This window comes from Ornithinibacillus caprae (assembly GCF_009728145.1).
GTDB lineage: Bacteria > Bacillota > Bacilli > Bacillales > Amphibacillaceae > Ornithinibacillus > Ornithinibacillus caprae.
The window spans coordinates 1-57671 of sequence record NZ_WOCA01000016.1; the positions used below are offsets into that span (position 1 = coordinate 1).

Annotated in this window: 61 protein-coding genes, 1 pseudogene and 3 riboswitches (1 of these 65 running past the window's edge); of the genes and pseudogenes, 47 read left to right on the top strand and 15 right to left on the bottom strand. The window is 35.3% G+C overall.

Annotation, left to right across the window (positions count from 1 at the left end):
- The 6 genes from GMD78_RS16520 to GMD78_RS16545 form a co-directional block, all read left to right on the top strand.
- Positions 1–332 (top strand): transposase (locus GMD78_RS16520; protein ID WP_196493696.1); only part of this gene is annotated, 332 nt, incomplete at its 5' end.
- Between the two features lie 255 nt (positions 333–587).
- On the top strand, positions 588–941 hold the full coding sequence (locus GMD78_RS16525) for a lmo0954 family membrane protein (protein WP_155670302.1): 354 nt from the start codon (positions 588–590) through the stop codon (positions 939–941).
- A gap of 23 nt (positions 942–964) precedes the next feature.
- Complete coding sequence (locus GMD78_RS16530; RefSeq protein ID WP_155670304.1) at positions 965–1600, top strand: PspA/IM30 family protein; 636 nt, start codon at positions 965–967, stop codon at positions 1598–1600.
- A 79-nt stretch (positions 1601–1679) separates the two neighbouring features.
- Complete coding sequence (gene liaF / locus GMD78_RS16535; RefSeq protein ID WP_155670306.1) at positions 1680–2414, top strand: cell wall-active antibiotics response protein LiaF; 735 nt, start codon at positions 1680–1682, stop codon at positions 2412–2414.
- Positions 2411–3457 (top strand): sensor histidine kinase, encoded by a 1047-nt coding sequence (locus GMD78_RS16540; protein WP_155670308.1) that lies wholly within the window; start codon positions 2411–2413, stop codon positions 3455–3457. Before liaF ends, GMD78_RS16540 begins: the two co-directional genes overlap by 4 nt.
- Entirely contained in the window at positions 3450–4079 is a 630-nt protein-coding gene (locus tag GMD78_RS16545; RefSeq protein WP_155670310.1) for a response regulator, read from the top strand. Before GMD78_RS16540 ends, GMD78_RS16545 begins: the two co-directional genes overlap by 8 nt.
- Before the next feature lie 17 nt (positions 4080–4096).
- Here GMD78_RS16545 and GMD78_RS16550 read toward each other — a convergent pair whose 3' ends face one another.
- Positions 4097–5125, bottom strand: a complete 1029-nt coding sequence (locus tag GMD78_RS16550) for an FUSC family protein (RefSeq protein ID WP_155670312.1) — start codon at positions 5123–5125, stop codon at positions 4097–4099.
- A gap of 617 nt (positions 5126–5742) precedes the next feature.
- Between GMD78_RS16550 and GMD78_RS16555 the strand changes: the two genes are divergently transcribed.
- The 3 genes from GMD78_RS16555 (at position 5743) to GMD78_RS16565 (ending at position 9567) form a co-directional block, all read left to right on the top strand.
- On the top strand, positions 5743–6954 hold the full coding sequence (locus GMD78_RS16555) for a C40 family peptidase (RefSeq protein WP_246187682.1): 1212 nt from the start codon (positions 5743–5745) through the stop codon (positions 6952–6954).
- Positions 6955–7148: 194 nt separating this feature from the next.
- Complete coding sequence (locus tag GMD78_RS16560; RefSeq protein WP_155670314.1) at positions 7149–7736, top strand: nitroreductase family protein; 588 nt, start codon at positions 7149–7151, stop codon at positions 7734–7736.
- Positions 7737–8067: 331 nt separating this feature from the next.
- A complete protein-coding gene (locus tag GMD78_RS16565; protein ID WP_155670316.1) occupies positions 8068–9567 on the top strand; it encodes a BCCT family transporter in 1500 nt (499 codons plus the stop codon).
- Positions 9568–9733: 166 nt separating this feature from the next.
- On the opposite strand, the gene GMD78_RS16570 is transcribed toward GMD78_RS16565, so the two are convergent.
- Positions 9734–10324: a YitT family protein gene (locus GMD78_RS16570; RefSeq protein WP_343042401.1), complete on the bottom strand. Its 591-nt coding sequence runs from the start codon at positions 10322–10324 to the stop codon at positions 9734–9736.
- Positions 10325–10485: 161 nt separating this feature from the next.
- Here GMD78_RS16570 and GMD78_RS16575 point away from each other — a divergent pair, with 161 nt between their 5' ends.
- From GMD78_RS16575 to GMD78_RS16605, 7 genes are all read left to right on the top strand, one after another.
- Entirely contained in the window at positions 10486–11706 is a 1221-nt protein-coding gene (locus GMD78_RS16575; protein ID WP_155670318.1) for an MFS transporter, read from the top strand.
- A 75-nt stretch (positions 11707–11781) separates the two neighbouring features.
- Complete coding sequence (locus GMD78_RS16580; protein WP_343042403.1) at positions 11782–12726, top strand: AAA family ATPase; 945 nt, start codon at positions 11782–11784, stop codon at positions 12724–12726.
- Entirely contained in the window at positions 12723–13940 is a 1218-nt protein-coding gene (locus GMD78_RS16585) for a DUF58 domain-containing protein (RefSeq protein WP_155670322.1), read from the top strand. The genes GMD78_RS16580 and GMD78_RS16585 overlap by 4 nt, the downstream gene beginning before the upstream one ends.
- Positions 13930–15117: a hypothetical protein gene (locus GMD78_RS16590; RefSeq protein WP_155670324.1), complete on the top strand. Its 1188-nt coding sequence runs from the start codon at positions 13930–13932 to the stop codon at positions 15115–15117. Before GMD78_RS16585 ends, GMD78_RS16590 begins: the two co-directional genes overlap by 11 nt.
- Positions 15118–15466: 349 nt before the next feature.
- Complete coding sequence (locus tag GMD78_RS16595; protein WP_155670326.1) at positions 15467–16642, top strand: hypothetical protein; 1176 nt, start codon at positions 15467–15469, stop codon at positions 16640–16642.
- A 151-nt stretch (positions 16643–16793) separates the two neighbouring features.
- Positions 16794–16883: riboswitch (guanidine-I (ykkC/yxkD leader) on the top strand.
- A gap of 99 nt (positions 16884–16982) precedes the next feature.
- On the top strand, positions 16983–17315 hold the full coding sequence (locus tag GMD78_RS16600) for a DMT family transporter (protein ID WP_155670328.1): 333 nt from the start codon (positions 16983–16985) through the stop codon (positions 17313–17315).
- Positions 17316–17630, top strand: coding sequence for a DMT family transporter (locus GMD78_RS16605; RefSeq protein ID WP_155670330.1), 315 nt, complete (start codon positions 17316–17318; stop codon positions 17628–17630). It begins immediately after the preceding gene.
- Here the strand turns inward: GMD78_RS16605 and crcB are convergent.
- The 6 genes from crcB to GMD78_RS16635 are packed head-to-tail and all read right to left on the bottom strand — an operon-like array spanning position 17625 to position 21368.
- Positions 17625–17969 (bottom strand): fluoride efflux transporter CrcB, encoded by a 345-nt coding sequence (gene crcB, locus GMD78_RS16610; RefSeq protein ID WP_155670332.1) that lies wholly within the window; start codon positions 17967–17969, stop codon positions 17625–17627. The genes GMD78_RS16605 and crcB overlap by 6 nt on opposite strands.
- Positions 17966–18364: a fluoride efflux transporter FluC gene (locus GMD78_RS16615; RefSeq protein ID WP_155670474.1), complete on the bottom strand. Its 399-nt coding sequence runs from the start codon at positions 18362–18364 to the stop codon at positions 17966–17968. The genes crcB and GMD78_RS16615 overlap by 4 nt, the downstream gene beginning before the upstream one ends.
- The gene (locus GMD78_RS16620; RefSeq protein WP_155670334.1) at positions 18349–18762 is read right to left on the bottom strand and encodes a Fur family transcriptional regulator; all 414 of its coding nucleotides are present in this window, start codon (positions 18760–18762) and stop codon (positions 18349–18351) included. Before GMD78_RS16620 ends, GMD78_RS16615 begins: the two co-directional genes overlap by 16 nt.
- Positions 18763–18772: 10 nt before the next feature.
- Entirely contained in the window at positions 18773–19612 is an 840-nt protein-coding gene (locus tag GMD78_RS16625) for a metal ABC transporter permease (RefSeq protein ID WP_155670336.1), read from the bottom strand.
- Between the two features lie 23 nt (positions 19613–19635).
- Positions 19636–20391 (bottom strand): metal ABC transporter ATP-binding protein, encoded by a 756-nt coding sequence (locus GMD78_RS16630; RefSeq protein WP_155670338.1) that lies wholly within the window; start codon positions 20389–20391, stop codon positions 19636–19638.
- A 17-nt stretch (positions 20392–20408) separates the two neighbouring features.
- Positions 20409–21368 carry a metal ABC transporter solute-binding protein, Zn/Mn family gene (locus GMD78_RS16635; RefSeq protein WP_155670340.1) on the bottom strand — a complete coding sequence of 320 codons (960 nt, stop codon included), beginning with the start codon at positions 21366–21368 and terminating at the stop codon, positions 20409–20411.
- Positions 21369–21756: 388 nt separating this feature from the next.
- Here GMD78_RS16635 and GMD78_RS16640 point away from each other — a divergent pair, with 388 nt between their 5' ends.
- The 3 genes from GMD78_RS16640 to GMD78_RS16650 all read left to right on the top strand — a co-directional run bounded on the left by GMD78_RS16640 (position 21757) and on the right by GMD78_RS16650 (position 27379).
- Complete coding sequence (locus GMD78_RS16640; protein ID WP_155670342.1) at positions 21757–24156, top strand: 3-hydroxyacyl-CoA dehydrogenase/enoyl-CoA hydratase family protein; 2400 nt, start codon at positions 21757–21759, stop codon at positions 24154–24156.
- A gap of 19 nt (positions 24157–24175) precedes the next feature.
- Complete coding sequence (locus GMD78_RS16645; protein WP_343042405.1) at positions 24176–25351, top strand: acetyl-CoA C-acetyltransferase; 1176 nt, start codon at positions 24176–24178, stop codon at positions 25349–25351.
- A 243-nt stretch (positions 25352–25594) separates the two neighbouring features.
- Positions 25595–27379, top strand: coding sequence for an acyl-CoA dehydrogenase family protein (locus tag GMD78_RS16650; RefSeq protein ID WP_155670344.1), 1785 nt, complete (start codon positions 25595–25597; stop codon positions 27377–27379).
- 104 nt (positions 27380–27483) lie between these two features.
- On the opposite strand, the gene GMD78_RS16655 is transcribed toward GMD78_RS16650, so the two are convergent.
- Positions 27484–27834, bottom strand: coding sequence for a hypothetical protein (locus tag GMD78_RS16655; protein WP_155670346.1), 351 nt, complete (start codon positions 27832–27834; stop codon positions 27484–27486).
- 693 nt (positions 27835–28527) lie between these two features.
- Between GMD78_RS16655 and GMD78_RS16660 the strand changes: the two genes are divergently transcribed.
- The 21 genes and pseudogenes from GMD78_RS16660 (at position 28528) to GMD78_RS16760 (ending at position 47828) form a co-directional block, all read left to right on the top strand.
- The gene (locus GMD78_RS16660) at positions 28528–28884 is read left to right on the top strand and encodes an arsenate reductase family protein (protein ID WP_155670348.1); all 357 of its coding nucleotides are present in this window, start codon (positions 28528–28530) and stop codon (positions 28882–28884) included.
- Positions 28885–28959: 75 nt separating this feature from the next.
- A complete protein-coding gene (gene gcvH, locus GMD78_RS16665; protein WP_343042407.1) occupies positions 28960–29343 on the top strand; it encodes a glycine cleavage system protein GcvH in 384 nt (127 codons plus the stop codon).
- Between the two features lie 95 nt (positions 29344–29438).
- On the top strand, positions 29439–29792 hold the full coding sequence (locus GMD78_RS16670; RefSeq protein WP_425495062.1) for a toprim domain-containing protein: 354 nt from the start codon (positions 29439–29441) through the stop codon (positions 29790–29792).
- 18 nt (positions 29793–29810) lie between these two features.
- Positions 29811–30122: a thioredoxin family protein gene (locus tag GMD78_RS16675; protein ID WP_155670352.1), complete on the top strand. Its 312-nt coding sequence runs from the start codon at positions 29811–29813 to the stop codon at positions 30120–30122.
- A 73-nt stretch (positions 30123–30195) separates the two neighbouring features.
- Positions 30196–30310, top strand: a riboswitch (SAM riboswitch).
- 189 nt (positions 30311–30499) lie between these two features.
- Positions 30500–31528 carry a methionine ABC transporter ATP-binding protein gene (locus GMD78_RS16680; RefSeq protein ID WP_155670354.1) on the top strand — a complete coding sequence of 343 codons (1029 nt, stop codon included), beginning with the start codon at positions 30500–30502 and terminating at the stop codon, positions 31526–31528.
- Positions 31518–32180, top strand: a complete 663-nt coding sequence (locus GMD78_RS16685) for a methionine ABC transporter permease (protein ID WP_155670356.1) — start codon at positions 31518–31520, stop codon at positions 32178–32180. Before GMD78_RS16680 ends, GMD78_RS16685 begins: the two co-directional genes overlap by 11 nt.
- A gap of 58 nt (positions 32181–32238) precedes the next feature.
- A complete protein-coding gene (locus GMD78_RS16690) occupies positions 32239–33054 on the top strand; it encodes a MetQ/NlpA family ABC transporter substrate-binding protein (protein WP_155670358.1) in 816 nt (271 codons plus the stop codon).
- A gap of 259 nt (positions 33055–33313) precedes the next feature.
- Entirely contained in the window at positions 33314–33454 is a 141-nt protein-coding gene (locus GMD78_RS21430) for a YuzK family famiily protein (RefSeq protein WP_196493850.1), read from the top strand.
- Positions 33455–33752: 298 nt separating this feature from the next.
- The gene (sufC, locus tag GMD78_RS16695) at positions 33753–34538 is read left to right on the top strand and encodes a Fe-S cluster assembly ATPase SufC (RefSeq protein ID WP_155670360.1); all 786 of its coding nucleotides are present in this window, start codon (positions 33753–33755) and stop codon (positions 34536–34538) included.
- 17 nt (positions 34539–34555) lie between these two features.
- A complete protein-coding gene (gene sufD, locus GMD78_RS16700; RefSeq protein ID WP_155670362.1) occupies positions 34556–35863 on the top strand; it encodes a Fe-S cluster assembly protein SufD in 1308 nt (435 codons plus the stop codon).
- The gene (locus tag GMD78_RS16705; protein WP_155670364.1) at positions 35863–37083 is read left to right on the top strand and encodes a cysteine desulfurase; all 1221 of its coding nucleotides are present in this window, start codon (positions 35863–35865) and stop codon (positions 37081–37083) included. Before sufD ends, GMD78_RS16705 begins: the two co-directional genes overlap by 1 nt.
- Complete coding sequence (gene sufU / locus GMD78_RS16710; protein WP_155670366.1) at positions 37073–37504, top strand: Fe-S cluster assembly sulfur transfer protein SufU; 432 nt, start codon at positions 37073–37075, stop codon at positions 37502–37504. The genes GMD78_RS16705 and sufU overlap by 11 nt, the downstream gene beginning before the upstream one ends.
- 37 nt (positions 37505–37541) lie before the next feature.
- Positions 37542–38939 carry a Fe-S cluster assembly protein SufB gene (gene sufB / locus GMD78_RS16715; RefSeq protein WP_155670368.1) on the top strand — a complete coding sequence of 466 codons (1398 nt, stop codon included), beginning with the start codon at positions 37542–37544 and terminating at the stop codon, positions 38937–38939.
- 189 nt (positions 38940–39128) lie between these two features.
- The gene (locus GMD78_RS16720) at positions 39129–39947 is read left to right on the top strand and encodes a sulfite exporter TauE/SafE family protein (protein WP_155670370.1); all 819 of its coding nucleotides are present in this window, start codon (positions 39129–39131) and stop codon (positions 39945–39947) included.
- Positions 39948–39962: 15 nt separating this feature from the next.
- The gene (locus GMD78_RS16725; protein WP_155670372.1) at positions 39963–41360 is read left to right on the top strand and encodes a bifunctional metallophosphatase/5'-nucleotidase; all 1398 of its coding nucleotides are present in this window, start codon (positions 39963–39965) and stop codon (positions 41358–41360) included.
- A 77-nt stretch (positions 41361–41437) separates the two neighbouring features.
- Positions 41438–41746: a YunC family protein gene (locus tag GMD78_RS16730; protein ID WP_155670374.1), complete on the top strand. Its 309-nt coding sequence runs from the start codon at positions 41438–41440 to the stop codon at positions 41744–41746.
- A gap of 150 nt (positions 41747–41896) precedes the next feature.
- The gene (locus GMD78_RS16735) at positions 41897–42982 is read left to right on the top strand and encodes an HD-GYP domain-containing protein (protein WP_155670376.1); all 1086 of its coding nucleotides are present in this window, start codon (positions 41897–41899) and stop codon (positions 42980–42982) included.
- 76 nt (positions 42983–43058) lie between these two features.
- Positions 43059–43850 (top strand): sporulation protein YunB, encoded by a 792-nt coding sequence (gene yunB, locus GMD78_RS16740; protein WP_155670378.1) that lies wholly within the window; start codon positions 43059–43061, stop codon positions 43848–43850.
- A gap of 48 nt (positions 43851–43898) precedes the next feature.
- Positions 43899–44076, top strand: a riboswitch (Lysine riboswitch).
- A 556-nt stretch (positions 44077–44632) separates the two neighbouring features.
- Positions 44633–45843: pseudogene (locus GMD78_RS16750) on the top strand (Na+/H+ antiporter NhaC family protein).
- A 343-nt stretch (positions 45844–46186) separates the two neighbouring features.
- Positions 46187–47722: a sodium-dependent transporter gene (locus GMD78_RS16755; RefSeq protein WP_155670382.1), complete on the top strand. Its 1536-nt coding sequence runs from the start codon at positions 46187–46189 to the stop codon at positions 47720–47722.
- Position 47723: 1 nt separating this feature from the next.
- Complete coding sequence (locus GMD78_RS16760; RefSeq protein ID WP_155670384.1) at positions 47724–47828, top strand: MetS family NSS transporter small subunit; 105 nt, start codon at positions 47724–47726, stop codon at positions 47826–47828.
- A gap of 325 nt (positions 47829–48153) precedes the next feature.
- Here GMD78_RS16760 and GMD78_RS16765 read toward each other — a convergent pair whose 3' ends face one another.
- Together GMD78_RS16765 and GMD78_RS16770 are read right to left on the bottom strand one after the other, a co-directional pair.
- Positions 48154–49131, bottom strand: a complete 978-nt coding sequence (locus GMD78_RS16765) for a M23 family metallopeptidase (protein WP_155670386.1) — start codon at positions 49129–49131, stop codon at positions 48154–48156.
- A 187-nt stretch (positions 49132–49318) separates the two neighbouring features.
- A complete protein-coding gene (locus tag GMD78_RS16770) occupies positions 49319–49888 on the bottom strand; it encodes a YhcN/YlaJ family sporulation lipoprotein (RefSeq protein WP_246187683.1) in 570 nt (189 codons plus the stop codon).
- 170 nt (positions 49889–50058) lie between these two features.
- Between GMD78_RS16770 and GMD78_RS16775 the strand changes: the two genes are divergently transcribed.
- A complete protein-coding gene (locus GMD78_RS16775) occupies positions 50059–50331 on the top strand; it encodes a YutD family protein (protein WP_155670388.1) in 273 nt (90 codons plus the stop codon).
- A 24-nt stretch (positions 50332–50355) separates the two neighbouring features.
- Here GMD78_RS16775 and GMD78_RS16780 read toward each other — a convergent pair whose 3' ends face one another.
- Both GMD78_RS16780 and GMD78_RS16785 read right to left on the bottom strand, forming a co-directional pair.
- The gene (locus GMD78_RS16780; RefSeq protein ID WP_155670390.1) at positions 50356–50640 is read right to left on the bottom strand and encodes a hypothetical protein; all 285 of its coding nucleotides are present in this window, start codon (positions 50638–50640) and stop codon (positions 50356–50358) included.
- 80 nt (positions 50641–50720) lie between these two features.
- Positions 50721–52142: an amidase gene (locus tag GMD78_RS16785; RefSeq protein ID WP_155670480.1), complete on the bottom strand. Its 1422-nt coding sequence runs from the start codon at positions 52140–52142 to the stop codon at positions 50721–50723.
- 206 nt (positions 52143–52348) lie between these two features.
- Here GMD78_RS16785 and hepT point away from each other — a divergent pair, with 206 nt between their 5' ends.
- The 3 genes from hepT to GMD78_RS16800 all read left to right on the top strand — a co-directional run bounded on the left by hepT (position 52349) and on the right by GMD78_RS16800 (position 54318).
- On the top strand, positions 52349–52789 hold the full coding sequence (gene hepT / locus GMD78_RS16790; RefSeq protein WP_155670392.1) for a type VII toxin-antitoxin system HepT family RNase toxin: 441 nt from the start codon (positions 52349–52351) through the stop codon (positions 52787–52789).
- 12 nt (positions 52790–52801) lie between these two features.
- Positions 52802–53434, top strand: coding sequence for a helix-turn-helix transcriptional regulator (locus tag GMD78_RS16795; RefSeq protein WP_155670394.1), 633 nt, complete (start codon positions 52802–52804; stop codon positions 53432–53434).
- Between the two features lie 116 nt (positions 53435–53550).
- Positions 53551–54318, top strand: coding sequence for a TIGR01457 family HAD-type hydrolase (locus GMD78_RS16800; RefSeq protein WP_343042410.1), 768 nt, complete (start codon positions 53551–53553; stop codon positions 54316–54318).
- A 101-nt stretch (positions 54319–54419) separates the two neighbouring features.
- Here the strand turns inward: GMD78_RS16800 and GMD78_RS16805 are convergent, their stop codons facing one another.
- Positions 54420–54932: a phosphatidylglycerophosphatase A family protein gene (locus GMD78_RS16805; protein ID WP_155670396.1), complete on the bottom strand. Its 513-nt coding sequence runs from the start codon at positions 54930–54932 to the stop codon at positions 54420–54422.
- Positions 54933–55017: 85 nt separating this feature from the next.
- Here GMD78_RS16805 and GMD78_RS16810 point away from each other — a divergent pair, with 85 nt between their 5' ends.
- Complete coding sequence (locus GMD78_RS16810; RefSeq protein ID WP_155670398.1) at positions 55018–56004, top strand: protein kinase family protein; 987 nt, start codon at positions 55018–55020, stop codon at positions 56002–56004.
- Positions 56005–56019: 15 nt separating this feature from the next.
- Positions 56020–56985 carry a 2-hydroxyacid dehydrogenase gene (locus tag GMD78_RS16815; protein WP_155670400.1) on the top strand — a complete coding sequence of 322 codons (966 nt, stop codon included), beginning with the start codon at positions 56020–56022 and terminating at the stop codon, positions 56983–56985.
- A gap of 49 nt (positions 56986–57034) precedes the next feature.
- Here GMD78_RS16815 and GMD78_RS16820 read toward each other — a convergent pair whose 3' ends face one another.
- A complete protein-coding gene (locus GMD78_RS16820) occupies positions 57035–57259 on the bottom strand; it encodes a NifU family protein (RefSeq protein WP_072891216.1) in 225 nt (74 codons plus the stop codon).
- A gap of 217 nt (positions 57260–57476) precedes the next feature.
- Between GMD78_RS16820 and GMD78_RS16825 the strand changes: the two genes are divergently transcribed.
- Positions 57477–57671: the 5' portion of a YuzD family protein gene (locus GMD78_RS16825; RefSeq protein ID WP_155670402.1), read on the top strand. It continues 138 nt past the right edge of the window; the window shows 195 of its 333 coding nt (coding positions 1–195); the start codon lies at positions 57477–57479; the stop codon falls past the right edge of the window.

Sequence of the window (57671 nt, forward strand, 5' to 3'; positions counted from 1 at the left end):
ACAGGGAATATAAATCAGACCCCAAATTGTGTGCAAGTTGCCCATTATTAGACCAATGTACAAGATCGAAGAACCATCAAAAAGTAATAACTCGGCATCTTTGGGAAGAATTCAAGGAAAAAGTTAGATTGAATAGGTTATCACAATCTGGAAAAATGCTTTATAAATATAGAAAAGAAAAAGTTGAGCGGAGCTTCGCAGATTCGAAAGAACTGCATGGGCTTCGCTACTGCAGGTTAAGGGGATTGCACAATGCGAGTGAGCAAGTACTACTCACAGCAGCGTGCCAGAACATGAAGAAGATTGCCACACACCTAGCAAAGCTAGGCTAGGTGTGTGGGAGTTTATTTTCATTAAAAATTTCTTACTTAATGAAATAGTTATGACAGAATTAAAAAAGCTTGTAGAGAAAAAACACCTACTTTCTCTACAAGCTGGGCAGGGGAATTCCCCTGCTTTTTTTTATAAAAAGTTTTCCAACGAATAAATAAGCCTTAGGTCTTATATCAAAATATTGCTTAGGCTCATTATGAAAGAAGAGGCAATTCGGTATGATGAAGTCAAGATAAAGAAAGGAGGCAGTTTGGATGAGAAAATTCATGTTATTTATAGGAGGGCTAATTGCCTTACTTATATTACTTGCGAATCTTGGCCCAATGGTATTGTTGGGAGTTAGTGTTTGGCTACTGTATATTATCTTTAAGAAATTTCTTAAAAGCGATTCAACCGCAGGGAAAATTGGTTGGGTAATTCTTGGGCTAGTTGTACTAAGCATAACTTTTTCAAATATGTTTGCCGTAGTAGGATTAGCTGCAGCTTACGCACTGTATTTAATTGTTACGAATTGGAAAAAGGATGAAAATGACCCAGTAGTAGCTACTGTGGATGAGGACGATCCTTTTACCAATTTTGAAAGACAATGGGCAGAAATTAATAATTAAAAATGAAAGAGGAGCGATGGAAAATGACAAACATTTTTACACGAATGAAGGATTCTATTTCAGCAGATTTACATCAACTAATGGATCAAAAGGAACAAAAAAATCCAATTGCAGCATTAAATCAATATTTACGTCAAAGTGAACAGGAAAAAGAAAAGGTACGTAGACTAGTAGACCGTCAATATAAATTAAAGGACGAATTCACAAGTGAGTATCATAAAGCTCAGGACCTTGCAGATAAACGATTAAAACAAGCTAGTATTGCAGAAAAAGCAGGAGAGCAACAAATGCATGAGTTTGCAATGAGAGAATATGAGGAATATCAAGCTCGTGCAGATCGGATGAAAGCATCTAGAGAAGAAGCTGTTGAGCAATTAGAGATGCTCGAGCAAAAATATGAGGAAATGAAGCATAAATTAAAGGATATGTATTTACGCCGAATGGAGCTAATGGGGCGTGAAAATATTGCACATGCAAATCACCAGATGAACAAAGTAATGGAAGAAGTATCAGACAAGCCGTTTTCTCGTTTTGCTGAAATGGAGCGTTATATAGAAGGGCTTGAATATAAAGTGAATAGTGCATATTATAAAAGCACGTTTGATCATAAAATAGCTAAGCTTGAAAAAGAAATGCAAGAAAAAGAAAAAGCAAATTAATTATTTCTATTAAAAGTGATATACTTGATAGACGCAGGTTACTGCGTCTATTTCACTATTAATTAGGGGGTCACTATTCTTGTTTGAACGACTTAAGACAGATACGTATAACTGGATATTGATTATAGGATTGATCCTCTTTATTGTAGAGATTGTTTTCTTCCATGGTGGAATGATTATTTCTTCTTTATTTTCAGGTTTATTTACGTATATTGGTTGGAAAAATTTTAGTCGCTTATGGGGGAAAATACTTTTTTGGATTAGTGTTATCAGCTTAGTGTTTTCAATATTAAATATGTTAGCAGTTCGCTTTCTGGTGATTGTTGCGATTGTATTATTTATTATGAATTATTTAAAGAAAACACAGGACGCTGAAATTGTAAAGCCCAATATATTAACTCATCAAGAGGTAATAGTAGATCCACTCATTAAAAGGGAACCATTATTTGACCACAAACTTTTTAATGATCAAGAAACAGAAAATACTTCCTATCAATGGAGAGATATAAATATACACGGAGGATTTGGGGATCGGATTATTGATTTAAGTAATACAGTACTACCAAATGATACTGCAGTTATATCCATACGACATTTCATTGGAAATATTGAGGTCTTCGTACCGTATGAAGTGGAAGTAAGTATACATCATAGTGCGGTTTTTGGTAGAGCTCATATCTTTGGCGAAGGCCAAACAAAGCTAATGAACGAGTCTCTGTTATATCAAACGGAAAAATATGATACAACTAAGTTATCACGTGTCAAGATTGTAACCTCTATATTTTCTGGAGATATCGAGGTGAAGCGAATATGATCACTATTTTGCGACATGCTTTTACCGCGATATTGTTTGGAACGCTGATATCATTAATGATACTTGGAATAACATTACTTACTTTTCCGATTGACGATTGGAAGCTAATATTCACCCAAACGATCAGTAATGTTCCTTTTATTGTATATATATTATTTATTCCAATTACAATAGGAGCAATCTCTGGTATTACCACGGGAATTTTTTGGCGACAACGCTTTCATAAAATCACAAGACAATTAGATGAACTTGCAAAAGGTCAGAAGGTTACATTCGATGAACAACCGTATAAAGAACTAATAACGATTCAGTATCAAGTACAACAAGTTCAAGAAAAAATCCGTAAGCAAACAGAGAATGCGCAACGATTGGCAACGGAAAGAGCAAATGAACGTGAAAAAAGCCTACAAGAAATTGTCGTTCAAGAGAGAAATAGGCTGGCACGAGAACTGCATGATTCTGTTAGTCAGCAATTATTTGCAGCTTCCATGATGATGTCGGCAATAAATGAATCAAATTCTGAAATGGATTCATCTACTAAGAAGCAATTACAATTAGTCGAGAAGATGATTCATCAATCACAATTAGAGATGCGAGCATTATTACTCCACTTGCGACCAGTTGCATTAAAAGGAAAGGCATTACAAGAAGGTATCAAAGAACTACTATTAGAACTTCAACAAAAAGTTCCATTAAAGATTGATTGGAAAATTGAAGAATTTAATGTGGATAAGGGTGTAGAGGACCAGTTATTTCGAATATTACAGGAGTCTGTTTCCAATACACTTAGGCATGCAGAAGCCCAAACTTTACATGTGATGTTAATTGAACGGGATGACCTCATTATTTTTCGAATAGTCGATGATGGAGTTGGCTTTGATACAGAAAAAATACGAACAACTAGTTCCTATGGGCTTTCCAATATGAGTGAACGCGCAAACGAGGTTGGTGGAACGTTAAAGGTTATTAGCCTACCTAATCAAGGTACACGCTTAGAAGTTAAGGTTCCAAGTTTACGAAAAAAGGATGAGAGTGATGATTAAAATATTATTTGCTGATGATCATGAAATGGTTCGAATAGGTGTTTCATCGTACTTGTCTGCACAACCAGATATGGATGTCATTGCAGAAGCAGATGATGGTGGGGAAGCAGTCCGTTTAGCATTAGAGCTTAAACCGGATATCATCTTAATGGATTTAGTCATGAAGGAAATGGATGGAATTGAAGCTACAAGGCAAATTATACAGAGCTGGTCAGAAGCTAAGATAATTATTGTTACAAGCTTTTTAGATGATGAAAAGGTATACCCTGCACTAGAGGCGGGAGCAACTAGTTATATGCTGAAAACATCAAAAGCTAGTGAAATAGCCAAGGCAATTCGTTCAACATTTAATGGTCACTCTGTCCTTGAACCAGAAGTGACGGGGAAAATTATGACCAAAATGAGAGAAAAGCCTGTTGTACATTTACATGAACAGTTAACCGAACGTGAAATGGAAATTTTGCTTTTAATTGCAGCGGGAAAAACAAATCAGGAAATTGCTGATGAACTATACATTGCTTTAAAAACTGTGAAGGTTCATGTAAGTAATATTCTCGGTAAACTTGAAGTTCAAGATCGAACACAAGCTGTAATTTATGCTTTTAAACATGAACTCGTATAGTAAAAATCTGTGTATAGTTACACAGATTTTTCTATTTCACTTTCATTTTGGTAAAACCTTGTTACGAGCTCGAAAATGGACAACAGCTCATATAAAATGATCAATTTTGGTGGGAAATGAGTAGGGTGTTGTTCCTTACTTTTTGTAATTTCTTCACTATCCTCCCAAAACATGTTTGTTAACTGTTTCAGTTGTTTTTTGTGTTTCTCTTGATCAAAGTATTTTTTGCTCTTCATCCCTTCTGCCAACTCCTCGACAGATTGAAGGATAACAGATCGTTCATCTTGAGACCATGATACGTTCTCTAAAGATGTATGGAGCAAATTATCCATATGATAATGAATCATTCGGATCGTAATCATTTGTTGTTGTGCATGTTGGAATATATGTTTTTCATGACCTACTAATGGGTGATATTTTGATTCATCTTCTTGAAACTGTATCAATCGACCTACTTTAGTAGATGCTGTATGTAGCGGTGTAACAATGTCTGCATCTCTAACCTCATTTTCGTTTAAAATTAATTGAAATAGTTTTTCAATGTTTTTCCCTGTTTGCTTATTTAACCGTCGAATATGGGTGACGATATCCTTTGTGTAGTCAGGTGGTAATATGAACATGTTTACTGCAGTAGAAACGATCAATCCGATTGTAGTCGTTCCAAGCCGGATAAAGAATGAGATTAAAAAATTATTATGAATAACCTCCACCATAGCTACCGCTGTTAGAGTAGCAACGAGTAATCCTGCATGGAGTCTAAATGTAACACATGTCGCAATGGTAAAAAATGCTGCTAGTGTATATGTGATTGGTGAATTGCCAAATAACGCAATAAATAAAACTGCATATGCAGATCCGATCGCAGATGCAGGGAAACGTATAAATCCTTTCTTTATCGATTCAGATACAGTAGGCTCTAGTGTAACTATTGCTGTAATAACAGCAAAAACTGGTGGCCAACCTACCAGCTCACAGACCCAAGCGGTTATGAAAATGGCAACTGCGGTTTTAATTAATCTACTACCAATCAATTGAGTTATTTTCATCGAAACCTTCCCCTACCTACAAACTACAATTCATATTTTTTCACTTCTAGTTTATTTAATCAAGGTATTTAAGATATATTGTTTTTAGAAAAATGAAACAAAAGAGTTTCATTATATCGGAGTTAGGCGAGAAGATTCCCTCCTCAAAAGGCGACAGCATTTGGGGTGAGTATGTTTGAATTAGCAAGAAATACAATACAGATGGTATGACTGCATAATTTTGAATGACATCGGAAAAATTTACTAGTGAAAGAAAGGGGTATACTGCTACACATGGAAGCTGGTTCTGGGTATGTGGCAAAAGTTATTCCATGCGTGTCCTCTATGAATGCTCTTAAAGGTAAACGGAAGAAGAACAATTTACGGTAAAATAGAATAAAGTAGGCGGTATATATCTGAAATTGCTGTCAAAAGACAGCAATTTTTTTCTGTTTTATAGGAAAAAGCATAACTAATTGTCGTCTTTGAAATATATTTGTAACATTACTATAACATAGTTGCAATTAAATGATGATATACTACTAATTGCCTAATAAAATAGATACATGATTTAAAATAATAGATTCATTGCTATTTACATAGAATATGGCAGTGACGTGGGAAGCGAGGAAAGAAAGTTGAAAAAATCATTGATAACAATGGCCACGGTTACCGTAGTTGGTCTTGGTAGTACTTTCTTCACGGATACAGTCCATGCTGATACATTAAATGAATTGCAAAACCAACAATCACAAATTGAAAGTGAACGTTCATCTATAAAGGAAAATCTATCAAAAGCTGAAGCAGAAATAGCGGATGTTTTAATAGATTTAGAAGAGTTGAATAAGGAAATTACTAAAAACAACGAAGCTTTAAAAACGAATGAAAAAACTCTAAATGAAACAACAGAAGAAATCTCAGTTAAAGAAGAAGAGATTGCTGAATTAGAACAATCTATCCAAAAGCGTTCAGATATTTTAAACGATCGTATGGTTTCTTATCAAAAAAACGGTGGAAATATAGGATTTCTTGATATTATATTTGGTTCAAAGAGTTTTGGAGACTTAGTGAGTCGCGTATCTGCTGTCACTAAAATTACCGAATCAGATAGTGCTTTACTTAAACAACAGGAAGAAGAAAAAACGTTAGTTGAAAATAAATTAACTGAGTTAACGGATATGAAAGTCGAATTAGAAGGTATGCAGGAGTTAATTCTTGTACAAAAAGAAAAAAACGAAGAACAAAAGAAACAACTAAAACAAAAAGAGCAAGAGCTACAATCGAAAAAAGAAGAGTTAAAGATCAAAGACAGTAAACTTGCATCGATTGAAGCGGAAGTTCGTCGTAATATAGCTGCTAAGAGAACACCACCTGCTACAGCAAGTGCTAACTCTTCAAATGGTTCAAGCGATGGGAATAGTAGTAACTTAACAACATTAAGTAAAAAAGAAAGCAAGTCTTCAACACCAGTATCAGGAAGTGGAAATCTTAGTACGGTAATTAATGCTGGTTATCCATATTTGGGAGTTCCTTATGTTTGGGCAGGAAAGTCCCCTAGTGGATTCGATTGTTCTGGATTCATTTCATGGGCATTTGCCCAAGGCGGATATTCCCTACCGTCTAGTACTGCTCAATTACAGTATGTAGGCACAAAGGTCTCATACAGTGATGTCAAACCTGGCGACCTAGTATTTTTCGATACGTATAAGGTTAATGGCCACATTGGGATCTATGTTGGTAATGGTAAATTTATTGGATCTCAAAATTCAACAGGTTTAGCGGTTGCTGACATGACTTCTGGTTATTGGAAAAGTAAATTTAAGGGACATGTAAGACGTGTCGTTAAATAATATTATTATTTAAAAGGCTCTAGCAAAATGCTAGAGCCTTTTAATTTTCACCTCAGGCTTATTCCATATATAATAGAAATCGAAACTTTTTGACAGATAGTAAAATATAAGTTTTTCTGTCCTTAAAATGACAATTAAGGCAATGGCGAATGCCAAGTTTTCTAAAAAATGTAGTAAAGGGGTGTAGTCATATCATGTATAAAAAGATAGAAGAGTTTCGAAAAAGTACATATGATATTGATCCTATATTCTTGGAGCGTTGGTCACCAAGATCTTTTCTAGAAAAAGAAATTCCAACAGATATTTTAAATAGTATATTTGAAGCTGCTCGTTGGGCACCGTCTGCAGGAAATATACAACCGTGGAGATTTGTTGTGGCAAAGGAACAGTCTGATCGAAAGAGATTTTTAAGCTTTATTAATGAAGGTAATGTGGTCTGGTGTCAAAAAGCACCAGTACTAGTAGCTGTCATATCCAAAACGGAAGAAAAACGATTTGGAGGCTTCAACCAAGCTCATGCATTTGATACTGGAGCTGCATGGGGGTATCTTGCTCTAGAAGCTGCAAGGAAAGGGTTAATTACTCATGCTATGGGTGGTTTTAACAAAGAAAAAGCAATCGAGAAATTGAATATTCCACAAGGATATGCGGTTCATGCTATTGTTGCGATTGGATATCAAGGAGAGAAAGAAGCCTTGAATGAGGAGCTACGTAAACGGGAAAAGCCATCGGATCGAAAACAAATAGAGGACTTTATATCAGAAGGTGTTTTTAACGATTAATATTTAAGGGAAAGGGAGAGCAGGTTTCTTGCTACTCCTTTTTTTTTTGGATACAGATTTTAAGAGCAAGAAAGCCCATTTCTTCAAATGTGGGATGAATCCCTCTATTTTGGAAATTTAAACTAAACCAGCACAAACAGGCATTCTGTTTACACATCGGAGTAATGAGTGCCCAAAAGCTAATTAGAAAAACCAAAACGGTAACTCATTAGCAATGTAGGTATAATATTTGCGGCATGTTAAAAAATATAGTTTACGATGCCGTAGTTTAGGGTATCTTTGTAATTGTTCATATCCTTACACACTTACATTACGAGAAAGGGCGTAATTTATGAAAAAGTATACATATAAAAACCCAGTATTTTTTATCTCTGCCATTATTATTCTATTATTAGTAATTATCGGTGCTGTATTACCAGAACAATTTGGTACAGTAGCTGAAGCATTATTTAATACTACAACGAGAAATTTTGGTTGGTTTTATGTATTAGCAGTATTTGTATTTGTCTTATTTTTGATCGGACTTTCGATTAGTAAATATGGAAAGATTCGGTTAGGTCCTCCAAAGTCTAGACCAGAATATCCATTCTTTACATGGATTGGAATGCTTTTTTCAGCTGGTTTTGGTTCTGGGTTAGTTTTCTGGGGTGTAGCAGAGCCGATGAGCCATTTTTTCAACACACCATTTGAAGGATTAGAAGGACAGACAGAAGAAGCCGCAAGAATTGCCATGGGATACTCCTTTTTTCACTGGGGAGTAAGCCAATGGTCTGTATTTGCTGTAGTTGGCTTAGTGATTGCTTATCTACAGTTTAGAAAAGACAATAATGGACTTATTTCAACTTCCATTCAGCCAGTTGTTGGTAAGAATAAAGGAGTTGGAGTTACCATTGATTCATTAGCTGTTATTGCAACTGTTATGGGGGTAGCAACATCGTTAGGACTTGGAATCATGCAGATGAATGGGGGATTAAAGACGGTATTTAATATTCCTAATACAACCTGGATGCAGGTCGTAATTGCTGGTGTGATTCTTGTATTATATTTGGTATCATCAAGCACTGGTTTAAACAGAGGAATTAAATGGCTTAGTAATATAAATCTTGGCTTATGTATCGTATTACTTCTTTTTGTGTTTATTACTGGACCAACTGTATTTATCTTAAATTCATTTGTGCTTGGTTTAGGAGATTATTTAACAAACTTTGTTGAATATAGTTTACGGCTAACTCCATATCAAGGTGGTACTTGGGTAAGAGATTGGACCATCTTTTATTGGGCGTGGGCAATTGCATGGTCTCCGTTTGTTGGAGCATTTGTTGCTCGGGTATCTAGAGGAAGAACCATTCGTGAATTTGTGTTTGGTGTTTTAATCGTCCCACCAGTTCTTGCATGTTTATGGATTGCTGCGTTCGGAGGTACAGCACTTAATAGTGATTTAACAAATGGTACAGCTATTGCAGAGGCTGTAAATGCAGATATAGCTGTAGCGTTATTTGAGACGTTTGGAAATCTTCCATTGTCCAATTTGATGTCTCTGTTAGCAATTCTTTTGATCTTTACATTTTTAGTAACTTCAGCTGATTCCGCGACATATATTTTAGGAAGTATGACTTCGAAAGGTAGTCTAAATCCGGCCATATACGTGAAAATGATTTGGGGCGTACTGATTACTGCCATTGCAGTGGTTTTACTATTAGCAGGTGGATTGAATGCACTTCAGACTGCCTCATTAATTTCTGCACTACCTTTTACAGTAATTCTTATACTGATTGTTTTATCTTTTTTACGGATGGTTGGTAAGGATTATCAAAGTAAAAAAGATGCTTAAATTTGCGAAGCAGTTAAAAGAAATTAGTCTTTTAACTGCTTTTTACTGATCGTAAAAATGAGGGTGCGAAGTCATGATTCTTAACCTAGATTTCGAAAAATAAAAGATGTTGTGATGAAATCTGACTTACATGATGTTGGAAAATCTTCTATCGTTAGCTATCCTCTTAAAAACGGTAGGAACGGCGATCCTTACGAAAAATAGTTAATATAATCGAAGTTGTTATTCCAACCATAGTCACCATGATCGCCGAATAGAAAATCGTAACTTCCTCTATGATAAACGAACCTAATAATAAAACCACACAATCAAAGATAAAGATAATGATTCCTGCATTAATATGTGTAACTTTTGAAAGCATCAATGCTAACAGATCACTTGCCCCTGAACTGATATTAGCAGATAACATAATTCCTATTCCCGTACCTACCATGATACCGGCTATAAGTGAGCTGACTAAAATCGAAGGGGCATCCCATGTCGATAATGGACGAAATAGATCTATTAAAAATGAAGAAACAAATAGTCCATGAACCCCATTATAGAAATAATCACGATTATAAAAGAAAGCAATTGTATATAGTGGGACACTTAATAAAATTATAGTTAAACCAGGTTTTAATTCAAAAACATACTTACCGATTAGCCCTAATCCAATAATTCCACCATCGAGTAAATGATTGGGAATAATAAACATATTAATTCCCGCAGCAAGTAATCCACTTCCTAATAATATAGCGATCGTTTTTTTTATCACGAAGGTTCCACCTTGTCCATTTTTTCACTACTTAAAGCGTATGATTTAGAAGAACAAATGATGATAAAAAGTATGTGATGTATATTAAAATTGTCAAATATTATCGAAATAGATTAAACTTGAAGAGTATTTGGATAGTTTATTTGATTTGAGGAGATATAATGGAGGAATCGTCGTTTAACAAGTGGAAGTATCCAGTCATCCTCTTAACCTCTGTAGGAATTTCTGGATTAGGGGACTTTATTTATTTGGTAGCTATCAATATATTAGTCTATCAGATGACTGGTTCTGCTACAGCTGTTGCAGGATTATGGGTTATTGGTCCAGCAGTAAATGTGCTAACGAAGTTTTGGACTGGCAGCTTTATTGACTATCGCAGTAAACGAATGATTATGATCGTTACCGATATCATTCGAGCTGTTTTGGTTTTTAGTATTCCTTTTGTGTCATCTATTTGGGGGATCTACATTATATTAATTGGTGTAAGTACTGCCAAGGCTTTCTTTAACCCATCATCAATTACGTATATCACACAATTAGTTCCTAAAGATATTCGTAAGCGGTATAATTCGATTCAGTCATTATCTATGTCCGGTGCTTTTATTGTTGGGCCTGCAATTGGTGGTGCACTAATACTAATTGGATCTGTGGATACGGCGATATTCATGAATGCTATTTCATTTTTAATTTCAGCCATACTCTTATTTGTATTACCTGACCAGGAGAAAATTGAAAAGGATTCGATTCCTAAATTGACAATAGCACAAGTGAAATTAGATTGGCTGGTTGTTTTTCAATTCTTTAAGGAACAGAAGTATGTTGCTATTGTGTATAGTGCTTATTTAGCAACGATTATTTTTAGCTTGGCTATGGATGCGCAAGAGGTTGTGTTTACCCAACAAGTAGTAGGACTGTCTGAAATGGATTATAGTTTGCTAATTAGTATTACTGGTATTGGAGCAATTACAGGAGGGGTAATTGTTTCCATTTTCTCTAAACATCTTTCCCTTCGCTATATGATCGCCATTGGGATTTCCATGGTGACTATTGGTTATCTAATCTATGCATTTTCCTGGTCGTTTCTATCCATAACAGTAGGGTTTGTTATTCTAGGATTTTTTAATGCATTTTTAAACGCAGGAATCACTACGTTTTATCAGAATAATGTTCCTGCGATGGTGATGGGGCGAGTAACTAGCATGTTCCAATTAATTCAAAGTTTTTTACAGATCATTTTTGTATTATTAGTTGGAGCAGTGGCAGATGTTATACCACTACGAATTACTATTATTTTCTTAGCTTCTGTTATGTTAGTAGTAGCTATTACTTTAACTGTAATTGTTTTCATTTCAAGTAAGAAAATGTATTTTGATGAAACATAATTGTTTTATATAACGTAACATTTAGTGTTACAATAATGTTAATTATCTAATTTTTTAAAAATGGGGGAATTAAACTTGGAAAAAATTACACAAGCAAAAAAATCACTAAATAACGTTATTTATGGGAAAGAAGAAGTAGTAGATTTATTATTTGTTGCATTGTTTGCACAGGGGCATGTCCTCCTTGAAAGTGTTCCTGGTACAGGAAAAACAAAATTAGCTAAAAGCTTCGCGAAAGTAATGGATGGAGAATTTAATCGTGTTCAGTTCACACCAGATGTATTGCCAAGTGATGTAACTGGAATTCGTTTCTTTAATCCAAAAACGCAGGAATTTGAGCTTCGTATTGGACCAGTTGTTTCCAACGTTTTACTGGCAGATGAGATTAATAGGGCGACACCAAAAACGCAATCAAGTTTATTAGAAGTAATGGAGGAGTACCAATCAACAATTGATGGTGAAACGATTAAAGTTGAATCACCTTTTATTGTTCTAGCCACACAAAACCCTGTAGAAAGTAATTATGGTACATTTCCACTACCTGAAGCACAACTAGATCGTTTCCTATTTAAAATTGATTTAGGTTATCCAGATAAAGAGGAAGAGAAGCAAATATTAACTACTTACCGGACAAGTGATCCATACGATGAAATCCAAGCTTCGTTAACCTTAGAGGATATTCGAGAATTCCAATATCAAATAAAGCAAGTGACTATTTCTAATATTGTTTCCGATTACTTACTTGGATTAATCCATGCATCCCGAGAACATAATGATGTCGAGCTAGGAATAAGTCCACGAGGAATGCTTGCATTAATGCGTGCTGCTCAAGCACGAGCATTTTTAGATGGACGTGACTTTGTTACTCCAGAGGATATTAAAAAGTTAGCACCATACGTTTTTGAGCATCGATTAATTTTAACGATGGAAGGATCTATTAAAAAAACGTCACAGCAAGTAGTAGCGGAAATTATGAAGGAAGTGCCTGTACCTGTAGAAGAAGGGGCATTTAGCGAATGATGTGGAAAAAGGAAGTAGGTTCAGAGCATTCCAGGAGCTATGATTATATCCTTATTGCTTTGGTTGTATTCTTCTTAATTGGTGTTATTTTTAGAACTCCTGTTGCATTTATTGGCGTAGGAATATTTGCAGCATATCTAATTGTTTATAAAATTTATGACCGTGGACTTGGAAAAAGATTAGAGCTTGATAATGTCCACAAGACGGTGAAGCTTTTCCCAGGAGAAGAGACTACTTTACGGTTTGAGCTCAAAAATTATTCTGCATTTCCAATGGTTAATGGAAAGTTCAAAGTCCAATTAGGACCTTCTATTAAAGCATATACACTGGTGGAAAAGAAAAAAGATTATTGGAAGCAGTTAAAAATTCCTTTGTCTGTATTGCAGAAAAGAAACACAATAATTGAGTTTCCTGTTATTGCAGAGCAACGTGGTGTTTCAAAAGTAAATAATATTGAATTTGATTTTCCGCATTTATTAAACTTTAACTTAGTAACATTAGCTTATCGGCGTTTGTATCAAACAGAATTTATCGTATATCCTAAGTTATTACCTGTTCAGGGTGTAGAAGCGATTTTTCATATGATTCCAGGAGAAGGAAGAGCAAATTTTTCCCCATTTGAAGATATTCAAAGCCCTTTAGGCACAAGGGATTATAGTTATAGTGATCCTTTTCATCGGATCAATTGGAATGCAACTGTTAAATCACAGAAAATGCAAACCAATGTGTATGAAAGAGTTGTAGATATGTCGTATGTTTTTATCGTTAATTTAGGTACTGAAAATGATTTAAATATGTCTAGTTTTAATAAAAATTTGGAAAATCTATTAAGCTACACAGCTTACTTAAGTGAATATGCAACCAAAACTGGCGTACCGTACGAAATTTATGTTAACTCTCGTAGACCTGGTAAAGTTCCATATGTTCATTTACCAGAAGGAGAGGGGAAAACACATTTTGCTTATTCTTTAGAAATGCTTGCTAGAATCCATAAACAATCTATGATTATGCCTTTTAATCAAATGCTGTACCGTTTGGGAAAACAATTTATTAAACCGAAGACGATTATTATTATTGGGGATGTTCCGTCTGGAGCGATGGAAATGATGAGCACCTGGAAACAAACACAAAATACCGTTTTTCATGTAACTGGTACAGAGGATGGTGCAATGGTTCGACCTTTGAGGAAGGAGACAATGACAAATGCAACCTAATCTTGCTGCATCGATTACGTATGCATACCACTTTCTAAGTGAAGCAATTATTATGTTTCTCATAGCTTTGCCATTCTTTTACCATCGTTTCTCGTATGTTCCTTATGGGAGTTACTTCGTAATTATTATTGGGGCTTGTATTTTATTTTCTATCATAACTCGTTATACTACCCGTTATATCTGGTATATAGTAATGGCTCCAATATTATTTTTGGTTTTTAATAGTTTGGATTACCCAATGATTTTTACAGTGCTATTTACCCTCTTATTTGTATGGCGGTATATTGATATTCGAAAAGAAGATTTGATCAGTAGAGAAAATATCTATATATTATTTACGCTATTACTTACTGCTATTGTGAGTATTCTGGTTCGTGATAGTTTTATTATGATATATCCATTTTTACAGTTTGTTATTTTATTTCTTGGGTACATAACTAGTCAATTGGTTGTAGTAAATAAAGAGGATCGAAAACAGATTGACTTAAAATTACCTTTCTATTTTATTGGAATATTAGGACTCGGAGCAACAATTTTCTTCTTCTTATTTGAATCTGCACGTAATGTAGCATTATATGTTGGCCAGGGGTTTTTTAATGCAATCGGTGGTGTCATTCGTGGCTTTTCAAATATATTAAGCTTTCTAACGGTGGAACAACGTGGCTGGCCAGAACAAACACCAGATGATGCTAAGCATGGAGACGGCTATTGGAATCAACTTGAAGAATATAATGTTGTGGAAGGTATGTCCGTATTTCTTATTGTGGCCATCGCTATTTTATTAATTGCATTGGTTACATTTTTTATCATGATTTTGTGGCGAAAACGTTCGAAGCAAAAATTAGTCGAAGCTGAACAAAGTGATGCAGTATCCTATTCGAGTCTTTCTGGTTCCACTGGGAATAATACTTATTCAAGGAATCCTTTTAATAAGTATTTTAACAGACCAAGTGATCCGATTAGAAAATTAGTCTATCAATTCGAACGGAAGGCAGCAAAGCAGAATAAAGGTAGAAGACCATTTGAAACGATAGAGGATTGGTTTATGCGGATTAATGTCGGTGCAGATATATACGTATATCAAAAGGTGCGCTATGGTGGAAAACGTGCAAGTGACCAGGAAGTTAAATCATTAAAAGTTCAGCTCAAAGAAATGGAAGCTAAATTAGATTTATGATAGAAGGTGAGGCTGGGACAAAACAAAATCGCTTCATTGCAAAGACAATAGTTCAGGGGCAGAAGACTAGAATGTGATTTTTTTACTGCTGGGTCTAATTCGTAGTTGATGTAGAAAGCGAGGTATTCTGCCGTAGCGGTGTTATAGCAGTTGTTTCAAAGAAGCGGGAGAAAGTAAATCCATGCGAAATTTACTTCACTGTTTATACAAAATTAGCAACAAAGCTTACGAAATATCTCGAAAGAAAATCCGAAATAGTTCGGATTTTTCATTGATTGTTACACTTGTGTCTCAGCCTTTATATAAAGTAGTGTACCTATTAAAATTCCTGACAAAGGATTTGATGATTATGGAAAACAAAAATCTATTAATTACCCATGCCTATCACTTTATAAGTGAAGCTATTATCATCTTTTTGCTTTTACTTCCAGCCACTTTTCATCATTATGAAGGTATTCCTTATTGGATTTACTTAGTTATTATAAGTTGTATCTGTATTCTATTTTCGTTATATGCTAAGTTCGATTGGAACCATGTACCTTATATAGTTACGGTCCCAATTATTGTATTACTTTTTCATATAGTTGGCTTACCGCTCCTATTAAGCATTATTCTGGCTTTATTATTAACTTGGAGATACATAGCAATACGTAGTGAAATGCATATCAAACGGGAGAACTTTTATCTTATCACAACAATTATCTTAGGTACTGTATTGGCAATTTTTATAAGGGATTCCCAAGCATTAATGTTTGTTTTTATTCAATTGATACTTGTTGTCATAGGAAATATTATTAGTCACACTGCAGTGATTAAAAAAATAGACCAAAAAGCATTTAATCGAAGCTTTTGGTATCGATTTTTGGGGATTCTTTCATTTGCGTCTTTATCATTTTATTTATTAACAGATGTAATCCGAAATGCCTTTTTAGAAGGATATTTATACATTACCAATGGACTCATTTCAGGTTTAAGTAATATGCTTGGATTTTTACCAGATATTAAGTTGGAGGATTTTGTGGATTATGGTGCAGAAGATTCACCAGCAATTGGAGAATTAGAAAATCCAGTATATCAAAAATCTATTAGTGAAATTCCATTAGTTGCCATGATTTATTTTGGATTAACAGCCCTTGCTATCGGGTTAGGAGTATTCTTGATCATTAGATATTTTAGAACACGTTTTAATTTTAAAAAAGAAGTACAGGAAGAAAAGAATCTCTATCAAAAATCGGAAGAAAAACTAGCACGTGTAAAGACACAAAAGCGAAAATATCGAAAACAGTTTAAAAAGATTGACCACCCCGTTCGTAAAGTCATCTATCAATTTGAGCATTATGCAGCCAAACATCAAAAAGGTAGAAAACATTTTGAAACGATAGAGGAATGGTTACGAAGAATTGGCTATAATGCAAATTTAGAAGTGTACCAAAAAGTTCGTTATGGTGATATAGATGTGAGTGACAAAGAAGTAGAACTATTACTCGTTGAAGTTGGAAATATGGAAGTTAAGTTAAAAAATTAAAGGTATGTTGAAGCTTGAAAACTATATTTTATCTTGACGTAGATCAGAGAGTTCATGTTATAGTAGAATGGATATTCGAAATTAAAAAAACTGTATGATTATGACTCGAGTGAAGGATTACTAAATGTAAAATTGATAATAAATAGATATTAAAATAGTTTTCTAGGGTTCCGCATATATGATGGTCTGGTCCGAGAGAAAACGCACTATGTGTACACGGAGGGACAAAAGCCCGGGAGGATATCTGATAATTGATATCTTCTCGGGTATTTTTTATCCCGCATAAAGGGGAGTAAGAACCCCCTACTGATTGAAGATTTTATCTATGAGGTGATTTACGTTGAATAAAGCTTGGTTATTTGTTTTTGGTGCAGGGATATTTGAAATAGGCTGGGTTGTTGGATTAAAGTATGCAAACACTTGGTGGAGTTGGGGATTAACCGTTGTTGCGATATACGCTTGTATGCATTTATTACTGATTGCTTCCAAGAGATTGCCAGTTGGTACCACATATGTCGTATTTACTGGGATGGGAACAACTGGAACTGTTTTGCTAGATATGCTTGTATTTGGAGAGCCCTTTCAAGTTGCCAAACTGCTTTTAATTGTTGTCTTATTAATAGGAGTTATTGGACTAAAAGCCGTTACGGTGGAACAGGAGGGAGACAGGTAAATGGATTGGTTATATTTATTGATAGCTGGAATTGGAGAAGTGGTTGGGGTAATCGGTATCAATAAGGTAAATCAGAAGAAGAGCGTTACTTCCTTTGGATTCTTAATTGGTGGTTTTTTGGTAAGCTTTATATTTTTATCATTAGCAATGGATACGATCGCAATGAGTACTGCTTATGCGGTATGGACTGGAATGGGCACAGTTGGGAGTGCGGTAGTTGGTATGCTCGTATATGGAGAATCAAAGGACTGGCGACGAATACTATTTATTAGTATGGTTCTATCCGCTGCAGTTGGATTGAAGCTTATCTCATAACAAGGTAACGATCAATCCAACCACACCGATAGAAACGATCATGGAGCTAGTAACATAGGATAGAGCTGTGCGATATTTTTTAGCGATCAACAATTGAATGGTTTCATTTCCAAAGGTAGAGAAGGTTGTATACGCACCACAAAAACCAACTCCTACCAAAAGCCATAATCCATCTGTGATAGCACCATTACTATAAAAGTGAAATAAAAATCCTAACATAGTAGAGCCGGTAATATTGGCAATCCAAGTACCGAGAAAATGTTTGTTTGCTTTTATTGAAATATAAAATCGGAGGATACTGCCAAGAAAACCACCGCATGCTACTAATAAAAAGTTCATGAAGTAGCCCTCCTTATACTAGGAGATATTCTATATCCAACATAACATAGAGCTAGTCCACCAAATAAATTACTTGTCAGATAAATGATAGCTAATAGTATACTAGTATTCCATGTTGTTATCACCTCGACTGCGAAGGTTGAAAATGTCGTAAACGATCCTATTACTCCAGTAGTTAAAGCAGTAAATAGCTCTGGAGTGAGCTTATCCTTTAATAAATGATGGTTTAAAAGATAACTTAATAAAAAACAGCCAATTAAATTTGCGATTAAGGTTGCAAATGGAAATATACTATCTTCTACAATAACTAAAGCGATACTATATCTAGAAATTGCACCGATCATACCACCGATACCAACAGCGAATACTAGTTTAAGACTTATGCTAGTTGACATTTTGGACATAGTCCATAGATTTCAAACTTATGGTCTTCAATAGCATAATTGTGCAGTGTTTTTTTCACTTCATTCATTGGGCAAACTTCAATCTCTTTTGTTTTCCCACAATCTTTACAAATAAAATGATGATGGTGGTGATGAGTGCAATTCATCCGAAAATGTTTTTCTCCATTTAACTCGGTTGTCTCCAAAATTCCAACTTCATTATAAAGGTGAAGGTTTCGATAAACAGTATCAAAGCTGATACCGTCATACGATTCCTCTAAATATTGAATAAGATCTTTTGCTGTACGATAGCCGTCTGCTTCCTCAAAGAAAGTTAGAATGTCCTTCCTTTTTCCTGTTGTTTTATAACCATGTTCCTTTAGTAACTCGATTGCTTCTGCTATATTCATTGTCTATCCCTCACTTTTGTTTTCGATAACGTAATTGTTTTAAGCCAATGGAAAGCAATAATATAATTATAGAAACCATAACTATTGTACCCCCAGGTGGGATACTCAAATAATAACCAGATACTAATCCAATAATAACAGCTAATTCACCAAAAACAATAGATAAAACCATCATTTGTTTAAATCCTTTTGCTAGACGCATACTTGCCGCAACAGGTAAAGTCATTAGTGCTGAAACTAAAAGGACCCCAACTATACGTATGGAAGCGGCGATTACTAATGCTGTTAGTATAATAAATAAAAAATGAATTCGTTTTGCGTGAATACCCGAAACGGTTGCATGCTCTTCATCAAAAGATAATGTAAAAAGTTCTTTATAGAATAATGAAATGATTAGAACGATAAAAATGGATATACCAAGTATGGTTAGGAAATCATTTTTACTTACGGCTGAAACAGAACCAAATAAATAATTAAATAATTCGGTATTAAAGCCATCAGCCAGGGCAATAAAAACGACGCTCAAGCCAACTCCACCGGATAAGATGATAGGTATAGCGATTTCTTGATAGGCCTTATAAACTCCACGTAATTTTTCAATGAAGATTGATCCTATAACAGAAAAAGCCATCCCACTGTAGAGTGGTGTAATCAATGTAAATGCAAATTTCTTTTCCATAAATAAACCAAATGCAATTCCCGCTAATGTGACGTGAGATAATGCGTCAGCAATTAAAGAGAGCCTGCGTACTACAATAAATGTTCCCAAAAGAGGTGCGATAATTCCAATTAAAAGTCCTGTTAAAAAGGTATTTCTTAAAAAGTCAAACTCTAAAAAATCTGCAAGCATGTGTTGTTCCTCCAACTCCAATATTAATGATCATGTGTAACAAGGTTTACAGGATGACCATAAACTTTCGATAAATCATGTTCGGATAGTTCAAGATACTCCTCGGGATTACCATGAAAATGTAATGATTTATTTAAGCAAGCAATATCTGTAGCATACTCGGTCATTGTTCCAGTGTCATGGGTAACTAAGAGTAGGGTAATTTGCTGTTTCGTATTTAATTCATGTAGTAGTTCATAAAAGCGTTGGACATTTTCATAGTCAACGCCTACAGTTGGTTCATCCAGGATTAATAGTTCTGGATCACTAACCAGTGCACGGGCAATGAAAACGCGTTGTTGTTGACCACCAGATAGATTTCCAACATTCTCATACGTGTACTCACTCATACCGACAAGGTCAATAGCATGAAGTATTTTGGCTTTATGCTTTTGATTGAAAAATCTTAAATAACCAACCTTGGCTGTTAGTCCCATAGAAACAACTTCATAGACCGTTGCTGGAAATCCTTTATTAAATGAATTTGATTTCTGAGAAACAAATCCGATTTTATTCCAATCTTTAAATTGTTCAAATGGTTTATTAAAAATTGTAATGGAACCATGGTCGGGTTTCATTAATCCTAAAATTAGTTTAATGAGTGTTGTTTTCCCCCCACCATTTGGTCCGATAAGACCCATAAATGCACCACGGGGAAGGATAAAATCAATATGATCAAGTACCTGTTTGTGTTCATAGGTAAAACTGATATTTTTCATAGAAATGATTGGCTCGTTCATGAAATCTCTTCCTTTCTTTAGTTCGTAGCAAGGTCAAGTACTTTTAAGTTTTCTTCCATTAAGGTTAAATATTCTTCATCATTTTCAATGTTTTCATCAAGTAATACGGATAAATTATGAATAACTAGTGCCTCTGCATCGATATGATCTTGAATAATTTTAGATACACGGTTGGAACTGTTTTGTTCAAATATAATGTAATGAAGATTACTTGATTCAGCCTGCTCAATAATCTCAGTTAATTCCTTTTGCGATGGCTCATCACTAGATGATAATCCATGAATAGAAATTTGCTCAAGTCCATATCGTTCTTCCCAATAACCATATGCTGAATGGGATACGAGTATTTTCTTATTCGTTTTGTCTATTAACGTTTGTTGATATGATTCCTCTAGATTTAATAAATCAGTTTCCAATTCATTAAAATTAGAAATGTAATATTCTTCTTTTTCTGGGTTTAGTTCGATTAACGTATCTAAAACGAGGTGTGACATTTTCAACATGCGTAACGGGTCAAGCCAAATGTGTGGATCATGATCGCCGTGATTATGCCCATCATCACTATGTTCTTCATCATGTTCATCTTCTAAATGTGTTTCGACTGTAGCTTCAAATAATTCTTCATGCTCCCCTAGTTCAACTATGGATACATCTTCGGAAGAAAGTGCTCCTGCCATACTTTCAGCAAAAGCCTCCATTCCAGAGGTGAGATATATAAATGCATCACTTCTTGCTACTTCCGTCATTTTTTTAGAAGTGGGCTCATAGGTATGAGCGTCACCCCCTGGAGGGTAGACAGTATTAACTGTAACAGTCTCAGCTCCAATTCTCTCTATAGCAAATTGAATCGGGTATATAGTTGTGTATACAGTAAGATCTACATCCTTATCTGTTGTTGTAGTTGAATCTGTTGATGTACAGCCAATTGTAATTAATCCAGTCAGTAATAATAATATAATTCCAAGTATGTTTTTCATAGGTGTATTCCTTTCTTATGTTGCATAAGTTCAACTAAGGTTTTGCCATAAATGCAAGGGAATAGTTATGTTTTCTAAATGATCATTCCGTTTTCTATCATATCGTAATGGTTACGATTTGTAAATGAGAATGATTACGATTAAAATGAAGGAAGATTTTTTCTCTTCAATGTCATTAATTTTCCACCAATAAATAGAACATATTCGATTGTTAATAGAATACAAATATCGTTTTACTGTGAAATTTTCTAAAAAATTTAATTTATTTTTATTGCGAAACATTCAAATATATTTTATAGTAGAGTATAGATGGACGGAAAAAAGCTGTCTTTTATTTTTTAGCAAAAAATGAATGAGTATTCATTCAAATTTGATTGGGGGATAAAATATGAAGCGAACAATCAAGCGTGCTGCAGTTTTAGGTTCTGGTGTTATGGGTTCTGGAATTGCTGCTCACTTGGCGAACGTGGGAATACCAACGATTATGCTTGATATTGTACCGCGAGAATTAACCAAGAAAGAGGAGCAAAAGGGCTTAACATTAGAGGATCAGGTTGTGCGCAATCGAATTGCTACAGAAAGCAAAAATGCTTTACTAAAACAAAAGCCATCTCCAATTACTACAAAGGATAGCCTAGATTTAATCGAGGTTGGAAATATGGATGATGATATGGAGAAATTGGCGGATGTGGATTGGATCATAGAAGTGGTCGTTGAAAACCTAGAGATTAAGAAAAAGGTCTTTGCTAATGTGGATACGTATCGTAAGCAAGGATCTATTGTAAGCTCGAATACATCTGGTATATCTGTAGAAGCTATGGCTGCAGATTGTTCAGAGGATTTTCGAAAACATTTTCTAGGGACTCATTTTTTCAATCCACCACGTTATTTGAAATTGCTTGAGGTTATCCCAACAAAGGATACAGACCCTGAAGTATTAGAATTTATTAAAACGTTTGGAGAAAATGTCTTAGGTAAAGGTGTTGTTGAAGCGAAAGACACGCCAAACTTTATTGCTAATCGTATTGGAACGTATGGATTACTGGTAACTTTAAGGGAGATGCTAAAAGGTGGATATAGTGTAGGAGAAGTGGACTCTGTAACAGGACCAATGATTGGTCGTCCGAAAAGTGCAACATTTCGTACCCTTGATGTTGTTGGTTTAGATACATTTATCCACGTAGCCAAAAATGTATATGACCAGGTTGAAGGAGAAGAAAAAGAAGTTTTTGATGTTCCCGACTTCATGCTTAACATGCAAGAAAAAGGCTGGTTAGGTGCAAAAAGTGGTCAAGGCTTTTTCTTAAAGAAAAAAGGGAAAGATGGAAGCACAATTTACGAATTGAATCCAGAAACATTAGAATATGAGGATCGAAAAAAATTAAAAACAGCAGCTACGGAGATGGCCAAACAAGAAAAAGGCTCTCGTCGTAAATTGAAAGCGCTTGTATCTGCTAAAGGTGACCGAGCTGGGGATTTGATTTGGTCAATTTTAAAACCAGCACTTATTTATTCAGCAGAATTAACCGGAGAAATTGCAGATGATATTTTATCTATTGATCAAGCGATGAAATGGGGATTTGGCTGGGAAATTGGTCCATTTGAAACATGGGATGCAATAGGTCTTGCCAAATCAGTTGAACGAATGCAAGAGGAAGGGGACACAGTACCTGATTGGGTGCTAAACATGTTAGAAGCAGGACATGATTCATTCTATAAAACGGAAAATGGAACTGTTTATTACTATGATCAAGGAGAGTATAAACAGCAGAACTTCAATCCAAAAGAGATTAATATAAAGCGACTTAAGGATGTAAATGGAGTTATTAAGAAAAATACTGGTGCGAGTTTAATAGATTTAGGTGATGGTGTAGCGGGTCTCGAATTTCACTCGCAAAGCAATGCGATTGGTTTAGATATCATACAAATGGTGAATTTCGCCATTGAAGAGGTTGGCAAAAATTACGAAGGGCTTGTCATTGGTAATCAAGGTAAAAATTTCTGTGTTGGTGCAAATTTAGCAATGATGCTAATGGAAGCACAAGATGACAACTTCTTTGAATTAGACATGGTTGTTCGACAATTCCAAAACATGACAATGAATATAAAGTACTCTGATAAACCAGTTGTTACTGCACCATTTAACATGACATTAGGGGGCGGTGCTGAAGTTTCCTTACCTGCAGCAGCAATCCAAGCATCAGCTGAGACGTATATGGGTCTTGTTGAATTTGGTGTTGGGTTAATTCCTGGTGGTGGTGGAACGAAGGAGCTTTACTTAAAAGAGCTTCGTAATTTACCAAAAGGAATTGACTTTGATTTAACTAAAGTTGCTAATGATGTATTTGAAAAGGTAGCGATGGCAAAAGTATCAACCTCTGCTGCTGAAGCAAGAGAGAATGGTTTCTTGGATCGAAATGACCGTATAAGTGTCAATCCAGATCATCTAATTCATGATGCAAAAGAGAGAGTACTCGAGCTAGCTAGAAGCGGTTATAACGCACCAGCACCGGAAAAGATTCCTGTTGTTGGAGAAGCGGGTTATGCTGCAATGGTCTTAGGAGCAAAAACACTACAATTTGGTGGTTATGCATCAGATCATGATGTAAAAATTGCAGAAAAATTAGCATATGTATTATCAGGTGGTCGGATTAAAGAAGGTACGCTAATTGATGAGCAGGTAATGCTTGATTTAGAACGTGAAGCATTCTTAAGTTTGATTGCAGAACCAAAGACTCAAGCAAGGATGCAGCACATGTTGGTTAAAGGAAAACCATTACGTAATTAATAGAAGAGGGGGAGAAAAGGTGAAAGAGGCAGTTATTGTTGCAGGAGCAAGAACCCCTGTGGGAAGAGCTAAAAAAGGAACGCTAGCAAATACTCGTCCAGACGATTTAGCAGCGTTAACGATAAAAGAAACACTAAAACGGGCAGACAATTATGATGGAAACATTGATGACGTTATTATTGGTTGCGCTATACCAGAGGCAGAGCAAGGTATGAATATGGCTCGAAATATTGCAGGGCTTGCAGGCTTAAGAAATGATGTACCAGGAATTACAATTAATCGATATTGTTCTTCAGGGTTACAAAGTATAGCATATGCATCCGAGCGTATCATGCTTGGTGCAAGTGATACGATTATTGCTGGTGGAGCAGAATCTATGAGTTTAGTTCCAATGCCAGGTCATGTTATTAAACCAAACCCAACACTTGTTCAAGATGCACCAGGATATTATATGGGGATGGGCCATACAGCCGAAGAAGTGGCAAATCGATTTAATATTTCTAGAGAAGATCAGGATACTTTTGCTGTTCAAAGCCATGAACGCGCAGCTAAAGCAATTCAAGAAGGTAAATTCAAGGATGAGATTGTTCCAGTGGAAGTAACGGAGCGAGTTATAGGTAAAAATAACAAAGTAGAAGAAAAATCTATGTTATTTGATACAGATGAAGGAGTTCGTCCTGAAACATCAATGGAAGTACTAGCAAAGTTACGCCCTGCTTTTCATGTAAAGGGGTCTGTTACCGCTGGAAACTCTTCACAAATGAGTGATGGTGCAGCTACTGTTTTAGTTATGGAGCGGGAAAAAGCTGAAGCAGAGGGGTTAAAACCGTTAGTTAAGTTCCGTTCCTTCGCTGTTGCTGGTGTTGAACCAGAAATTATGGGTGTAGGACCAATTGAAGCTATTCCGAAAGCATTAAAAATTGCTGGGTTAGATATTTCAGATGTAGGTTTGTTTGAGTTAAATGAAGCATTTGCTTCTCAATCTGTACGTGTTATTCAAGCGTTAGATTTAGATACAAATATTGTCAATGTCAATGGTGGGGCAATCGCACTTGGTCATCCACTAGGAATGACTGGAACGAAACTTACTTTAAGTCTTGCCCATGAAATGAAGCGCCGTAATGTACAATTTGGAGTTGTAACGATGTGTATTGGTGGCGGAATGGGTGCAGCAGGAGTGTTTGAGCTTCTATAAAACTTTGCTAATAAGTAATGCGTGGTTGATTTGATGTAGGGAATATGTAGTAACTTTTGCTATGAAATATGTTGGTTGAAAACTAAAACGGACTGGTAAACATTAGTTCCGAAGTGAAATTACTGCAGAGTTTTTGTGAAAAGCAATTTACTATCTGAAAGAATCCTAAGTCATAAGAATCTACAAATATATTCAACAAATATTTGTAGATTCCTACATTCCATAAAGGAGAGGGAGAAAATTATGAGTGAAACGAAAGAAAGATTATTTAAAGGTGGAGCTTTTTTAGTAGAAGATTTAACTGGTGAAGATGTAATTACACCAGAAGATTTCACAGATGAACATCAAATGATCGCAAAAACAACAGAGGATTTTGTTGTTGGTGAAGTATTACCTAAGGTAGAAAACTTAGAAAATCATGAATTTGAACATTCTGTTGACCTATTGAAAAAAGCTGGTGAGCTTGGACTACTAGGTGCAGATGTACCTGAAGAATATGGTGGTCTAGGTTTAGATAAAATTAGTTCTTCCTTAATCACAGAAAAATTTTCTCGTGCAGGTGGTTTTTCTGTTACGCATGGGGCGCATGTAGGGATTGGTTCCCTTCCAATCGTTTTCTTTGGTAACGAAGAACAAAAAGCTAAATATCTACCTAAATTAGCCTCTGGTGAATTACTTGCTGCATATGCTTTAACAGAGCCAGGCTCAGGCTCAGATGCTTTGGGGGCTAAAACTACAGCTAAATTAAATGAAGCAGGAACGCATTATATCTTAAATGGTGAAAAACAATGGATTACAAACTCTGCTTTTGCCGATGTATTTGTAGTTTATGCAAAAATTGATGGTGAACATTTTACTGCCTTCATCGTAGAGCGAGAATTCCCAGGAGTTTCAACAGGACCAGAAGAAAAGAAAATGGGTATTAAGAGCTCTTCTACTCGTACACTGATTTTAGAGGATGCAGAGGTACCAGTAGAAAACCTTTTAGGTGAGAAAGGGAAAGGTCATAAGATTGCTTTTAATATATTGAACGTTGGTCGTTACAAACTAGCAATCGGTGGTGTTGGTGGTTCCAAACGTGGAATTGAATTAGCTACAAAATATGTAAATGAGCGTAAACAATTTGGAACAGCTATTTCAAGCTTTAGTTTAACTCAAGAAAAGCTCGCAACTATGGCAGCAAGAACGTATGCTAATGAAAGTGCCGTATACCGTACAGTTGGTCTATTTGAGCAACGGATGGGGTCGATGACGGATGAGCAATTAGAAGATGGTCGTGAGATTGCTAAAGCAATTGCAGAATACCAAATTGAGTGCTCCATGAATAAATACACAGCAACAGAGTGCTTGGATTATGTTGCTGATGAAGCAGTTCAATTACATGGTGGATATGGCTTTATGCAGGAATATGAAGTAGAGCGTATGTATCGTGACTCTCGTATTAACCGTATTTTTGAGGGAACAAATGAGATCAATCGATTGTTAGTGCCTGGTACGCTTCTAAAAAAAGCGTTAAAAGGTGAATTACCACTACTTCAAAAAGCACAAGGTTTACAAGAAGAGCTTATGATGATGATGCCAGAAGAGGTTGGCACAGAGCCATTAGAGCAGGAAAAGTATTTATTAAGAAATGCGAAGAAGATGGTATTATTAGGTGCAGGTTTAGCAGCTCAGAAATATATGCAAAAACTGGAGAAAGAACAAGAGATTTTAGTAAATCTAGCAGATATGGTTGCTGAAGTTTATAATATGGAATCTGCAATTCTTCGTACAGAAAAAGCAATTAACAAAAATGGGTTAGAGAAAAATAATCAAAAGTTACTTTATACGCAAGTGTATGTACAAGAAGCATTTAATCGTATTGAAGCTGATGCTAAAGAAACATTAATTGCTGTAGAACAGGGAGATACTTTACGTATGATGCTATCTTCTTTACGTAAACTAACTCGTCATACTCCAACGAATGTAATTGCGAAAAAACGTGAAATTGCAGCAAAAATAATTGAAGAAGAAAAATATGTTGTTTAATTAGAAGAGATCGAAAAACAAAATATCCCCCTATCACAAAAGTTGGTAGGGGGATTTATATGTATTATCCGTAGATAACAGACTATCCAACAATAGCGTGACTTTTATCTTGTTAAGATTGCCTCGTTTGGTCGGATGACTGCTGGGAGTTCTATCATTTTTTCCAACTCATTTACTGTATTACTTCTTTTGGTCGTATTTCTTCCGTTCTCCCAATGTAGTTTATTGACTTGTCTTTGTAGTTCATCCAATAGAGAATTTTTACTTTGTAATTGTCTTTCTAGTTCATTGATCAAATTTTCCTTATGAATTAGATCAGCTTCAAACAGAGTTATCTTTTCATCAACTTTTTCCAAGGAATGGGTTAACTCGGTTCTAGCGTCTTTGGCCGATAATCCGTTAAACAATAGTATGAATAATAGTAAAGTAATTAGCAAGATGGTATGCTTTTTCATTAAAAACCAACCTACTTCCTAGATATATTTACTCACTTATATTATATATTATTTGGAAGATTATAAATAGTATTTCATTAATATGCTCTGTTAGTCCCTTTTCTCCATTGGGCAAATGACTTCATAAAGAATTATATCGCCAAACGGTAACTCATCGCCGTTATGAGTGCCCAAAGGAAGTAGGAGAAACGTCAAACGGTAACTCATCGCCGTTATGAGTGCCCAAATGAAGCCGGAGAAACGCCAAACGGTAACTCATCGCCGTTATGAGTGCCCAAATGAAGTCAGAGGAACGCCAAACGGTAACTCATCGCCGTTATGAGTGCCCAAAGGAAGTAGGAGAAACGTCAAACGGTAACTCATCGGAGTTATGAGTGCCCAAATGAAGTAGGAGAAAAGTCAAACGGTAACTCATCGCCATTATGAGTAACTAAAAGCTCATCGAAAATCCAAATTGCCTCTTACCTAAAGCCTAGTTCAAAACCGAAAGGAACTGTGAACGCATTAGTACTTTAGAATCCTATTGCTTTAGCTTTGTGAGTGTCAAAATATTAGTATAGATACGGAGTTTCTGTATATAGATGTAAAATTAGTATACATTATTATAATTATTGAAATGATAGGTTTGATAGTTTTTATTGACCAAATTCCTTTTAATCATGGTAAAATACAATCAAAAAGGAGGGACTAATTATGGCATTGGATTTTTATTGGTATCCGAATTGTGGAACATGTAAAAAGGCTAAGAAATGGTTTGATGAGCATAACGTAGGGTATAATAGCATACATATTGTGGAAGAAACACCTTCAAAAGATGAACTTTTACGTTTGATTGAAAAAAGTGAATTACCGGCGAAAAAGTTTTTTAATACGAGTGGGAAGAAATACAGGGAATTAAATATTAAAGAAAAAATAAAAGATGCTAGTACGGAAGAAATGGCAGAAATACTTGCTACAGATGGCATGTTGATCAAACGTCCAATCGTAACAGATGGAGAGAAAGTTACGGTTGGTTTTAAGGAAGAACAATTTGAACAAAATTGGTTATAGATTAAGATGAATTACTAGAAATAAATGCTTGTACAATGTATATTTAATTTGAATGAATTAATGGAGGGATTTAACGTGAGTTTACCAAAAGACTTGTTATACTCTGAAGAACATGAGTGGGTAAAAAAGGAAGGCGACAAAGTACGTATTGGGATTACTGACTTTGCACAAGATGAGTTAGGGGATATCGTATTTGTTGAACTCCCTGAGGTAGGAGAAGAAATAGAAGCAGATGAGCCATTTGGTAGTGTAGAATCGGTTAAAACTGTTTCCGAATTATATGCTCCATTAAGCGGGAAAATTGTCGAAATTAATGAAGAGCTAGAAGATAGCCCAGAGTTAGTAAATGAATCACCATATGAAAAAGCTTGGATGATTGTAATCGAACCATCTGATGAATCTGAATATGATGATTTATTAGATGCTGATGGTTATCAAGCGGTTATCGAAGAAGGTTAATAAAGGTACATAAAAGGCTGGCTCTACCTATACGATAGGTATGGAGCCAGCCTTATTTCACATACTAACAATCTGTAGGGGTGTTATGTGTAATGATGACGGATAGCTTAGATAAAGTTATTATTGTGGAAGGATTGACTGATAAAAAACAAATTCAAAAGGTGATAGATGAAGATGTCACAATCATATGTACTAATGGTACATTTGGAGTAGAAAGATTTGATGAACTTCTAGAAACCTATGATTTGGATCATAAAGATGTGTATATTCTAGTTGATGAGGATCAATCTGGTCAAAAACTTAGAAAACAGTTATCAAAGGAACTTCCGCATGCAGAACACATTTATATTAGTAGTGAATTTCGTGAAGTAGCTACAACTCCTGAAAGTTTTTTAGCAACAATCTTAGTAGGTAAACGATTCTCTGTTAATCCTTTATTTTTAATGTAACGGAGTTAGGGTGATTTTTTGCAAGCTATAAGTGAAGATATTTTATCGGAAGATCAATATATGTTATTTATTCATACTCCATTTTGTGGTACCTGTCAATTGGCTCGTACAATGCTAAACCAAATTGAGGATATTCATAAAGAAACGATATTTTATGAAATGAACGCTTCGCTGTATCCTGAATTTATGCAAGAAAATCAAATCGAGAGCGTCCCTTGTTTGTTGGTGAAGCATGAAAATAAGATCGCAGAAAAAATATATGCTTTCCAATCAATAGCAAATATATATAGCTATATGATGAAATATAAGCCTGAACTTTTTCAAATATAAATTTAAAATAGTTGTTGACATGATATGTGATCGATGCTATTATTCTACTTATCAATTAAATCGAATAAGAAAACTCTTATCTAGAGCGGTGGAGGGAAAGGCCCTGTGAAACCGCGGCAACCATCAAACTTTTTTGTTTGGTAAAGGTGCCAATTCCTACAAAGCGGATTTGCTTTGAAAGATGAGAGAACGGTAGATAAAATTATTACGTCTTTCTGTTCTCTTGTGCAGAAAGGCGTTTTTTCTTTGCCAAAGGACATAATAATAACGAAGGTACATGTTTCGTTTTAAGAATATAAGAAGTATTACTTTTTTATAAGTGCAACTAAGGCTTTTGCGACAAACTGGTAAAAGCCAAGTTTTTAAGGAGGATTACCATGATATCCATACAGGGATTACGCAAGGTTTTTAAGACAAAAACCAATACAATAACAGCTGTAGATCGTCTTGACCTTGATATTCAAGATGGAGAGATCTTTGGAGTGATTGGTTACAGTGGAGCTGGAAAGAGTACATTCGTCCGACTGTTGAATCGATTAGAAGAACCATCTGAAGGAAGTATAAAGATTGACGACAAAGAAATAACAGAACTAAATACAAATGAGCTTCGATTAGCTCGACAAGAAATCGGTATGATTTTTCAGCATTTTAACTTACTTTGGTCTAGGACCATTGAAGATAATATTGCTTTCCCACTTGAAATAGCAGGAGTTCCAAAAGCAGAACGAGATAAACGAGTAGAAGAATTAATTCGCTTAGTTGGTTTGGCTGGTAGAGAGAATGCTTACCCCTCACAATTAAGTGGAGGACAAAAACAACGAGTTGGTATTGCGAGAGCCTTAGCTAATAATCCAAAAGTGTTACTTTGTGATGAGGCAACATCTGCATTAGATCCAGAAACAACGAATTCTATCCTTGATCTTCTTGTTGATATAAACCAAAAACTAGGATTAACGATTATTCTTATAACACATGAAATGCATGTAATTCGCAAAATATGTAATCGAGTTGCAGTCATGGAAAATGGAAAAATTGTTGAACAAGGCGATGTCCTAGATGTGTTTCTACATCCCAAAGAAACAGTTACCAAAAAATTTGTGGAACAAGTAATGGGAAATGGGGAAGAGGATGACCTAGAACAATTACTTGCTGAATATGATCAAGGAAATATCATCCGCCTTCACTTTGTAGGAGAGTCTGCTAATCAGGCCTTGATTAGTCAGCTTGCGAAAAAATACAACGTGGATTTAAATATCTTACAAGGGAAAATTACACAGACGCAAAGAGGAGCTTACGGAACATTGATCGTACAATTATTAGGTAATACGGATGAAATTGATAAAGCGGTCCAGTATATTACCAACAAGACCTCAGTAGAAGTGGAGGTTATTCGCAATGTTAAATGATTCAAATATTAAGATAGATGATTTGCTAGAAGCAACGTATGAGACGTTTTACATGACCACTATTGCATTAGTAGGAACATTTATTTTAGGGATTTTACTGGGTTTACTTCTTTATTTAACGATGAAAGGAGGGATATGGGAAAATAAATTCCTTAACTTCATCGTTGCTGCAATAGTGAATGTATTTCGTGCGATTCCTTTTATCATTTTAATTTTGCTATTATTCCCGTTTACAAACTTCCTAATTGGATCAATTCGGGGTCCAAATGCTGCATTGCCAGCATTAATTATCGGTGCCGCACCATTTTATGGACGTTTGGTTGAGATAGCATTACGAGAAGTGGATAAAGGTGTAGTCGAAGCAGCACAATCAATGGGTGCGAAAACAAGAACAATTATTTTTAAGGTTCTGTTACCCGAGTCGATGCCAGCGCTTATTTCAGGTATAACTGTTACAGCAATTGCGTTAATCGGTTATACAGCTATGGCTGGGGCGATCGGTGCAGGTGGATTAGGAAGTTATGCGTATTATTCCGGATTTCAACGACGCGACTTTGATATCGTCTTTATTTGTTCCGTGATTATCGTCATTATTGTATTTATTTTTCAATTTATTGGAGATTTTATTTCAAATAAATTAGATAAACGTTAATTGTGAATAAATGGTTAAAAACCAAATTCAAATAAATAAACATAGAGGAGAAGATAGTATGAAAAAGATTATTGGTATTTTATCATTATTAGTTGTTCTTACATTAGCAGCATGTGGGGGAGCAGATTCAGACGAAAATACAATTACTGTTGGAGCATCAAGTGTACCCCATGCAGAAATTCTAGAGGAAGCAGCACCATTGCTTGAAGAAGAAGGGATTACTTTAGTAGTTGAGCCGTATGAGGATTATGTGTTGCCTAATGATGATTTAGCTAGTGGTGAGCTAGATGCAAACTACTTCCAACATATACCGTATTTAGAACAAACAATTGCGGATACTGGGTATGACTTGGATTATATTGACGGAATTCATGTAGAACCAATTGGTGTATATTCTAAAGGAGTTACTAGTTTAGAAGACATCCCAGAAGGCACAGAAGTATTATTAAGTAATTCCGTTCCTGACCATGGTCGTATTTTGGGATTGTTTGAAGAAGTTGGTTTGATAACTCTAAATCCAGAAGTGGATAAAGGGGAAGCAACCATTGAAGATATTGTTGAAAATCCTAATGGTTTAGTTTTCGAGCCAGATTATGATCCTGCATTTTTACCAGAGTTATATGAAACAGAAGAAAATACACTCGTAGTTATTAACACGAATTATGCAATTGGTGCAGAGTTAAACCCATTAGAGGATGCACTGTTTCTTGAGGATGAAAATTCACCATATGTGAATGTAATTGCTGTTCGTTCAGAGGATAAGGATAATGAAGCTCTAAATAAATTGGTTGAAATCCTACATTCAGAAGAAATTCAAAACTATATATTAGAAGAATTTGAAGGAGCAGTTGTTCCGGTTGGTGGAAACAACTAATAATGGACAAAACCCAAGTTTTCTAATAAATATGGAGCATTTCATAGCAAATGTTAGTAAATAGCTAAATATTATTAAGATTATTTGCTAAATAACGGAAATGTCTTTAAACAAAAATCCTTTCGTAAGTAGCGCGTTATATGGACTTTGAAGGTGGTATTGTCCCTGTGGTATGATTTATATCGTAAACAAAACGAAAGGATGATTCACTATTAATAGTGAGGTTAAACTGAATTACACTTCTGAAATGGAGAAGGCAATGCAACAGTCACATCAAATGGGCTATGCAGAGTACAGTCGGAAGTTGGAAAAACGTATGGATGTAGAGAAACGACGTCACCAAGAATATGAAAAGTGTAAACATATGATTTCTGAGCTTGAAAGTCAAATTCATAAATAATAATATAGAAGAAAATGAACTGGTGTCCTGAAAATTGGACATCAGTTTTTTTGATAAAGAAGATTCACTTTACTATTAAAAAGTGACTACTTTTTCCATTATTACTGATACTATTCGTAAATGGGGAACTGTGGGAAGTAAATAATATTTATTACGTTGTTAATATAACTTTCGTAACCTAAAAATGTTGATTATAAATTCGAAATGCTTTAAGATTGTAATGAGAATAAATTGAGAATGGATGTAAAAATCAATCCTAATCAATTATATAATAAAAATAGTATTTGGAGGTATCGATATGGCAGGATCAACACTAGAAATTAAGAATCTTCATGTTTCAATTGAAGATAAAGAGATATTAAAGGGTGTAAATTTAACAATTAAGGGTGGCGAGTTCCATGCAGTAATGGGACCAAATGGTACAGGTAAATCCACTCTAGCATCGGCAATTATGGGACATCCTAAATATGAAGTAACAGAAGGAAGTATACTTCTTGATGGGGAAGACGTATTGGAAATGGAAGTTGATGAACGTGCACGCGCTGGTCTATTCCTAGCAATGCAATATCCAAGTGAGATTAGTGGAGTAACTACCTCTGACTTCTTACGTTCTTCTATCAATGCTCGTCGTGCGGAAGGCGATGAAATTCCATTAATGAAATTTATTAAAGAAATGGATGAAGCATTAGATTACTTAGAAATTGATAAAAATATGGCTCAGCGTTACCTAAATGAAGGATTCTCAGGTGGAGAGAAAAAACGTAATGAAATCCTTCAATTAATGTTATTAAAACCTGAAATTGCAATATTAGATGAAATTGACTCAGGATTAGATATTGACGCATTAAAAGTAGTTTCTAAAGGCATCAATAAGTTACGTGATGAAAACTTTGGTTGCCTAATTATTACGCACTATCAACGCTTATTAAACTACATAACACCTGATGTAGTTCATGTAATGATGCAAGGACGTGTTGTTAAATCTGGTGGACCAGAACTAGCTCAACGCTTAGAAGCAGAAGGTTATGACTGGATTAAAGAAGAATTAGGTATTGAAGACGAAACTGTTGAGCAAAACGCATAAACGTAAGGAGGGATAACATGACTGTGGATACAAAGTTACCGTATGATCAATCATATATTGAACAGTTCTCAACTGAACGTAATGAACCAGCGTGGATGAAAGACTTACGCATTCAAGCTTTGGAGAAGGCTGATACGTTAGAAATGCCAAAGCCTGATAAAACAAACATCAGCAAATGGAACTTTGGTCAATTTAAACATACAGCAGCTGGTGAGACTATTTCATCCTTAACTGATTTACCAACTGAAATTCAAGATTTCTTTGATAAAGATAATTTACCAGAAAACTTACTGATTCAACGTAATCAATCTGTTGCATATGCAACAGTAAGTAAAGACCTTAAAGATAAAGGTGTTATTTTCACGGATATCTTTACTGCTTTAAAAGAGCATGAAGAATTAGTTAAACGTTATTACATGAAAGATGCCGTATCAATCGATGAGCATCGTTTAACAGCTTTACATGCAGCATTAATGAACGGTGGAATTTTCGTTTATGTTCCTAAAAATGTTCAAATCGAAGTTCCATTACAGGTTGTCTTCTGGCAAGAAGATCCAGAAGCATCACTGTTTAACCACGTATTAGTTGTTGCAGATGAAAATAGCTCATTAACTTATGTTGAAAACTATATCTCTAATAATGAAACAGAAGAAACAGTTGCAAATATCGTTACAGAAGTAATTGCTCAAAATAATGCGCAAATCTCATTTGGTGCAGTAGATAATTTTGCTGCAGGAACAACATCATATGTTAACCGTCGCGGTGTTGCTTATCGTGATGCAACCATTGATTGGGCACTTGGACAAATGAATGATGGAAACACGGTATTCGAGAATATCACACATTTAGTTGGTGATAATTCAACTTCAAATGCAAAGGCTGTTACTGTTGGTCGTGGTAAGCAAAATACGAATATGACAGCTAAAATTGTTCATTTTGGTAAAAATTCAGAAGGATATATTTTACAGCACGGTGTAATGAAAGACAGTGCATCCAATGTATTTAATGGAATTGGAAAAATTGAACATGGTGCTTCTAAGTCAAATGCGGAACAAGAATCCCGCGTATTAATGCTTAGTGAAAAAGCACGTGGAGATGCAAATCCAATTCTGTTAATTGACGAAGATGATGTAACAGCAGGTCATGCTGCATCAGTTGGACGTGTGGACCCGTTACAATTATATTATTTAATGAGTCGCGGTATTACACAACAAGAAGCTGAGCGTTTAGTCATTCACGGCTTCTTAGCTCCTGTTGTAAATCAATTACCTATTGATTCTGTAAAAGCTCAATTAACCCAAATGATTGAAAGGAAGGTTAACTAATGGATGCGAAAGCCATACGGCAAATGTTCCCGATTCTTGATCAGGAAATAAACGGACATCCCTTAGTTTACCTGGATTCATCAGCAACTTCTCAAAAACCAATACCTGTTATCGAAGCAGTAGATAACTATTACCGACAAAATAATGCCAATGTTCATCGTGGTGTGCATACGTTAGGTTCACGGGCAACAGACCAATATGAAGGTGCTCGTGAAAAGGTACGTCGCTTTATTAATGCCTCAAGTACTGCTGAAGTGATTTTTACACGAGGAACGACTACTGCGATAAATACTGTTGCAAGTAGTTTTGGCCGTGCCAATGTAAAAGCTGGTGATGAAATTGTTATTACGCAAACGGAGCACCATAGTAATATCATACCTTGGCAGCAGGTAGCCAAGGTAACTGGAGCCACCCTTAAGTTTATTCCTTTGCAAGAGGATGGTTCTATTACACTAGAGGATGCTCGTAACACAATTACTCCTAACACAAAAGTAGTGGCAATTGCTCATGTTTCGAATGTATTAGGCACCATCCATCCGATAAAAGAAATTGCTAAAATTGCCCATGATAATGGAGCAGTTATATTAGTTGACGGAGCACAGGGTGCACCACATATGAAAGTGGATGTGCAAGATTTAGATTGTGATTTCTATGCATTTTCTGGCCATAAAATGTGTGCTCCAACTGGTATTGGTGTTTTATACGGTAAAAAGCAATTGCTCGAAGAAATGGAGCCTATTGAGTTTGGCGGTGAAATGATTGATTTTGTCAATCTGTATGATTCTACATGGAAAGAGCTGCCGTGGAAATTTGAAGGTGGAACACCAATTATAGCCGGAGCAGTTGGTCTAGGTGCGGCAATTGATTTCTTAAATGAAATTGGAATGGATACGATACACGAGCATGAGAAAAAATTAGCTGTTTACGTTATGGAGAGAATACGAACAATAGATGGTATAAATGTATATGGTCCTGAAAACCGTGCATCATTGGTTACCTTTAATTTGGATGATGTCCACCCACATGATGTTGCTACAGCACTTGATTCGTATGGTATTGCGGTAAGAGCTGGCCATCATTGCTGTCAACCATTGATGAAATGGTTGAATGTTGCAGCTACAGCTCGTGCTAGCTTTTATATGTATAATACGGAAGAAGATGTTGATCAGTTGGTTGATGGACTCTTGAAAACAAAGGAGTTTTTTGGTAATGTCTTTTAACAACCTGGACACATTATACAGACAGGTTATTATGGATCATTATAAAAACCCCCGCAACCGTGGGGTAGTTAATGGTGATTCATTAACTGTCGATATGAATAACCCAACTTGCGGTGATCGAATTCAACTTCAATTACAAATAGAAGATGGCATGGTAAAAGATGCAAAGTTTGATGGTGAAGGTTGTTCGATTAGTATGTCTTCAGCATCGATGATGACACAGGCTATTAAAGGTAAGCGTGTTGAAGATGCATTAAAGATGTCAAAAATCTTTTCAAATATGATGCTTGGTGAGGAAGTTGATTCAGAACTAGATCTAGGAGATATCCAAGCATTACAAGGTGTTTCCAAATTCCCAGCTCGTATTAAATGTGCAACACTTGCATGGAAAGCAATGGAAAAAGGTGTTCATGAAGAGTGAAATCCAGCTTTTATACACCTAAAGGAGGGTATTTAAAATGGCTAAAAATATGCCGGAAATTGATGAGTATAAATACGGCTTTTCCGATAAAGACGTCTCTATTTTCCGTACCGAACGAGGCCTAACTCGTAAAGTCGTTGAAGAAATTTCAAGAATGAAGGAAGAACCACAGTGGATGCTTGATTATCGTTTAAAAGCGTTAGAGCACTTCTATGAGCGTCCAATGCCACAATGGGGTGGAGATCTTTCAGGGTTAGATTTTGATGAAATCGTTTATTATGTTAAACCATCTGAAAGACAAGGTAGATCATGGGATGAAGTACCTGATGAAATTAAACAAACTTTTGATAAATTAGGTATTCCTGAAGCGGAACAAAAATATCTTGCTGGTGTATCTGCTCAGTATGAATCTGAAGTAGTATACCACAGTTTAAAAGAGGATCTAGAAGAGCTAGGTATTGTATTTAAAGATACGGATACTGCGCTTAAAGAGAATGAAGATCTTTTCAAAGAATATTTCGGAAAAGTTATTCCCTATACTGATAATAAATTCGCTGCATTAAATTCAGCGGTATGGTCAGGTGGATCCTTTATCTATGTACCAAAAGGTGTGCAAACTTCAACACCACTTCAAGCATACTTCCGTATTAACTCTGAAAATATGGGGCAGTTTGAACGTACACTTATTATTGTAGATGAAGGTGCATCTGTACATTATGTTGAAGGATGTACAGCACCAGTTTATACAACGAATTCATTGCATAGTGCGGTTGTAGAAATCTTTGTTAAAAAAGATGCGTATTGCCGTTACACAACCATTCAAAACTGGGCGAATAACGTGTATAACCTAGTTACAAAACGTGCCACATGTGATGCTAATGCTACAATGGAATGGATCGATGGAAACATCGGTTCTAAATTAACGATGAAATATCCTGCCGTTATCCTTAAGGGTGAAGGTGCACGTGGTAATACATTATCTATTGCCCTTGCAGGTAAAGGCCAATTACAGGATGCTGGTGCTAAAATGCATCACTTAGCACCAAATACTTCATCCACCATTGTTTCGAAATCCATTTCTAAACAAGGTGGTAAAGTATCATATCGTGGTATTGTTCACTTTGGACGTAAAGCAGACGGTGCTCGTTCAAATATCGAATGTGATACGTTAATTATGGATAACGAATCTACTTCTGATACAATTCCATATAATGAAGTGTATAACAACAACATTTCATTAGAGCACGAAGCCAAGGTTTCTAAAGTTTCTGAAGAGCAGTTATTCTACCTAATGAGTAGAGGACTTACTGAAGAAGAAGCTACTGAAATGATCGTAATGGGCTTCATCGAGCCATTCACAAAAGAACTTCCAATGGAGTACGCAGTTGAAATGAATCGCTTGATCAAATTCGAAATGGAAGGTAGTATCGGTTAATCATAAGGTAGTGAAAAATCCCTCAAACCAGCATCGCTGGTTTGGGGATTTTTTGTTGAGACAGATCCAATCAAACATCGGACAGATCCAATCAAACATCCAACAAAACATTAATGTTCAATTTAAGGACAATCAGTGCTAGTATAATATATAGTCATTATAAAATTCATACATAAGAGGAGAAACAGTTTGGTATATATTATTTGTATTATTATAGGGATTTCGACAGCTTTTGTTGGAAGTTTAGTCGGTTTAGGTGGAGGGGTAATATTAATACCCAGTTTGTTATTATTAAATCAATCTTTTGATATGTTTTCATGGGCAACTCCACAAGCAATTGTAGGGATATCATTGTTTGCGATGATTTTTACATCTCTTTCTTCTACACTTACATATTATAAGAGTGGTCGCGTGGATTATAAAACCGGTTTATGGTTTTTATTTGGTAGTATTCCAGGAGGAGTAATAGGTTCCTGGTTAAACCAGTTTGTAGATACAGATTCATTTTTACTGTATTTTGGTATGTTAATGATTTTAATTACAGGATTATTTTCATTAAAGCGTCGCCAACCATCTGAGAATGCGGTAAACAAATATAAGAAACAACGAACGTTTGAAGTTAATGGTTTTACATACAATTATTCTATTTCAGTATGGCAAGCAATTGTATTATCACTTTTAGTTGGAACGTTATCAGGATTATTCGGAATAGGTGGGGGTTCCATTATGGTCCCAGCTATGATCCTACTTTTCGGTATCCCTACACATATTGCAACGGCGACTTCCATGTTTATTATTTTCTTTACTAGTTTAATTGGAGCTAGTACACATGTTATGCTTGGACATATTGCTTGGGAATACCTTTTATTCTTTATTCCTGGAGCATGGATTGGAGGAAGACTTGGGGCAAAAACGAACCAAATCCTTCGAGCAGAAACACTTGAAAAGATATTACGAATTCTACTAATCATTATTGGAATACGTATGATTGTAGATAGTTTATTATAGTAAGGAGTGGTCATCATGCAGGAAAAACTGTACTTTTATTATACAAATGATTTGCATAGTGATTTTGAACAATGGCCACGAGTTGCAGCTTTTATGAAAGAAGCTAAGGCTAACAAAGAAGTTACAGGCGATAGCTGTTGGATTGTAGATATTGGTGATCATGTTGATCGTGTACATCCAATAGCAGAAGCATTTATGGGAAAAGCGAATGTTCAGTTGATGAATGAGTTGGACTATGATATTGCTACGATAGGAAACAACGAAGGGATTACGTTAGCTCATCATGATTTATTCCATCTATATGATGAGGCAAACTTTCAAGTTGTTTGTGCTAATTTGCATAGTTTGGATGGAGTTTTTCCTAAATGGCTCAATAATTCGGTAATTATCGAGTCAAAACAAGGAACTAAGGTTGGTGTTATTGGTTTAACAGCACCGTTTAATGACTTTTATGAACTACTTGATTGGCATGTATCAGATCCATATGAAGCATTGGCTAAACATCTTGCGGATCTTAAAGAAAAGACAGATATAATCGTAATCTTGTCACATTTAGGAATTAGTGAGGATCAAGAAATTGCTAGAAGATTTCCTGCTATTGATGTCATTATTGGTGGTCATACACATCATCTGTTACGAACAGGAGAGAAAGTAAACAATTCGTTGATAACAGCTGCAGGTAAACATTGTGCCTTTGTTGGGGAAGTTATTTTAACATGGGATCTTGAACATAAAGTATTAGTTGATAAAGAAGCATATGCAACGGATATTACGCATATTTCAAAGGATGTATCAACCGTCCAAAGACAATCTGAATTGGAATTGGCAGTTGAAAATATATTGGGTGAGACGGTTATTCAAACGAATTCGGTTATTGAAGTTAAATGGTTTCAACATACTCCTATTATGCAACGACTTACAGATAAAGTTAGAACTTGGACAAAAGCAGATTGTGCGATGTTAAATTCTGGTCTATTACTAGATGATTTTCCTATTGGAAATGTTACATACAAAGATATTCACCGTATCTGTCCACACCCAATTAATCCATGTGTTGTAGAGTTAAGTGGTAACGAGCTAATAGAAGTAACTAGGGCTTCCTTTACAAAAGAATTTACAGAATTAAAATTGAAAGGCTTTGGATTTCGCGGGGAAATCATTGGGAGAATGGTTTTTTCAGGGCTAAAGGTGGAAACTGACTTTCATGACGATGGTCAGGAATTTGTAAAGGATGTTACAATTAATGGTCAAGCTATCGAAAAGGATAAAATTTATACGGTTGCAACTGCTGATACGTTTACGTTTGGTCGATTATTACCTGAAATAGCTAAATCAAAAACGAAGAACTATTTTGTACCAGAGTTTTTACGTGATTTATTAGCAGAAACATTAAGAGAATATTATGGGAGATAGCTGTACACTTCAAAAGTGACATTCCTCCTTCAAGATGCATACACATATTATGTACATCACGAAGGAGGAATTGATTAATGATTACGGTTAATCCCCTTGAAATAGAAGGTAAGTACTTTACGGCAACTCAAGTCGAACTTCCAAAGACAAATTTATTAATTATTTCAAATGAAATTGGATATATAATGTGTGCGGCACTTGATGTGGATTTTTTTAATGAAAATGAAAAACTAAGAGCACGTGAAGTGATAGCTGGTCGTGCAGAAGGTGTTCGAACAATTGAAGAATTATTAAATGCTCCACTTGCAAAAGTCACAGATGCTTCAAAGAAGTATGGCTGGGAAGTGGGGATGACAGGAAAAGATGCACTACTTAAATTAACTTAAAAATCCTTCCGTTTAGGAAGGATTTTATCATGATAAGGATTAAATACCCGTATGATATAACTTTCTCATGGATTTTTTATATAAATTTTGGTACTATTTAATATATATGTCGAATGATGACGTTTTTTTGAGTATAGTTAGGAGTACATAATGAGACTAGTAAGCACAAAACACATAAAACCTGGAGCTACTCTGGGACAAACCATTTATAATGATAATGGTATGATCTTACTGCAAAAAGAAATGTGTTTATCCGAAAACATTCTACAGCGATTAATAGATCAAGGAATAACGTATGTATACATAGAAGATGATGAAACTAAAGATATTAATGTAGAGCCTGCTATTTCTGAAAAACTAAGAAAAGAAGCGACGGAATCTGTACGTGAAATATTTTCTGAAATTAAAAGTGATGACCTTCTATCTAATTCATTTATATTAGATAAAGAAGAAAAAGGATTAATGGCAATAGTCAATCGGTTAATGGAAGAAATTAACCATCACGAGGAATCAATTTCACTATTAGCAGATATTTTTCTTACAGATGACTATATATTTCAACATTCACTAAATGTAACAATCTATTCCTTGGCAATCGGATCAGCCTTAAATTTAAGTAAAAAAGAACTGTCAGAGCTTGGGACGGGTGCTATTCTTCATGATATTGGAAAGGCATTTATTGATCCAGTTGTATTACAAAAACCGAATAAATTAACGGATGAAGAGTTTGCACTAATGAAGGAGCATACAACAATTGGGTTTGACTTACTTCGTAAGCAAAGCTCTGTATCCTCTGTAGTAGCTCACTGTGCCTATCAACATCATGAGCGCTTAGATGGTTCAGGCTATCCTAGAGGGTTGGTTGGGGATGAAATACATAAGTATGCAAAGATTATTGGAGTTGCAGATGTATTTGATGCTGTTACAAGTAACCGAATCTATCGTGATGCCATGCTTCCACATGAAGGCTTAGAAATACTGTATGCCGGAGCGGTCAGTCTTTTTGACAAGCAGATGGTTGAGGCGTTTAAAAAGAGTGTTGCAGTTTATCCAAATGGATTAACTGTCTTACTAAGTGATGGAAGGATTGGAGTGGTCATTAAGCAAAATAAAAATCTTTGTGACCGTCCATATATCCGAGTGATTAAGGATAAGAACAAACAAATGATTACACCCTACGAATTAGATTTAGCAAAAGAATTGAATATAACCATTACTGCATGTAATGTTGAGTAAACCACAAATGTATAATAAATTTTAAATTCTAACCCTCTTGAAACAAGCATAGATTGTTTTAAGGGGGTTTTTCTAGATGAGACATCGAATGAAGTTCAAAAGAAGAAGATCACCACCTCCAGTACGGACGATTTTAATGGTGACGGTTATTGTATTTACAATTGGAACGATTGCTAGCATTATTATTATTGATAAAGGGATTACGCCTACTTTAATGGAAGTTGCAGAACAAAAAACTAAGGAATTTGCTACTCGTGGGATTAATTCTGCTGTAAAATTTGCTGAAAACTATACTTTTGAAGATATAGCAATAACCCAAAGCAATAACAATGGTTATGTAACCATTGTTGATTGGGATTCTTCTGTGGTAAATAAAATTAATCGAGCGGCAACTGACCGGGTTGAAGAATTTTTTCATAGCATGAACCGCGGGGAACCACCTAAATATCAGGATCCATTGGGAGAACCTGATCCTTATGGTGATACGGTTGATGAACTTGTTGATCGCGATCCAACCGTAATTGAAATTCCAATCGGGCAAGCCACTGGGAATTCAATTCTAGCAAACTTAGGTCCAAGAATTCCGGTTAACCTAGATTTAGTAGGTGCAGTTCAAACGGAACTAGTGGAAGAAAAAGAAGTGCTTGGAATTAATAATGTTTATGTTTCACTATATGTAGAAGTCGAAGCTGATGTCCAAATTGTCATTCCATTTATAACGGAAGTTACGAATGTAAGTACGAGAATTCTAATCGACAAGCATTTAGTAATGGGTGATGTACCTGAGTTTTATGGAAGTGGTGGCAGTGGACCATCTATAGCTGTACCTAAAGACGATATTGGTGAAAATGACTTGCCAGATGAATAAATATTTAGTATTATATATTTTGTAATTTAATAATAGACCTTATCAGATCGGTGAGGTAGAGGCGCAGACAATAAGAGTAGTCAATAGGAGTATGACAGCAATGATTATTGATGAAAGGATTGTTTGCCGAAGCTTAATAAGGGTCGAACTTATTAATGCTGGGTTGTCTTTGAATAAAAGGCAAACTGTCATGCTTGTAGTATGTGCATGGGGGACTACTGATCGAAATGGAGGATAACGTAAATTGTGAAACAATGATAGGTTATTTTCTATCATTGTTTTTTTTGTGGTTTTTTTGGATAAATAAAGTGTATATTTTATAACCCTGTAAAGTGTTACTAGGGATATGCTTTAAAGACATTACGGATAATCCAAGTATTCTAACAAAAACTAACGTATCTCCACATGTACAATCTTCAAGAACAAATCATTACAACGGAGGTTACAAAATGGAAGGAACAATTTTATCAATCATACCAGCACTAATTATGCTTATACTTGTCTTACTAACAAGAAAAGTATTGCTTTCATTAGGAGCAGGTATTATTATCGGAGCACTTTTTATTCATAATTTTTCTATTTTAGGTGCTGTTAATGAAATCTGGAGTATTTTCATTGGAATATTTATTTCAGATGGAGAATGGAACGTGGGGGATCTTCTTTTAATTGGCTTTTTATTACTACTCGGTATGATGACTGCATTCTTACAAGCATCAGGTGGTAGTAGAGCATTTGGTGAATGGATGATAAAGCGAATTAAAACTCGAAAAGGTGCTCAACTAATGACACCAGTTCTAGGTCTTTTAATTTTCATTGATGATTATTTTAATGCTCTTGCTGTAGGTCAAATCGCTAGACCACTTACAGATCGTCATAAAATTTCACGTGCGAAACTAGCCTACTTTATTGATTCAACTTCCGCACCAATTACCGTTATTTCACCAATTTCAAGTTGGGGTGCTTATTTAATTGGGATAATTGGTGGATTATTAACAACAAATCAAATAACGGATTTTCAGCCTTTAGAAGCATTTATAAAAATGATTCCATTTAATTTATATGCACTAGTGCATTATTACTCGTATTTTTAGTTGCATATTTAAAAATGGATATTGGGCCAATGCGTAAACATGAACAACGAGCAATGGAGCACGGAGAAGTTTTAGACCCTAATAATGGAAAAGTACCAGGAGATCTTTCAAATGTGTTTCAGTCAAGCAAAAATGGACGTGTGTATCATTTATTAGTGCCGATTGCTGTCTTACTAGTTGCAACCATTTCAGCAATGCTTTGGACAGGAATACAGGCTAGTGGTATAGAAGTAACTATTTTAACTATATTTGAAAATACAGATGTTAATTTATCCTTATTTATTGGTGGATTAGCTGCTGTTTTAACAGCATTCATCTTCCACCTTCTACAAGGGAAACCAAAAGCAAATACAATGAAGGTATTTATAGAGGGAATCAAAACAATGCTTCCTGCCATTTACATCCTACTACTAGCTTGGATGATTGGTTCTGTTATCGGGACATTAGAAACAGGTGAATATCTAGCACAGATTGTAGATAATGCAAATATAAGTTCAGCATTATTGCCATTCTTGTTCTTCCTGATTGCTGGTTTAATGGCACTAGCGACAGGAACATCATGGGGAACATTTGGAATTATGCTACCTATTGCAGCAGAAGTAACAGCTATTACAGATGTTTCATTAATCCTACCGTCTCTAGCAGCAGTACTAGCAGGTTCTGTTTTTGGTGATCATTGTACGCCGATTTCAGATACCACAATTCTTTCATCAACAGGTGCTGGTTCCAATCATATTGATCATGTGATTACCCAATTACCATATGCTATTATTGCGGCAGTTGCTGCTGGGATAGGATTTATTGTCGTCGGATTTACTGGTATAGCATTAATTGGATTACTGATTACATTTGTCATTATTATAGCTAGTGCATTATTTACTCATTTTTCTTTCAATCGCTAAAAATAGGAATGCCTTGCACCTTTGAGAAGATGTGAGGCTTTTTTATTGTCTAGGAAATTATAAAATAGACAAGATGTGGATAACTACAGCGATAGTCATGTCCAGCTCCAGCGCATACCCCCTCGAGATCTTAAGCTTGTCGGGTGTGAGCAAGTCACAAGCGCTATTGTTCTTCACTTTATTTTTGAATTGTACTAATTATATAGAAAATTTAAAAAATGTTTTGACATAGTCAAAAAGTACCGTTATAATACAAGACAAGATTAATATATCTGAAAAAAGATAACATTTTAAAATTACTTATTACTGAAGTGATAAGTGGAAGAAAAGGGGAGGTATATTCATGGAAACTCGTTCTCAATGGGGGACAAGAGCAGGGTTTATTTTAGCTGCGGTTGGATCAGCAGTCGGTCTAGGGAATATCTGGCGTTTTCCAACAGTAGCATATGAAAATGGTGGGGGAGCCTTCTTTATTCCATATTTATTTGCTTTACTTACAGCAGGTATTCCGATATTAATTATGGAATTTACGATGGGTCACAAATACCGAGGTTCTGCTCCTTTAACATTTAAGAGAATGAACAAAAATACAGAATTTATAGGTTGGTGGGCTGTTCTAGTAGCCTTTGTTATATCAACATATTATTCCGTAATTATTGCCTGGGCAATGTCTTATTCTGTATTTTCATTCAATTTAAACTGGGGTTCAGATACCGAAGGATTTTTATTTGGAGAATATTTAAATTTAACCGTTGATCCAGGGCAAACTGGTAGTTTTGTGCCAGGTGTATTAATCCCATTAATTCTTGTGTGGGCAATTGTATTAGGAGTTTTATTTAAGGGTGTTAAAAAGGGTATTGAAGTTGCAAACCGAATTTTTATTCCAGCATTGGTAATTGTATTTTTAATAATAGTAGTTCGGGCACTTACATTACCTGGAGCACTTGATGGATTAAATGCATTTTTTGCACCTGACTTTAGCAAAATTGCATCACCAGATGTTTGGGTGGCGGCATATGGTCAGATTTTCTTTAGTTTGTCGATTGCATTTGCAATTATGATTACGTATTCTAGCTACTTACCGAAAAAGTCGGACATTACAAATAACGCATTTATCGTAGGTTTTGGTAACTCTAGCTTTGAACTATTAGCTGGTATCGGGGTATTTGCTGCCCTTGGATTTATGGCAGGTCAAGTTGGAGTTGGAGTTGATGAAGTTGTTGCTGGTGGAGTAGGGTTAGCGTTTGTTGTATTCCCAGAAATTATTAATCAATTCCCAGGATTAAATGGACTCTTTGGATTCCTATTCTTTGCGTCCTTAGTACTAGCTGGTTTATCATCACTAATTTCGATCTGTGAAACATATATTGCAGGTCTAGTTGATAAATTCAAGATTTCAAGAATTAAAGCTGTTGCCTTCGGTGGTGGATTATCTGCATTGATCTCACTTTTATTTGCAACACAAGGTGGATTATTCTTCCTAGATGCAGCTGATTACTTCATTAACCAATTTGGTGTAGCCTTCGTTGGATTAGTAGAAGTTGTTCTAGTTGCTTGGGTACTACGTAAAGTTAAAGACTTGAGAACACATGCTAACGATTTATCTGATATCCGTTTAAATTGGTGGTGGACGTTAAGTCTATGCGTATTTACTCCAGTAGTTTTAGGTTATATGATGTTCGGATTATTTAAGCAAAACTTATTAAGAGAATTTGCAACAGATACTGGTAACTATGAAAACTACTCAAATGCCTTCATTCTCTGGGGAGGATGGGCTGTTGCAGCGGGTGCTTTACTAATTGGTATTTTGATGACATTCACCAAATGGAAGCAATCGGCAACAGAAGAGCAAGAAGCTTTGACTAAGGAGGCTAAATAATATGGGTGCCATAATTGTTGCAGTCATAGGTATTGTAGTTATTTGGGGAGGATTGGCACTAAGTATTACACGTGCCGTTAAAGTAGCAAAAGAAAATAAAAATTAAGTTATGCCGATTATCATAGAATGAAGCTGAGTTAAAAGTGTATTAATACATGGGAAATCCGAACTAATTAGTTCGGATTTTCTTTTGGGATAATTTCGTAATCTTTGTTGCAAATTTTACATAGAATCCGCAGTAACCGGAGACGGTGCTTTATTACCTGCTCGTAGAGGACATCACGTTGCTGTTACTCGGCATTCTCTTGAGTATTTTCTGGACAATTGGTAACTGCACTTTTTTACATCAACTACGAATTAAGATACGCCCTTAAAAAATATCCTTAGAATGGAGGGCGTTAGTTTTGTCCTAGCAACTTTTAATATAATATTTAATTCCTTTTTTGTTTCGCCATTCTTTCCCACTTTTTTAAATATGGATATGGATCGAATGACCATTCACTATAGCCATTATCCTTATACATTCCATAATGAAGATGTGGTGGGAATTTTCCTGATGTTCCCGGTGGTCCATAACCAGTAGAACCAACTTTCCCTAATACGTCACCAGGTTTTACAATTTGGCCAACTTCGACACCTTCTTCATATCCACTAAGATGTGCATAATAATGATAGATATTGTAAATGTCCCTTATGCCTATACGCCAGCCACCGTATAAATTCCAACCTTTCAATTCCACAACTCCATAGGTTGTTGACTTAACAGGCGTCCCATAGTCAGCAAATATATCGGTACCTTCGTGAATTCGATTACCGCCAAACCCTCGACGGTCACCCCATGTGTTACGATAACTGTAATTATAATTTATGGCCACTGGGAAGTCACGATCAGTAAGGTTGATATCCTGAAACTTTTTAAACACCTTTGCTGTATTTTTAATGGTATGGACAGCTAAGTCTCGTTTATAAAAATTCCATATCCCAATCATAATGTCATCTTCTGATTGACCATACTCTAAAATAAAATTTGCCATTGTATATAAAACATCTTCCGGTTCATTCGGATCTGCGATACGATCATCGTTTCCATCTTTTCCTTTTCCATTAAACATATTGATGATGTTTACATCTTTTTCAAAGGAACTATTTCCAATACCAAACCACATTTCTTCAGGGATTTGTATTGAAATTAGTTGATCATCCTCTAAATCCTTATGAATTTGTCGTTCATATTGATCAATTGCTGCAATATAATACCACGGGATTTGAGTTAATGCTTCTGTTTTTTTATAAAGCGATAACCTTTCATCATATATATTATTTTCTTCTTCCTCTGCATGAACTGTATGTGCGAGTGAAAATAAAGATAGGATGAAAATAAAGATAAAATAATAGCTTTTTTCGTACAATGTATTCACCTCATAAAATAGATAAACAAATTCTTTTCAAAAACTAGCATACCATTAGCGGAATTCCTCAGTGGTGCTTATGCAGAATAGGAAAGTTATATGCTTTCCTATCTGCTGAAATAGGACCAACCAAGCTTCGTCCTTTATAAAACTTCTACTGTACTACATTCAAAACAATGTGATTAAATTAATCGTCTCGCCCTTGTGGAGATTTTTTCATTTCTGTAATTATTTGTTCGATTGTATTGTCGTAATCAGGGTCTTTTGTAGTTGAATTATGCAAGCTTTCTATGTCACGGATTAAAACATTGTTATCTGAAACGTAAATCTCAAAATGACGTGGCATAATGGATTCCGCTGATTTTCTTGCTACATCAGCAGCTTCATTTGCTTCTAACAAGTCATTTTTTTCGTAGGCAATTAATACTTCTTCACCAGTTACTAAGGTTGCTACCTCATCGAAGGCCTCATGTCTTAAAATAACTCGTGTTATGATATCAGCCATCTCTGTTCGATTCATGGTAATAACACGGTTTCTCTCCGGATCTTGCTCAAATTGTTCCTTTGTATAGTTAACGTAACCTAACCGGCTGTTTGCTTCCGGATCTTCATATCCAGGATCACGGACGGGTCCCTCATCTCTGGTAGGATCTAATTCATCAGCAATTTTTTCATGTTCATCCCTTAATGAATTATCTGTTGTACAACCTGTAAGAGCAATCATTGTGATTACTAAGCTAGAAAGTATATATTTCAATGTTTTTGCCTCCTCATTTATCTATACCTTTTAAAATAATTTACTTGTTTTTCATGTATGGTTAGTTTTGTGTATTAAATAAAAAATCATACAGTAATAAGTTAATTATTTTCTAGGTGAAACAGTAGAAATATGATAAACTATACACAGCGTATGAGAGGTGAGTTTTTATGATAGAACTTTTTGGAAAAAAATATGAACTTATAGAAAATGTTAAAGATGGGTTTAATCAAGACGCTCTAGAAGCTCGGTATACAGATATATTAAAGAAATACGATTATATAGTTGGCGACTGGGGATATGAACAATTGAGATTAAAGGGCTTTTATCGCGATGATAATATGAAAGCTGTAATTGATTCTAAAATTAGTGCATTGGATGATTATATTTATGAATATTGCAATTTTGGTTGTGCTTACTTCGTTTTGAAGAAAATTGATTAAAAGAGGAGAAGCAGTTCACGGGAACTACTTCTCCTCTTGTTCTGGATGGACATCATTAGGTTCGTCATGAATGACATGGGATCCAGGTGCTTGTCTTGGTAAATCTTCATGAAGCTCTTTATAAGGGAAGACGAACGCACTTGTGCGTTGCTGTTCATCCTTCCAAGGAGTTGATTTCCCAGAAACAGGCTCTTCTTTATTAATAGCCGAACCAAATGCACCTTCTGGAAACTCCTCTGGAATTAAATTATTTCGCTGATTATTTACATTGGAAAAATCGGAGAATTTTTTATCATCGTTTTTCGCCATGTAATTCATCCTCCTTTCTAACCTTAGGTTACACTAAGTTAGAAGGAAGTAATTTACCAATTGTTGGTGTTCCTTTCATATCATACTTTCCGAACGTACCCTCTAAATTGTTTTTCCACATGCTTTCCTAAATTAAAAATAGCATCTTCATTTCCAATTGAACTCATGATTTGAATGCTAATTGGCATCCTATTTTCATCCGTTCCAACGGGGATAACAAGACAAGGTAGTCCCCATACATTGGCATAAGAAATGAAAGGAATATAGTTTAGATATGTTTTTCGGATGGAAAAAATCTCCTGAAATACGGTTCCATGTTTTGGAGCTCCGGTGTGATAAACAGGGAAAATAAGCAATCTCTTGTTAAGATAATCCTCTAATATCTTATCTCCTTCCTGTACAATTGTTTTGATGTCCTCTAGACGTTTACTAGATGGTTTAAATAAATTGGCTCCAAGTAATGCCCAAGTTAAATAGTGATGAACCTGTGATTTTTTAGTTGTTATTTCTTTTATATATTCTAGGTATAAATTTACTCGATCATTAGCAAATGCAACAGACTTTACAGATTGTGCACCATCAATGGACATTATTTCCTGCCAAAGTTGTGCACTTTCATCAAACATAGGTGGTATTCCTTCATTTACTTGTGAAGAAGAACTTAAAAATTGTTTGACTTTTTGTACATGTGATTTGGATTCTGCTGATAAAGGGTAATCTATAGTCGTTGGTAACATTTCAATTATAAAATCAGATAGTTGCCGCTCTTCATATTTATGATTAGCAATGATGGAATACATGAGTTCCATATCTCGGACTGATTTTCCCATTGGTCCACAACCTAACATTCTTTCCTGTAGAGGATTGAAAATAGGAGGATAATGCCCATGTGAAGATACTTGAAATTTGCCAGGTTTAAAACCAATGACTCCATTGAAATGACTAGGGAAACGAATGGATCCACCAATATCCGAACCTATACCTACTGCTGCACCACCTGATGCAAGTAATGCCCCTTCGCCACCACTTGAACCTCCCGCTGTTCGGGATGTATCCCATGGGTTATTAGTCCGACCATAAAGTTTATTATCGGTTTCTTGAGCAAAACAAAGGGATGGAGTATTCGTCTTACCAAGAATGATTGCCCCTGCTGTTTTTAGTTTGTTAATAATAGTGGCATCTTTTTTTGCAATTAAGTCCTGAAGTTGAACTAAGCCACCTGTAGTCCTCATACCTTGCACATGAAAGGCTTCTTTTACACTAATTGGTACACCATGCAATGGACCAATTGGATTTGTTATTTTCTCATCTATGTTTTTCGCTTCTAATAATGCTGTCGAAAACCGATCCTCAACTACAGCATTGATCTCTGGGTTAATATACTTTATATGATTGATGTATGTTTCTACTGCTTCATAGCTTGTGAATTTACGATTAAGTATTGCATGTTTCATATCAGTAGCATCCATATCAAGGATTGAATTACGTAATTCTTCATTCATCAAATCACCCTTTCTCCTGTCTAATTGTGTTATTTGTACTATACCATGGTAATTTTAACGAAACCATTACTTAATATTTAAAAGAGGAAAAAAATCTGAGAGTTGTTTTAATGAAAAATCGATAGTGTAAATGAAGTTTTATACATTCAATACTAAATATATGATAAAATCGAAATGAAACATCTTTGCACATTGGAGTGGATAGTATGTATTTTGTTGATCGAAGTAAAATTGAAGAAATTCTTTTATATATGGAACAGATATTAGCTGAAATCTCGGATCAATCCAATCGATCATTTGTCGAAAAAATGGCATTAGAACGAATGACTCACGTTCTTATTGAATCGATCATTGATGTAGGAAATATGATGATTGACGGATTTATTATGCGTGATCCAGGTAGTTATGAAGATATTATTGATATTTTAGTAGATGAACGTGTCATACCTGAACAGGAAAGTGACATGTATAAAGAGATTATTGGACTACGAAAGATGCTTGTTACGAATTATGCAAATGTTGATCATAGTGAGCTAGAAAAAAGTTTAAACAATCATAAGCAAATGTTGGATAGTTTCAGTACACATATAAGGTCCTATCTAGAAAATGAATTAGGTGTAGCTAATGCTTTTTCCAATAATAATTGAAGGTGATATAACATGAAGAGGGCACCTACAAGACAGAAGCTATTGAATATTTTAAAAAAGGATCATAAATTAACTATTGATGGAATAATGGAATATTTTACGATTTCGGAAATTGCCGTTCGTAGACATATTCATGAGCTAGAAAGTCAAGGACTGATCAAAAGAAATACGATTAAACAAAAGATTGGTCGACCATATTATACGTATGAACTAACTGAAGAGGGCCATCGTACCTTTCCAAACCAATTTGACAAGCTACCAGTTGAGTTATTAAAGGATCTAGAAGAATTACAAGGATTGGATGCAGTTAAACAACTTTTAAATAAGAGGGCGGAAAGGGAAAAAACCTATTTTGAAACAGAATTAAAAGCTGAGGATTTTGATCAACGAATAAAAGAAGTTGCAAAAATCCAAGATGAAAAAGGGTATATGGTTGAAATTGAGAAGACAGCTGACGGACATTATGAAATGAAAAATTATAATTGCCCAATTTCTAATATTGCATCGTGCTATAAACAAGTTTGCGATAATGAAAAACGTGTGTTTGACGAATTGTTTGCTAAAAGTGAAGTCATTCCACATTCATGTATTACCAAAGGTGATAATTTTTGTAAGTGGACAATTAAACGTCCGACTGAAGGATGAGGCAATGGTTCTCATCCCTTATTTTTTAGGTAAGAGAGTATTAAATTGGCCAGGCGCAGTTCGTACGTCGTTAAACGGGCTCTTACACTTTGATCATTTAGAAAGGAATTTACTTCGTGAAACAATATAAAGGATTTTTAATAGATTTAGATGGAACAATGTACCGAGGGAATGAAGTAATTGAAGAAGCTCCTGCTTTTGTAAATACACTACGAGAGAAACAGATCCCTTATTTATTTTTGACAAATAATTCATCCAAAACGCCAGAAGTAGTATCCAATAAATTAAATCAAATGGGTATTCATTCAACCCCTGACCATGTTTTTACATCAAGTATGGCAACAGCAAAGTATATAAAGCACAAGCAGCCTGATGCACGTTGTTACGTGATTGGGGAAATAGGTCTTTTTACTGCATTAGAACGAGAAGGTTTGACAATAACAGAAAGTGAATGTGATTTTGTTGTCATGGGAATGGATCGTGATATTAGCTATGAAAAATTAGCTAAAGCTTGTCTAGCAGTAAGAAATGGTGCTAAGTTTGTTTCAACGAATAGCGATATAGCTGTGCCAACTGAGCATGGATTACTCCCGGGTAATGGATCGCTTACTTCGGTTGTGACAGTTAGTACAGGGAAAGAACCTACTTTTATAGGAAAGCCAGAAGCAATAATTATGAAGGAAGCGTTGAGTGTCTTAGGAACAAAATCAGATGATACGGTAGTGGTAGGAGATAATTATGATACCGATATACAAGCGGGGATTAACGCTGGCATTGACACATTAATGGTGTTTACCGGGCTAACTCCATATGAGGAGCTACCAAATCTTAAAACGAAGCCAACCTATCATGTGAAAAACTTATCTGAATTTGATGTAAAGTAAACTAAAAAGTAGCAGCCCACTAGTATGTGGATTGCTACTTCTTTTTAATATTTTCCTACCCTGCATAATTCAACATAAAGGCTTGGCAAAGGTCAAGTTTTCTAATCATCAATGATTTGATCGTCAGCGGTTGCGTGTGCGAGCCTACTAGAGGCAGCAGCAGCTATTGCACCTACAATATCATCTAAAAATGTATGACACTCACCAGTTGATTTGTCATTTAATTTCTTGAGTATTCCTGGCTTTTGTTTATCGATATAACCATAGTTTGTAAATCCGATGGAGCCATAAACATTAACTATTGAAAATGCAACAATTTCATCTACACCATAAAGACTTTCATCAACTTCAATTGTTTTTTGTAGTGGTTCATCCAGCTTTTTTTGTTCGGCTAATCGGTCAAGTTGTATGCCAGTTAAAATTGCATTTTGTACTTCCCGTTTCTTTAATACCTGGTCCACATTGTGATAACAATCCTCCATTTTTAGATCCTCATGGTACTTAGATTGTAAATAGTAAACAAGTTCTGCTATGTCATCAATCGTTACTCCTCGTTCATTTAACCATTTTCTTGCACTTTTTTCTAATTCACTTTGCTTAGTTACTTCATCCATCGGTATCACCTATCCTTAAAATTTATCATTTCGGTTAAGAAATTGCTTAATTTTACATACACATCTTAGTAAGGAGGAGAGCATTATGAAGGATATTCTTAGATCAGATTATGCAATACATGTACGTGATCTTATCCATTACAAAGGTTTAGAAGGCTATAAAGATGATCAATATCTTTATTTTATCATTCCTTCTAAAAACAAGGAAACAATATATATGGAACAGGCTGCACTAGCCTATTACTTATTTGAAAATGGTTATGATCATATTGCCCTTCCAATTCCTGCTGTAAATGGTGAATGGTTTCGAATGATAAATGATGATAGTTGTATGGTAGTTAAAGTTGAACAACTACGTAATCATTCATCCATATCACACGGAATGCGATTAGCACAGTTTCATCAGCTAAGTTCTTCATATAACTTTGAACCACAGGAAATTTCTAGTTACGGTCAATGGAAAGATTTATGGATAAATAAATTAACTGCATTTGAAAACAAACTATCAGAAGAAGCAGCATATCACTCCAACGCTTATTATCGATTAGTCATGGATATCTTTCCTTATATTATTGGTATTAGTGAAAATGCTATTCAATATATGCAAGAATGTGAGGTGGAAACTAGGTATCATATGCATGATCAAGGAACTATTTGCTTCCAACGATATAAGAATAATCTCCAGGATTCAATTATTTGGATAAATGATCTAGTATATGATCATCCAACCCGAGATATTGCAGAGTTCATTCGATATCAATTATTGTGGAACAATAATCTAAACGGACATCAAGAAATCATTTCCTTTATGAATGATTATCAGTCAATTCGTCCACTTTCTGTATTTAGTTGGCGGTTATTATATGCTCGACTCACATTTCCGATACATTTATATGACTGTATTGAACGAGGGTTTTTAAACCATCAATATGAGAAACGATATGATGAGTTAAATGATTTATTAACAAGACAAGAAAAATATGAAGAAGAATTAGCCATTATTTTTGATACATTACAAGTTGACTATAAATCATTGCACATTCCTGTGTTACACTGGTTAAAAAGAGGGTAAATGAGGTGATAGGAGATGAAGCCGAAAATCTATATAACCCGTAAACTTCCTGCCAATCTGGTAAACCAATTATCGTCACAATTTGATGTACGTATGTGGGAGAAAGAAGATGTACCTGTTCCAAAAGATGTTCTTGTTGAAGAGATTAAACACGTCGACGGAGTAATATCCTTATTAACGGAGCAAATAGATAAAGAAGTACTAGATCAAGCACATAAGCTCCAAATTATAGCTAATATGGCAGTTGGCTATGATAATATTGACGTAGATTATGCGAGGGAAATAGGGATTATTGTTACGAATACGCCAGATGTTCTTACGGAATCAACTGCTGATTTAACATTTGCGTTATTAATGGCTACTGCGAGAAGAATTGTTGAAGCTAATGATTATATCCGAAATGATCAATGGGATAATTGGGGGCCGTATCTTTTAGCAGGATCAGATATCTTCGGTAAAACGATAGGGTTAGTAGGAATGGGGAGAATTGGCCAGGCGGTCGCTAGAAGAGCTAAAGGCTTTGGAATGTCTATTTTGTATCATAATCGGAATCGAAATTTGGAAGCGGAAGAAGAACTTCAGGCAACATATACTAGTTTTGAAGCATTGTTGGCTAACGCAGATTATATTGTTTCATTATTACCTTTAACAACGGAAACAAGGCATAAGTTTAACAAACCAGCATTTGATACTATGAAACAATCAGCTATTTTTATTAATGCATCGAGAGGGCAGGTAGTCGATGAGGAAGCTCTATTCAATGCTTTACATAGTAAACAAATCAAAGCTGCAGGTTTAGATGTTTTTGAAGCAGAACCAATTCGGAGTGATCATCCATTAGTTAATTCGCCTAACGTTGTATGCTTGCCACATATTGGCTCCGCTACGATAGAAACCAGAACGAAGATGATCCAATTATGTGTGGATAATATGAAAGATTATTTCTTTGGAGAAGGGCCAATAACACCAATTAATAAGTAAAACAAAAAGCAGACATCCTTGCATGTCTGCTTCATTTTATGGTTAGATATTAGAATACTTGCTCGATTTCTTTAACACCTGGTACTTCCGTTCTTAAAGCACGTTCAATACCAGCTTTTAATGTAATAGTAGAACTTGGGCAATTACCGCATGCACCCATGAGACGAAGAAGTACAATGCCATTTTCATCAACATCTACCAATTCCACATCTCCACCGTCACGTAGTAAAAATGGGCGTAGCTTATTTAACACTTCTTGTACTTGCTCTTGCATTATCCATCTTCTCCTTTCCTATCTTTTATTATAAAATGTAATAATAAAAAAATCTATCTATTTTTCTTCATTATTAGGGAATGTGATATTACTCAACAATTCTTAAGGAGAAAAGAAATACTCCTTTAAAATAAATGTACACTTTATTTTAACTTTATACAAAGATTTTGTAAAATAAAAGAGACTAATTATAGTTATTTAGCGAGGGGGTTTTTAAATGGGGAAGGGTAAAGTTAGTATTACAGTTTACGGTGCAGAACAAATATGTGCTAGTTGTGTTGGTGCCCCGGGTTCAAAAGATACGTACGAATGGCTACAGGCAGCTATAGGTAGAAAATATGTTGATGACTCCATTAGTTATGAATATATAGATATAAATGAGCCTCCAGAGGTCGAAAAGCATAAACAATTT

Excerpts from the sequence above, each read along its gene's own strand:
- GMD78_RS16525 (WP_155670302.1), top strand. The coding sequence starts at position 588 with ATGAGAAAATTCATGTTATTTATAGGAGGGCTAATTGCCTTACTTATA.
- GMD78_RS16530 (WP_155670304.1), top strand. The coding sequence starts at position 965 with ATGACAAACATTTTTACACGAATGAAGGATTCTATTTCAGCAGATTTA.
- GMD78_RS16540 (WP_155670308.1), top strand. The coding sequence starts at position 2,411 with ATGATCACTATTTTGCGACATGCTTTTACCGCGATATTGTTTGGAACG.
- GMD78_RS16545 (WP_155670310.1), top strand. The coding sequence starts at position 3,450 with ATGATTAAAATATTATTTGCTGATGATCATGAAATGGTTCGAATAGGT.
- GMD78_RS16550 (WP_155670312.1), bottom strand. The coding sequence starts at position 5,125 with ATGAAAATAACTCAATTGATTGGTAGTAGATTAATTAAAACCGCAGTT.
- GMD78_RS16560 (WP_155670314.1), top strand. The coding sequence starts at position 7,149 with ATGTATAAAAAGATAGAAGAGTTTCGAAAAAGTACATATGATATTGAT.
- GMD78_RS16565 (WP_155670316.1), top strand. The coding sequence starts at position 8,068 with ATGAAAAAGTATACATATAAAAACCCAGTATTTTTTATCTCTGCCATT.
- GMD78_RS16575 (WP_155670318.1), top strand. The coding sequence starts at position 10,486 with ATGGAGGAATCGTCGTTTAACAAGTGGAAGTATCCAGTCATCCTCTTA.
- GMD78_RS16585 (WP_155670322.1), top strand. The coding sequence starts at position 12,723 with ATGATGTGGAAAAAGGAAGTAGGTTCAGAGCATTCCAGGAGCTATGAT.
- GMD78_RS16590 (WP_155670324.1), top strand. The coding sequence starts at position 13,930 with ATGCAACCTAATCTTGCTGCATCGATTACGTATGCATACCACTTTCTA.
- GMD78_RS16595 (WP_155670326.1), top strand. The coding sequence starts at position 15,467 with ATGGAAAACAAAAATCTATTAATTACCCATGCCTATCACTTTATAAGT.
- GMD78_RS16605 (WP_155670330.1), top strand. The coding sequence starts at position 17,316 with ATGGATTGGTTATATTTATTGATAGCTGGAATTGGAGAAGTGGTTGGG.
- crcB (WP_155670332.1), bottom strand. The coding sequence starts at position 17,969 with ATGAACTTTTTATTAGTAGCATGCGGTGGTTTTCTTGGCAGTATCCTC.
- GMD78_RS16615 (WP_155670474.1), bottom strand. The coding sequence starts at position 18,364 with ATGTCAACTAGCATAAGTCTTAAACTAGTATTCGCTGTTGGTATCGGT.
- GMD78_RS16620 (WP_155670334.1), bottom strand. The coding sequence starts at position 18,762 with ATGAATATAGCAGAAGCAATCGAGTTACTAAAGGAACATGGTTATAAA.
- GMD78_RS16625 (WP_155670336.1), bottom strand. The coding sequence starts at position 19,612 with ATGCTTGCAGATTTTTTAGAGTTTGACTTTTTAAGAAATACCTTTTTA.
- GMD78_RS16630 (WP_155670338.1), bottom strand. The coding sequence starts at position 20,391 with ATGAACGAGCCAATCATTTCTATGAAAAATATCAGTTTTACCTATGAA.
- GMD78_RS16635 (WP_155670340.1), bottom strand. The coding sequence starts at position 21,368 with ATGAAAAACATACTTGGAATTATATTATTATTACTGACTGGATTAATT.
- GMD78_RS16640 (WP_155670342.1), top strand. The coding sequence starts at position 21,757 with ATGAAGCGAACAATCAAGCGTGCTGCAGTTTTAGGTTCTGGTGTTATG.
- GMD78_RS16650 (WP_155670344.1), top strand. The coding sequence starts at position 25,595 with ATGAGTGAAACGAAAGAAAGATTATTTAAAGGTGGAGCTTTTTTAGTA.
- GMD78_RS16655 (WP_155670346.1), bottom strand. The coding sequence starts at position 27,834 with ATGAAAAAGCATACCATCTTGCTAATTACTTTACTATTATTCATACTA.
- GMD78_RS16660 (WP_155670348.1), top strand. The coding sequence starts at position 28,528 with ATGGCATTGGATTTTTATTGGTATCCGAATTGTGGAACATGTAAAAAG.
- GMD78_RS16670 (WP_425495062.1), top strand. The coding sequence starts at position 29,439 with ATGACGGATAGCTTAGATAAAGTTATTATTGTGGAAGGATTGACTGAT.
- GMD78_RS16680 (WP_155670354.1), top strand. The coding sequence starts at position 30,500 with ATGATATCCATACAGGGATTACGCAAGGTTTTTAAGACAAAAACCAAT.
- GMD78_RS16685 (WP_155670356.1), top strand. The coding sequence starts at position 31,518 with ATGTTAAATGATTCAAATATTAAGATAGATGATTTGCTAGAAGCAACG.
- GMD78_RS16690 (WP_155670358.1), top strand. The coding sequence starts at position 32,239 with ATGAAAAAGATTATTGGTATTTTATCATTATTAGTTGTTCTTACATTA.
- GMD78_RS21430 (WP_196493850.1), top strand. The coding sequence starts at position 33,314 with ATGCAACAGTCACATCAAATGGGCTATGCAGAGTACAGTCGGAAGTTG.
- sufC (WP_155670360.1), top strand. The coding sequence starts at position 33,753 with ATGGCAGGATCAACACTAGAAATTAAGAATCTTCATGTTTCAATTGAA.
- sufD (WP_155670362.1), top strand. The coding sequence starts at position 34,556 with ATGACTGTGGATACAAAGTTACCGTATGATCAATCATATATTGAACAG.
- GMD78_RS16705 (WP_155670364.1), top strand. The coding sequence starts at position 35,863 with ATGGATGCGAAAGCCATACGGCAAATGTTCCCGATTCTTGATCAGGAA.
- sufU (WP_155670366.1), top strand. The coding sequence starts at position 37,073 with ATGTCTTTTAACAACCTGGACACATTATACAGACAGGTTATTATGGAT.
- sufB (WP_155670368.1), top strand. The coding sequence starts at position 37,542 with ATGGCTAAAAATATGCCGGAAATTGATGAGTATAAATACGGCTTTTCC.
- GMD78_RS16725 (WP_155670372.1), top strand. The coding sequence starts at position 39,963 with ATGCAGGAAAAACTGTACTTTTATTATACAAATGATTTGCATAGTGAT.
- GMD78_RS16730 (WP_155670374.1), top strand. The coding sequence starts at position 41,438 with ATGATTACGGTTAATCCCCTTGAAATAGAAGGTAAGTACTTTACGGCA.
- GMD78_RS16735 (WP_155670376.1), top strand. The coding sequence starts at position 41,897 with ATGAGACTAGTAAGCACAAAACACATAAAACCTGGAGCTACTCTGGGA.
- yunB (WP_155670378.1), top strand. The coding sequence starts at position 43,059 with ATGAGACATCGAATGAAGTTCAAAAGAAGAAGATCACCACCTCCAGTA.
- GMD78_RS16755 (WP_155670382.1), top strand. The coding sequence starts at position 46,187 with ATGGAAACTCGTTCTCAATGGGGGACAAGAGCAGGGTTTATTTTAGCT.
- GMD78_RS16760 (WP_155670384.1), top strand. The coding sequence starts at position 47,724 with ATGGGTGCCATAATTGTTGCAGTCATAGGTATTGTAGTTATTTGGGGA.
- GMD78_RS16775 (WP_155670388.1), top strand. The coding sequence starts at position 50,059 with ATGATAGAACTTTTTGGAAAAAAATATGAACTTATAGAAAATGTTAAA.
- GMD78_RS16780 (WP_155670390.1), bottom strand. The coding sequence starts at position 50,640 with ATGGCGAAAAACGATGATAAAAAATTCTCCGATTTTTCCAATGTAAAT.
- GMD78_RS16785 (WP_155670480.1), bottom strand. The coding sequence starts at position 52,142 with ATGAATGAAGAATTACGTAATTCAATCCTTGATATGGATGCTACTGAT.
- hepT (WP_155670392.1), top strand. The coding sequence starts at position 52,349 with ATGTATTTTGTTGATCGAAGTAAAATTGAAGAAATTCTTTTATATATG.
- GMD78_RS16795 (WP_155670394.1), top strand. The coding sequence starts at position 52,802 with ATGAAGAGGGCACCTACAAGACAGAAGCTATTGAATATTTTAAAAAAG.
- GMD78_RS16805 (WP_155670396.1), bottom strand. The coding sequence starts at position 54,932 with ATGGATGAAGTAACTAAGCAAAGTGAATTAGAAAAAAGTGCAAGAAAA.
- GMD78_RS16810 (WP_155670398.1), top strand. The coding sequence starts at position 55,018 with ATGAAGGATATTCTTAGATCAGATTATGCAATACATGTACGTGATCTT.
- GMD78_RS16815 (WP_155670400.1), top strand. The coding sequence starts at position 56,020 with ATGAAGCCGAAAATCTATATAACCCGTAAACTTCCTGCCAATCTGGTA.
- GMD78_RS16820 (WP_072891216.1), bottom strand. The coding sequence starts at position 57,259 with ATGCAAGAGCAAGTACAAGAAGTGTTAAATAAGCTACGCCCATTTTTA.